58 protein-coding genes, 1 tRNA gene and 1 pseudogene (2 of these 60 running past the window's edge) are annotated in these 55,130 nt (G+C 65.2%); 33 read left to right on the top strand and 27 right to left on the bottom strand.

Annotated elements, in window-relative coordinates; genetic code table 11:
* From aspS to IE00_RS01545, 5 genes are all read right to left on the bottom strand, one after another.
* Nucleotides 1–1,186: the 5' portion of an aspartate--tRNA ligase gene (gene aspS / locus IE00_RS01525; RefSeq protein WP_072295284.1), read on the bottom strand. The gene continues 590 nt to the left of window position 1, outside the view; the window shows 1,186 of its 1,776 coding nt (coding positions 1–1,186); its start codon is at nt 1,184–1,186; the stop codon falls past the left edge of the window.
* Nucleotides 1,187–1,245: 59 nt separating this feature from the next.
* The gene (locus IE00_RS01530) at nt 1,246–1,908 is read right to left on the bottom strand and encodes a type II CAAX prenyl endopeptidase Rce1 family protein (protein ID WP_072295285.1); all 663 of its coding nucleotides are present in this window, start codon (nt 1,906–1,908) and stop codon (nt 1,246–1,248) included.
* Complete coding sequence (locus IE00_RS01535; RefSeq protein ID WP_072295286.1) at nt 1,881–2,681, bottom strand: GH25 family lysozyme; 801 nt, start codon at nt 2,679–2,681, stop codon at nt 1,881–1,883. The genes IE00_RS01530 and IE00_RS01535 overlap by 28 nt, the downstream gene beginning before the upstream one ends.
* A 183-nt stretch (nt 2,682–2,864) precedes the next feature.
* Nucleotides 2,865–3,170 carry a hypothetical protein gene (locus IE00_RS01540; RefSeq protein WP_072295287.1) on the bottom strand — a complete coding sequence of 102 codons (306 nt, stop codon included), beginning with the start codon at nt 3,168–3,170 and terminating at the stop codon, nt 2,865–2,867.
* A gap of 85 nt (nt 3,171–3,255) precedes the next feature.
* Nucleotides 3,256–4,635, bottom strand: coding sequence for an FAD-binding oxidoreductase (locus IE00_RS01545; protein WP_072295288.1), 1,380 nt, complete (start codon nt 4,633–4,635; stop codon nt 3,256–3,258).
* 129 nt (nt 4,636–4,764) lie between these two features.
* Here IE00_RS01545 and IE00_RS01550 point away from each other — a divergent pair, with 129 nt between their 5' ends.
* On the top strand, nt 4,765–6,456 hold the full coding sequence (locus IE00_RS01550) for a chloride channel protein (RefSeq protein ID WP_072295633.1): 1,692 nt from the start codon (nt 4,765–4,767) through the stop codon (nt 6,454–6,456).
* A gap of 59 nt (nt 6,457–6,515) precedes the next feature.
* Here the strand turns inward: IE00_RS01550 and cobT are convergent, their stop codons facing one another.
* Nucleotides 6,516–8,387, bottom strand: coding sequence for a cobaltochelatase subunit CobT (gene cobT / locus IE00_RS01555; RefSeq protein ID WP_072295289.1), 1,872 nt, complete (start codon nt 8,385–8,387; stop codon nt 6,516–6,518).
* A 71-nt stretch (nt 8,388–8,458) separates the two neighbouring features.
* Entirely contained in the window at nt 8,459–9,430 is a 972-nt protein-coding gene (gene cobS, locus IE00_RS01560; protein ID WP_072295290.1) for a cobaltochelatase subunit CobS, read from the bottom strand.
* Between the two features lie 146 nt (nt 9,431–9,576).
* Between cobS and IE00_RS01565 the strand changes: the two genes are divergently transcribed.
* The 8 genes from IE00_RS01565 to IE00_RS01600 all read left to right on the top strand — a co-directional run bounded on the left by IE00_RS01565 (nt 9,577) and on the right by IE00_RS01600 (nt 16,945).
* Nucleotides 9,577–10,131 carry a sigma-70 family RNA polymerase sigma factor gene (locus tag IE00_RS01565; RefSeq protein ID WP_240493762.1) on the top strand — a complete coding sequence of 185 codons (555 nt, stop codon included), beginning with the start codon at nt 9,577–9,579 and terminating at the stop codon, nt 10,129–10,131.
* On the top strand, nt 10,128–10,832 hold the full coding sequence (locus IE00_RS01570; RefSeq protein ID WP_072295292.1) for an anti-sigma factor domain-containing protein: 705 nt from the start codon (nt 10,128–10,130) through the stop codon (nt 10,830–10,832). The genes IE00_RS01565 and IE00_RS01570 overlap by 4 nt, the downstream gene beginning before the upstream one ends.
* 103 nt (nt 10,833–10,935) lie before the next feature.
* Entirely contained in the window at nt 10,936–11,502 is a 567-nt protein-coding gene (locus IE00_RS01575; RefSeq protein ID WP_072295293.1) for a fasciclin domain-containing protein, read from the top strand.
* Between the two features lie 180 nt (nt 11,503–11,682).
* The gene (locus tag IE00_RS01580) at nt 11,683–12,666 is read left to right on the top strand and encodes a DUF808 domain-containing protein (RefSeq protein WP_072295294.1); all 984 of its coding nucleotides are present in this window, start codon (nt 11,683–11,685) and stop codon (nt 12,664–12,666) included.
* A 138-nt stretch (nt 12,667–12,804) separates the two neighbouring features.
* The gene (ugpB, locus tag IE00_RS01585; RefSeq protein WP_072295295.1) at nt 12,805–14,118 is read left to right on the top strand and encodes a sn-glycerol-3-phosphate ABC transporter substrate-binding protein UgpB; all 1,314 of its coding nucleotides are present in this window, start codon (nt 12,805–12,807) and stop codon (nt 14,116–14,118) included.
* 91 nt (nt 14,119–14,209) lie between these two features.
* A complete protein-coding gene (gene ugpA, locus IE00_RS01590) occupies nt 14,210–15,088 on the top strand; it encodes a sn-glycerol-3-phosphate ABC transporter permease UgpA (protein WP_072295296.1) in 879 nt (292 codons plus the stop codon).
* Nucleotides 15,088–15,936, top strand: a complete 849-nt coding sequence (gene ugpE / locus IE00_RS01595) for a sn-glycerol-3-phosphate ABC transporter permease UgpE (RefSeq protein ID WP_072295297.1) — start codon at nt 15,088–15,090, stop codon at nt 15,934–15,936. The genes ugpA and ugpE overlap by 1 nt, the downstream gene beginning before the upstream one ends.
* A gap of 1 nt (nt 15,937) precedes the next feature.
* Nucleotides 15,938–16,945 (top strand): sn-glycerol-3-phosphate import ATP-binding protein UgpC, encoded by a 1,008-nt coding sequence (locus IE00_RS01600; protein ID WP_072295298.1) that lies wholly within the window; start codon nt 15,938–15,940, stop codon nt 16,943–16,945.
* A 28-nt stretch (nt 16,946–16,973) separates the two neighbouring features.
* On the opposite strand, the gene IE00_RS01605 is transcribed toward IE00_RS01600, so the two are convergent.
* From IE00_RS01605 to IE00_RS01635, 7 genes are all read right to left on the bottom strand, one after another.
* Nucleotides 16,974–17,936 (bottom strand): magnesium transporter CorA family protein, encoded by a 963-nt coding sequence (locus IE00_RS01605; protein ID WP_072295299.1) that lies wholly within the window; start codon nt 17,934–17,936, stop codon nt 16,974–16,976.
* Between the two features lie 32 nt (nt 17,937–17,968).
* Nucleotides 17,969–19,177: a glycerate kinase gene (locus IE00_RS01610; RefSeq protein ID WP_072295300.1), complete on the bottom strand. Its 1,209-nt coding sequence runs from the start codon at nt 19,175–19,177 to the stop codon at nt 17,969–17,971.
* Between the two features lie 75 nt (nt 19,178–19,252).
* Nucleotides 19,253–19,450, bottom strand: a complete 198-nt coding sequence (locus IE00_RS01615; protein ID WP_072295301.1) for a CsbD family protein — start codon at nt 19,448–19,450, stop codon at nt 19,253–19,255.
* A gap of 78 nt (nt 19,451–19,528) precedes the next feature.
* Nucleotides 19,529–20,476, bottom strand: coding sequence for a D-glycerate dehydrogenase (locus IE00_RS01620; RefSeq protein WP_072295302.1), 948 nt, complete (start codon nt 20,474–20,476; stop codon nt 19,529–19,531).
* The gene (locus IE00_RS01625) at nt 20,473–20,805 is read right to left on the bottom strand and encodes a tRNA-binding protein (protein ID WP_072295303.1); all 333 of its coding nucleotides are present in this window, start codon (nt 20,803–20,805) and stop codon (nt 20,473–20,475) included. The genes IE00_RS01620 and IE00_RS01625 overlap by 4 nt, the downstream gene beginning before the upstream one ends.
* Entirely contained in the window at nt 20,802–21,608 is an 807-nt protein-coding gene (gene proC, locus IE00_RS01630; protein ID WP_072295304.1) for a pyrroline-5-carboxylate reductase, read from the bottom strand. The genes IE00_RS01625 and proC overlap by 4 nt, the downstream gene beginning before the upstream one ends.
* A 38-nt stretch (nt 21,609–21,646) precedes the next feature.
* A complete protein-coding gene (locus IE00_RS01635; protein ID WP_072295305.1) occupies nt 21,647–22,150 on the bottom strand; it encodes a YbjN domain-containing protein in 504 nt (167 codons plus the stop codon).
* Nucleotides 22,151–22,348: 198 nt separating this feature from the next.
* Between IE00_RS01635 and cobD the strand changes: the two genes are divergently transcribed.
* Nucleotides 22,349–23,311: a threonine-phosphate decarboxylase CobD gene (gene cobD, locus IE00_RS01640; RefSeq protein ID WP_072295306.1), complete on the top strand. Its 963-nt coding sequence runs from the start codon at nt 22,349–22,351 to the stop codon at nt 23,309–23,311.
* On the opposite strand, the gene IE00_RS01645 is transcribed toward cobD, so the two are convergent.
* On the bottom strand, nt 23,308–23,604 hold the full coding sequence (locus tag IE00_RS01645; protein WP_072295634.1) for an alkylphosphonate utilization protein: 297 nt from the start codon (nt 23,602–23,604) through the stop codon (nt 23,308–23,310). The two genes, cobD and IE00_RS01645, sit on opposite strands and share 4 nt — an antisense overlap.
* A 172-nt stretch (nt 23,605–23,776) precedes the next feature.
* Here IE00_RS01645 and IE00_RS01650 point away from each other — a divergent pair, with 172 nt between their 5' ends.
* Genes IE00_RS01650 through IE00_RS01670 form a run of 5 tightly spaced genes read left to right on the top strand, consistent with a single transcriptional unit; the run spans nt 23,777 to nt 26,880 of the window.
* Nucleotides 23,777–24,238, top strand: coding sequence for a hypothetical protein (locus IE00_RS01650; protein ID WP_072295307.1), 462 nt, complete (start codon nt 23,777–23,779; stop codon nt 24,236–24,238).
* A 57-nt stretch (nt 24,239–24,295) separates the two neighbouring features.
* The gene (gene ppk2, locus IE00_RS01655) at nt 24,296–25,201 is read left to right on the top strand and encodes a polyphosphate kinase 2 (protein ID WP_072295308.1); all 906 of its coding nucleotides are present in this window, start codon (nt 24,296–24,298) and stop codon (nt 25,199–25,201) included.
* A gap of 45 nt (nt 25,202–25,246) precedes the next feature.
* A complete protein-coding gene (locus IE00_RS01660; RefSeq protein WP_072295309.1) occupies nt 25,247–26,107 on the top strand; it encodes a PhzF family phenazine biosynthesis protein in 861 nt (286 codons plus the stop codon).
* On the top strand, nt 26,104–26,397 hold the full coding sequence (locus IE00_RS01665; protein WP_072295310.1) for a DUF1330 domain-containing protein: 294 nt from the start codon (nt 26,104–26,106) through the stop codon (nt 26,395–26,397). The genes IE00_RS01660 and IE00_RS01665 overlap by 4 nt, the downstream gene beginning before the upstream one ends.
* A gap of 21 nt (nt 26,398–26,418) precedes the next feature.
* Complete coding sequence (locus IE00_RS01670; protein ID WP_072295311.1) at nt 26,419–26,880, top strand: TerB family tellurite resistance protein; 462 nt, start codon at nt 26,419–26,421, stop codon at nt 26,878–26,880.
* Between the two features lie 13 nt (nt 26,881–26,893).
* Here the strand turns inward: IE00_RS01670 and IE00_RS01675 are convergent, their stop codons facing one another.
* From IE00_RS01675 to IE00_RS01685, 3 genes are read right to left on the bottom strand one after another with little or no spacing between them, the layout of a single operon-like run.
* On the bottom strand, nt 26,894–28,201 hold the full coding sequence (locus tag IE00_RS01675; RefSeq protein ID WP_072295312.1) for an FAD-binding oxidoreductase: 1,308 nt from the start codon (nt 28,199–28,201) through the stop codon (nt 26,894–26,896).
* Nucleotides 28,198–29,556, bottom strand: a complete 1,359-nt coding sequence (locus tag IE00_RS01680) for a glutamine synthetase family protein (protein WP_072295313.1) — start codon at nt 29,554–29,556, stop codon at nt 28,198–28,200. The genes IE00_RS01675 and IE00_RS01680 overlap by 4 nt, the downstream gene beginning before the upstream one ends.
* Nucleotides 29,553–30,263, bottom strand: coding sequence for a type 1 glutamine amidotransferase (locus tag IE00_RS01685; RefSeq protein WP_072295314.1), 711 nt, complete (start codon nt 30,261–30,263; stop codon nt 29,553–29,555). The genes IE00_RS01680 and IE00_RS01685 overlap by 4 nt, the downstream gene beginning before the upstream one ends.
* A 138-nt stretch (nt 30,264–30,401) precedes the next feature.
* Here IE00_RS01685 and IE00_RS01690 point away from each other — a divergent pair, with 138 nt between their 5' ends.
* The 3 genes from IE00_RS01690 (at nt 30,402) to IE00_RS01700 (ending at nt 32,218) form a co-directional block, all read left to right on the top strand.
* The gene (locus IE00_RS01690) at nt 30,402–31,529 is read left to right on the top strand and encodes an aminotransferase class V-fold PLP-dependent enzyme (RefSeq protein ID WP_072295315.1); all 1,128 of its coding nucleotides are present in this window, start codon (nt 30,402–30,404) and stop codon (nt 31,527–31,529) included.
* A gap of 64 nt (nt 31,530–31,593) precedes the next feature.
* The gene (locus IE00_RS01695) at nt 31,594–32,058 is read left to right on the top strand and encodes a GNAT family N-acetyltransferase (RefSeq protein ID WP_072295316.1); all 465 of its coding nucleotides are present in this window, start codon (nt 31,594–31,596) and stop codon (nt 32,056–32,058) included.
* A gap of 83 nt (nt 32,059–32,141) precedes the next feature.
* A tRNA-Arg gene (locus tag IE00_RS01700) sits at nt 32,142–32,218 on the top strand.
* Between the two features lie 351 nt (nt 32,219–32,569).
* On the opposite strand, the gene IE00_RS20340 is transcribed toward IE00_RS01700, so the two are convergent.
* The 4 genes from IE00_RS20340 to IE00_RS01715 form a co-directional block, all read right to left on the bottom strand.
* A complete protein-coding gene (locus IE00_RS20340) occupies nt 32,570–32,854 on the bottom strand; it encodes a transposase (RefSeq protein ID WP_371328419.1) in 285 nt (94 codons plus the stop codon).
* Nucleotides 32,740–33,012 carry a hypothetical protein gene (locus IE00_RS20500; protein ID WP_240493763.1) on the bottom strand — a complete coding sequence of 91 codons (273 nt, stop codon included), beginning with the start codon at nt 33,010–33,012 and terminating at the stop codon, nt 32,740–32,742. The genes IE00_RS20340 and IE00_RS20500 overlap by 115 nt, the downstream gene beginning before the upstream one ends.
* 76 nt (nt 33,013–33,088) lie before the next feature.
* Complete coding sequence (locus tag IE00_RS20345; protein ID WP_205949639.1) at nt 33,089–33,256, bottom strand: hypothetical protein; 168 nt, start codon at nt 33,254–33,256, stop codon at nt 33,089–33,091.
* Between the two features lie 374 nt (nt 33,257–33,630).
* Complete coding sequence (locus IE00_RS01715) at nt 33,631–34,071, bottom strand: HNH endonuclease signature motif containing protein (RefSeq protein ID WP_240493764.1); 441 nt, start codon at nt 34,069–34,071, stop codon at nt 33,631–33,633.
* A gap of 537 nt (nt 34,072–34,608) precedes the next feature.
* Here IE00_RS01715 and IE00_RS01720 point away from each other — a divergent pair.
* From IE00_RS01720 to IE00_RS01745, 3 genes are all read left to right on the top strand, one after another.
* Nucleotides 34,609–35,049: a hypothetical protein gene (locus IE00_RS01720; RefSeq protein ID WP_072295318.1), complete on the top strand. Its 441-nt coding sequence runs from the start codon at nt 34,609–34,611 to the stop codon at nt 35,047–35,049.
* Between the two features lie 141 nt (nt 35,050–35,190).
* Entirely contained in the window at nt 35,191–37,887 is a 2,697-nt protein-coding gene (locus IE00_RS19655; protein ID WP_139291275.1) for a CFI-box-CTERM domain-containing protein, read from the top strand.
* Between the two features lie 1,351 nt (nt 37,888–39,238).
* Entirely contained in the window at nt 39,239–40,225 is a 987-nt protein-coding gene (locus IE00_RS01745) for an ABC transporter ATP-binding protein (protein ID WP_072295323.1), read from the top strand.
* A gap of 57 nt (nt 40,226–40,282) precedes the next feature.
* On the opposite strand, the gene IE00_RS01750 is transcribed toward IE00_RS01745, so the two are convergent.
* Entirely contained in the window at nt 40,283–41,023 is a 741-nt protein-coding gene (locus tag IE00_RS01750) for a MipA/OmpV family protein (protein ID WP_072295324.1), read from the bottom strand.
* A 112-nt stretch (nt 41,024–41,135) separates the two neighbouring features.
* Entirely contained in the window at nt 41,136–42,986 is a 1,851-nt protein-coding gene (locus IE00_RS01755) for an ABC-F family ATP-binding cassette domain-containing protein (protein ID WP_072295635.1), read from the bottom strand.
* A gap of 121 nt (nt 42,987–43,107) precedes the next feature.
* Here IE00_RS01755 and IE00_RS01760 point away from each other — a divergent pair, with 121 nt between their 5' ends.
* Together IE00_RS01760 and IE00_RS01765 are read left to right on the top strand one after the other, a co-directional pair.
* On the top strand, nt 43,108–43,401 hold the full coding sequence (locus IE00_RS01760) for a DUF6525 family protein (protein WP_072295325.1): 294 nt from the start codon (nt 43,108–43,110) through the stop codon (nt 43,399–43,401).
* A 52-nt stretch (nt 43,402–43,453) separates the two neighbouring features.
* Complete coding sequence (locus IE00_RS01765; protein WP_072295326.1) at nt 43,454–44,431, top strand: zinc-binding dehydrogenase; 978 nt, start codon at nt 43,454–43,456, stop codon at nt 44,429–44,431.
* A gap of 29 nt (nt 44,432–44,460) precedes the next feature.
* Here the strand turns inward: IE00_RS01765 and IE00_RS01770 are convergent.
* Together IE00_RS01770 and IE00_RS01775 are read right to left on the bottom strand one after the other, a co-directional pair.
* A pseudogene (locus IE00_RS01770) lies at nt 44,461–44,823 on the bottom strand (YigZ family protein).
* 1 nt (nt 44,824) lies between these two features.
* A complete protein-coding gene (locus IE00_RS01775) occupies nt 44,825–45,238 on the bottom strand; it encodes a Fur family transcriptional regulator (protein ID WP_072295327.1) in 414 nt (137 codons plus the stop codon).
* A gap of 97 nt (nt 45,239–45,335) precedes the next feature.
* Here IE00_RS01775 and IE00_RS01780 point away from each other — a divergent pair, with 97 nt between their 5' ends.
* The 5 genes from IE00_RS01780 (at nt 45,336) to IE00_RS01800 (ending at nt 50,135) form a co-directional block, all read left to right on the top strand.
* Nucleotides 45,336–46,211, top strand: a complete 876-nt coding sequence (locus tag IE00_RS01780) for a metal ABC transporter substrate-binding protein (protein ID WP_072295328.1) — start codon at nt 45,336–45,338, stop codon at nt 46,209–46,211.
* Entirely contained in the window at nt 46,204–47,067 is an 864-nt protein-coding gene (locus tag IE00_RS01785) for a manganese/iron ABC transporter ATP-binding protein (protein WP_072295329.1), read from the top strand. Before IE00_RS01780 ends, IE00_RS01785 begins: the two co-directional genes overlap by 8 nt.
* Nucleotides 47,067–47,927, top strand: a complete 861-nt coding sequence (locus IE00_RS01790) for a metal ABC transporter permease (RefSeq protein WP_072295330.1) — start codon at nt 47,067–47,069, stop codon at nt 47,925–47,927. The genes IE00_RS01785 and IE00_RS01790 overlap by 1 nt, the downstream gene beginning before the upstream one ends.
* The gene (locus IE00_RS01795) at nt 47,924–48,751 is read left to right on the top strand and encodes a metal ABC transporter permease (protein WP_072295331.1); all 828 of its coding nucleotides are present in this window, start codon (nt 47,924–47,926) and stop codon (nt 48,749–48,751) included. Before IE00_RS01790 ends, IE00_RS01795 begins: the two co-directional genes overlap by 4 nt.
* A 70-nt stretch (nt 48,752–48,821) precedes the next feature.
* Nucleotides 48,822–50,135: a GH1 family beta-glucosidase gene (locus IE00_RS01800; RefSeq protein WP_072295332.1), complete on the top strand. Its 1,314-nt coding sequence runs from the start codon at nt 48,822–48,824 to the stop codon at nt 50,133–50,135.
* Here the strand turns inward: IE00_RS01800 and IE00_RS01805 are convergent, their stop codons facing one another.
* Nucleotides 50,136–51,761 carry a GMC family oxidoreductase gene (locus tag IE00_RS01805; protein ID WP_205949645.1) on the bottom strand — a complete coding sequence of 542 codons (1,626 nt, stop codon included), beginning with the start codon at nt 51,759–51,761 and terminating at the stop codon, nt 50,136–50,138. It lies immediately after the preceding gene.
* Between the two features lie 123 nt (nt 51,762–51,884).
* Here IE00_RS01805 and IE00_RS20020 point away from each other — a divergent pair, with 123 nt between their 5' ends.
* From IE00_RS20020 to IE00_RS01825, 5 genes are all read left to right on the top strand, one after another.
* The gene (locus IE00_RS20020) at nt 51,885–52,049 is read left to right on the top strand and encodes a hypothetical protein (RefSeq protein ID WP_170864067.1); all 165 of its coding nucleotides are present in this window, start codon (nt 51,885–51,887) and stop codon (nt 52,047–52,049) included.
* A complete protein-coding gene (locus tag IE00_RS01810) occupies nt 52,049–53,230 on the top strand; it encodes a VWA domain-containing protein (RefSeq protein WP_072295334.1) in 1,182 nt (393 codons plus the stop codon). Before IE00_RS20020 ends, IE00_RS01810 begins: the two co-directional genes overlap by 1 nt.
* Nucleotides 53,230–53,802, top strand: coding sequence for a DedA family protein (locus tag IE00_RS01815; protein WP_170864068.1), 573 nt, complete (start codon nt 53,230–53,232; stop codon nt 53,800–53,802). The genes IE00_RS01810 and IE00_RS01815 overlap by 1 nt, the downstream gene beginning before the upstream one ends.
* Nucleotides 53,803–53,807: 5 nt before the next feature.
* Nucleotides 53,808–54,494 carry a M48 family metallopeptidase gene (locus IE00_RS01820; protein WP_072295336.1) on the top strand — a complete coding sequence of 229 codons (687 nt, stop codon included), beginning with the start codon at nt 53,808–53,810 and terminating at the stop codon, nt 54,492–54,494.
* Nucleotides 54,495–54,560: 66 nt separating this feature from the next.
* Nucleotides 54,561–55,130, top strand: the 5' portion of a protein-coding gene (locus tag IE00_RS01825; protein WP_072295337.1) for a hypothetical protein. The gene runs 627 nt beyond the window's last position; 570 of the gene's 1,197 nt are visible here — the first part of the coding sequence; it begins with the start codon at nt 54,561–54,563; its stop codon lies beyond the right edge, outside the window.

Raw genomic sequence — 55,130 nt, forward strand, 5'->3', positions numbered from 1 at the left:
CATCACCCTCGGCCAGCCCCAGCTGCTCGCGGATGGCTTCGGTCTTTTCGACGCCCAGTGCCTTGGCGATCGGGCCCGCGGCTTCGGTCGTGCCGTCCTCGGCCTTGCGCCAGATGATATAGCCCATGCCGGGCAGGCCCTGTTGCTGGGCAAAGGCGTTCATGCGGTCGGCGAACTTGCGGCTGCCGCCGGTGGGCGCGGGAATGGCGCGAACCTGGGTCCCGTCCTGTTCCAGAAGCTTGGCAAAGATGCCAAAGCCCGACCCGCGGAAATGCTCGCTGACGATCTGCATCTCGATGGGGTTGCGCAGGTCGGGCTTGTCGCTGCCATATTTCAGCAGGCTTTCCGCATAGGGGATCAGCGGCCATTCGGCATCAACGCGACGACCGCCGCCGAATTCCTCGAACAGCCCCTGAATGACCGGCTGGACGGTGGCAAAGACGTCTTCCTGGCGGACGAAGGACATCTCCATGTCCAGCTGATAGAAGTCGGTCGGGCTGCGGTCGGCGCGAGGATCTTCGTCACGGAAGCAGGGGGCGATCTGGAAATACTTGTCAAAGCCCGCGACCATGATCAGCTGCTTGAACTGCTGGGGCGCCTGCGGCAGGGCATAGAACTTGCCGGGATGCAGGCGCGACGGCACCAGGAAGTCGCGCGCGCCCTCGGGGGATGACGCGGTGATGATCGGGGTCTGGAATTCGGTGAAATCCTGGTCCCACATGCGGTTGCGGATCGAACGGATGACCTTGGAGCGCAGCATGATGTTGTTGTGCGGGCTGTCGCGGCGCAGGTCCAGAAAGCGATAGGCCAGGCGCGTTTCCTCGGGGTAGTCCTGATCGCCGAAGACCGGCAGGGGCAGTTCGTCGGACGCGCCCAGCACCTCCAGCTCGGTCGCATAGACCTCGATCTCGCCGGTGGGCAGCTTGGGGTTGACCAGCGACGCGTCGCGCATCTTCACGCGGCCGTCGATGCGGATCACGGTTTCGGCGCGCAGCTTTTCCATCGCGGCAAAGGCCGGGCTGTCGCTGTCGGCCAGGACCTGGGTCATTCCGTAATGGTCGCGCAGGTCGACGAACAACACGCCCCCGTGGTCGCGAACGCGGTGGACCCACCCCGACAGGCGGACGGTTTCACCGGCATTGGCGGCTTTCAGATCGCCGCATGTGTGGCTGCGATAGGCGTGCATGATCAGTCCCCATTTGTTGACCCCCGCACAAAGCGCGGGACGGGCGGGAAGTCAACCGTTCAGAACGGCCGCTGGACGTTCCCGGTATAGAAATAGACCCCCATGCCGACCGCGAACAGGACGTTGCCCGCCACCGCATGCAGCGCCCAGGCCGCCGGAAAACCGTGGCGCAGATAGGCGCGCGCAAAGATCCAGCCGCCGCAGAAGGTCATGAAGGCGACGATCCAGGACCAGTACATCAGATGCGCGAAGGAGAAGATGGCCGCGTTCAGCGCGATGGCCGCCCGCCCCTGCGGCAGGATCGCCCCATAGCGATGGAAGAACAGCGGGCGGAAGATCAGTTCCTGCGGCAGGGCCGACAGCAGCGGATAGAAGGTCCAGATGATCAGCAGAAATCCGGGATTGTTGCGCGGTATGGAAAACAGCGCGCCGGGACGCGTCACGGCCAGGATTGCCCAGCAGGTCAGCAGCGTCACCACCGCGATGCCCGCGATTTCCAGCCAGGGCATGCGTCGCCAGCCGCGCACCAGGATCCGCCACTTGAAGCCGCCCGTCACCCACAGCAGGATCATGCCGCCGACGCTGAACAGCGCCAGCGCCGGAAACAGCATGCCCTTGGGCAGGAACAGAGCCATGGCCAGCGGCGCCCCGATATAGAGCGCCGCGAATTCCACCTTCAGCCAGCGATGCGGCCTTACCGCACCATGCGTTGTTGCAACCATCGTGCCCAATCCGAAGCCGAACCCGCGAAGGCGTTCAGGTCCACATCACCCGAGATGCCCGGGACCGACCCCGTGCCGGTATATTGCCAGAAGCCCCAACGCTGACCCGGATAGACCCGGCTGGGGTGATCGGCGGTCGAACGCAGCCAGAACTCGGTCCGGATGTCGCCCATGCGGTTGTCGCGATAGAAATCGACCGTGGTATAGATGATGGGCCGCTGGCCGTAATGCCGGCCCACGATCTGCAGAAAGACCTCGGCCTCGCGCTTGACCTCATAGGCGGGGGGACGGCGCGGGCAGTTGCGGGAATTGGACCATTCCATGTCCAGCACCGGCGGCAGCGACCCTGCCTCGCGCGGGACGTTCTGGATAAACCAATAGGCGTTTTCCGCACCCGAACGGCAGAAGTAATAGAAGTGATAGGCCCCGCGCGGAATGCGTGCCTGCCCCGCCTCGCGCCAATAGCGCATGAAGTTCGGGTCGGTGTGATCGCCGCCTTCGGTCGCCTTGATGAAGGCAAAGCTGATGCCCGCGCCGCGCACCCGGTTCCAGTCGATGTCGCCCTGCCAGCGCGAGATGTCGATCCCGTGGACGGCATGGCCATAGGGGCTGCCGTTCTGCCAGTTGTGCGGCCGGTTGTCGCCCAGCTGCGGGTTCGCGCCCGGTCCGGGTGCGTTGCGGTATCCACCACCACCACTGGGCGGCGTGCGGGAACATGAGACGGCGAATGTCACCACCATCAGTCCCAGCAACAATTTCCTGAAGATGTTCATGCCTGCCCCATTGGTTTTGCGTTGTCCGCGGCGGCTTCCTGCGCGCCATTGTGTCGGGTTATCGCAAAACCGTGAGGCTTTGTCATCGGGCCGAAGCGGTCACGAGTCCGTCAGCCCTGAAAATGCATCAAAAGAAACGGGCCCGACATGGCGGGCCCGTCCTTCATCTGTTACCGGATGGTCTCAGTTCACCGGGGCGGCGTCCTCGGGGGCGGCATCTTCGGTCGTGGCTTGGGGAGATGCGTCGGCAGGGGTGTCGCCACCCGGCGCACCCGGGGCCTCGTCATCGCCGGTGACGCCTTCGACATCGGTGACGGGGGTGTCGGACGGCGGGGCCGTCGTCGCGATGCCGTCGCCTTCGGGTTCGCTGGTGCCGGGCTGGAAGACCACGAAGACCAATGCCGCCACGATCAGGGCCACCACGATGGCGATCAGTGCGGGCTTGTGATTCCGGGCTTCGTGTTGCGGATCCTGATCGTTATGGGACATGTTTTCCTCCTCGGGGGGTTCATATGAAGGCCAACGCCCCCCCGCAGGGGCGGTTCCCCGCCCCGTGTCAGCTTGCCGCGCCGGCTTAAACCGGATCGGGCACCAGCTTGCCGGGGTTCAGGATGTTGCCGGGGTCCAGCGCCGCCTTGATCGCCCCCATCACCTGCCATCCCGGACCGTGTTCCTCGGACATCATCGACCGCTTGCCGATCCCGATCCCATGTTCGCCGGTGATCGTGCCGCCCACCGTCAGCGCGTGGCGGGCCATCCGCTGCGCGATCTGCTTGGCGGCGGCGATCTCGGCGGGGGATTCGGGATCGACCAGCAGCAGCGAATGGAAGTTCCCGTCGCCCACATGACCGACGATCGGCCCGATCATGCCCGCGGCCTGGATGTCGGCGGCGGCCTGTTCGACCGCATCGGCCAGCTGCGACATCGGCACGCAGACATCCGTCACCACCCCCACCGCACCGGGCCGCAGCACGAAGGCGGCGTGATAGGCCCCGTGCCGCATCCGCCACAGCCGGGCCCGGTCCTCGGGCGTGGTGGCCCAGTCAAATCCCGACGCGCCGCAATCGCGCGCGATCTCTCCGAACCGTTCGGCATCCTGGGCGACGGCATTCTCGGAGCCGTGAAACTCGATCATCAGATGCGGCGTCTCGGGCAGGGTGGTGCCGGATTTCAGGTTGAAGGCCCGCGCCGTCAGCGCATCCACGAACTCGATCCGCGCCATCGGGATGCCCGACTGGATGGTCATCGTGACGCATTCGACCGCCGCCCGCAGATCGGGGAACCCGCAGACCGCCGATGCCACCTGTTCGGGCTGGCCATGCAGGCGCAGCGTCAGTTCGGTGATGATCCCCAAGGTGCCTTCGGACCCCACGAACAGCGCCGTCAGATCGTAACCCGCGCTGCTTTTCGCCGCCCGCGTGCCGGTGCGGATGACCTGCCCGTCAGCCAGCACCACCTCCAGTGCGATGACATTGTCGCGCATGGTGCCGTAACGCACCGCCGTCGTGCCGCTGGCGCGCGTGGCGGCCATCCCGCCCAAGCTGGCATCCGCGCCAGGATCGACGGAGAAGAACAGCCCCGTCGCGCGCAGATCGGCATTCAGCGCCTCGCGCGTGACGCCGGGCTGCAGGGTGACCTGCATGTCCTCGGGGCGGGTTTCGATGATGCGGTTCATCCGCCCCAGGTTCAGCGTGACGCCCCCCTGGCTGGCCAAAGCATGCCCCTCCAGCGACGTCCCCGTACCCCAGGCGATCACCGGCACCCCTGCCGCCGCGCAGGCCCTGACGATGGCCGCCACCTCGGAGGTGGTTTCGGCATAGGCCACGGCATCGGGGGGCGGCGCGGTGTGAAAGCTCTCGGATGCGGCATGCTGTTCGCGGTCCCCGCGTCCGGTGGCAAATCGCGCGCCCAGCAGGTCGGTCAGTTCCGCGACAAGGCTTTCGGGCAGGGCCATGGGATGTTCCTTCTTCTATGCGGGGGCAGATTACGCCCGATGCCTGCGAAGGCAACCACCGCCGCCACGCTGGACCCGGGGGCCGATCTGTGGTCGGGTGAAGGCCCGCCACGCATCGCGACCCTGCCCATGCCCCCTGCCCCGGACCCCAAACGCCCCCAACCCTGGACCGCCCTGCGCAACCGGCTGCGCGACGTCATGCGCCTGATGCGCGATCGCGGCCCCAGCCAGGCGCAGTTCTGGATCCTGGCGCTGCTGATCGGGACCGGCGCGGGCTTTGCCGCCGTGGGCTTCCGGCTGGGGATTTCGGCATTGCAGCACGCGGTCTACGGCGCCGACGACATGACGCTGGCCAGCACGGCGGACCATCTGCCCTGGGCCTGGGTGCTGATCGTGCCGGTGCTGGGCGGGCTGGCGGTCGGCCTGATCCTGGACCGCTTCACCCCCGATGCGCGCGTCCGGGCCGTTTCGGACGTGATCGAGGGCGCGGCCCTTGACGGCGGCCGCGTCGAAACCCGCGAGGGGCTGGCCTCGGCCGCCGCATCGCTGATCACCCTCGGCACCGGCGGCAGTTCGGGCCGCGAGGGGCCGGTCGTGCATCTGGCGGGCGTCATCTCGACAGCGGTCGCCACGCGCATCAAGGCCAGCCCCATCACCGGGCGCGAACTGCTGGGATGCGGCGTCGCGGGGGCGGTGGCCGCGAGCTTCAACGCCCCCATCGCCGGCGCCCTCTTCGCGCATGAGGTCGTGCTGCGCCATTTTGCCGTCCACGCCTTCGCCCCCATCGCCATCGCGGCCGTCGCAGGCACCGTCATCAACCGCATGCAGTTCGGCGGCCTGACCGAATTCACCCTGCCCGACCGCATGGATATCGGCTTTTACATCGAACTTCCCGCCTTCATGCTGCTGGGTCTGGTCTGCGCGCTGGTGGCGGCGGCGATGATGAAGGGCATCTTCCGCGCCGAACGGACCGGCACGGCCATCATGGCGCGTCTGGGTTGGCCGCGCTGGTCGCGTCCGGCCATCGCGGGCCTTTTCCTGGGGCTGATCGCCATTCCTTTCCCCCACATCATCGGCGTCGGCTATGAAACCACTGCCGCCGCGCTGTCGGGTCAGATCGGTCTGTCGCAGGCGGTTCTGCTGGCATCGGTCAAGGCCCTGGCCGTCGCCATCACGCTTGGCGGACGCATGGGGGGCGGCGTCTTTTCCCCGGCTCTGGTCATGGGGTCGCTGACGGGGCTGGCCTTCGGGATCATCGCGACGGGACTTGCCCCCAGCCTGTCGGGCAATGTCGATGTCTATGCCTTCGCGGGCATGGGCGCGGTGGGCGCGGCGGTGCTGGGCGCACCCATCTCGACCGCGCTGATCGTGTTCGAGATGACGGGCGACTGGCAGACCGGCATCGCGGTGATGACCGCCATCTCGCTCAGCTCGGCCCTGGCGTCGCGGCTGGTGCGGCGGTCCTTCTTCTTCAGCCAACTGGAAAACCGCGGCATCCACCTGGCCGAAGGTCCGCATATCTGGCTGCCCCGCAACCTGCGCATCACACCCGTCATCCGTGCCTTGGACAGCGAGGCCGCCCCGGCCAGCGACCTGGTCCGCAACATCGCCGCGTCAGGGGATACCCTGACCCAGGGCATGACGCTGGAACAGGCCCTGCGCGAATTCGACAGCAGCGGGGCCGCCTTCCTGCCGGTGATGTCGCAGCCTGATCCGGACACCGACGCCGAACCGCAGATCATCGGCGTCGTCTATCACATCGACGCGCTGCGGACCCTGAACCGCGCCCTTGCCGAAACCGCAGCCGAGGAACACGCCTGACACAGGGCGCGCCAGCGGGGGTCCGGGGGGCCGGCCCCCCGGCCGTCGCGGGACGCAGATCAACGCCGCCGCAGGGAGGCCATGCCCAAGACCCGCGCGCGCTTGCGGGGATCGCTGTCGAACAGCGCCGCCAGCTGTTCTGTGATCGCCCCCGCCAGCTGTTCCGCGTCGGTGATCGTCACGGCGCGTTCGTAATACCGCGTCACATCGTGCCCGATGCCGATGGCCAGCAATTCGACCGCGCGGCGCTTCTCGACCATGGCGATCACGTCGCGCAGATGCCGTTCCAGGAAGTTCGCCGGATTGACAGACAGCGTCGAATCATCGACCGGCGCCCCGTCCGAGATGACCATCAGGATCTTGCGCGCCTCGGACCGCTTGACCAGGCGGCGATGCGCCCATTCCAGCGCCTCGCCGTCGATGTTCTCCTTCAGCAGGCCTTCCTTCATCATCAGCCCCAGATTGGGGCGCACCCGACGCCAAGGCGCGTCGGCGGATTTATAGATGATGTGGCGCAGGTCGTTCAGGCGACCGGGCTGGGCGGGACGGCCGGCGGCCAGCCAAGCCTCGCGCGCCTGCCCGCCCTTCCATGCGCGGGTGGTGAAACCCAGGATCTCGACCTTGACGTTGCAGCGCTCCAGCGTACGCGCCAGCACATCCGCACAGATCGCGGCGATGCTGATCGGACGGCCGCGCATCGATCCCGAATTGTCGATCAGCAGCGTCACGACCGTGTCGCGGAACTCGGTATCCTTCTCAATCTTGAAGGACAGCGGCATGGTCGGGTTTGCCACCACGCGCGCCAAGCGGCCCGCGTCCAGCACGCCCTCCTCCTTGTCGAATTCCCAGCTGCGGTTCTGCTGGGCCTGCAGGCGCCGCTGCAATTTATTCGCCAGACGGCTGACGGCCCCGCGCAAAGGGTCCAGCTGCTTGTCCAGATAGGCGCGCAGCCGTTCCAGCTCGGCCTCGTCGGCCAGGTCTTCGGCGCGGATCTCCTCGTCCCAGTTCTGGGCAAAGACGGTGTAATCGGGGCTGGCATCGCTGACCGGGGGCGGCTGGTCGGGCGGCGCATCGGATTCGGGCATCTCGGCCTCATCCGACATCTCGTCCTCGGACTGGTCATCCATGCTGACCGAGGCCTGCTGTTCATCCTGTGTCTGTTCCTGGCTGCGTTCGGAACTGGCCTCGGAATCCTCGCTGTCATCCTGTTCGCGGGACTGGTTGTCGCCCGATTCCTCGTCCTGCTCGGAATTGTCGTCGGCGTCGTCATCCTCGGGCTGATCGGGGTCCTCGCCCAGCTGGTCGCCATAGCCCAGATCGGTGATGATCTGGCGCGCAAGGCGGGCAAAGCTGGACTGGTCGGCCAGCGCCCTGTTCACGTCCGACAGCGACCCGCCCGCCTGGCTTTCCACGAAGGGACGCCACAGGTCGGCCACGTTCTGCGCCCCCGGGGGCAAGGGGCGGCCCGTCGCCGCCTGCCGCACGATATAGCCCGCCGCGACCGACAGCGGCGCATCGGCGGGGGCGCTGATCTGGGCATAGCCCTTCTTGTCGGCATCCGCCCCGATCCGCGCGTCGATGTTGGACAGCGCACCCGGCATGTCGCGCGCACCCAAAGCCTCGCAGCGGGCGGTTTCCATCGCCTCGTAAAGCTCGCGCGCCATGGGGCCTGCGGGGGCGTATTTCGCGTGCGTCGCGGCGTCGTGGTGGCGCACCCGCATGGCAAAGGCATCGGCGGTGCCGCGCGCCAGCAATACTTCGTCGCGGGCCATGCGGCGGCTGATCTGCGGCAGGCGCATCGTGTCGCCCGCCATGCCCGACGGGTCCGCCGTGAAGGTGACGTTCAGTTCATGTTCGTCGGCCATCGCCCGCGTGGCTTGGGTCAGCGCCTTCTTGAAGGGATCGGCGGGATTGTCAGTGGGCTTGTTCATGTCACGTCTTCTCCCCACGCGGCGGCTTTCGGATGGTGGGGGCGGGCCTCATGCCCGCCCGCCAGGTCTGGTCACACAGCGATGCTGGCCGCGCTTTCGGGCAGTTCCTCGTCGAACAGCCGCTGATAGAACTCGGCCACGGTCTGGCGCTCCAGCTCGTCGCACTTGTTCAGGAAGGTCAGGCGGAAAGCATAGCCGATATTGTCGAAGATGCGCGCGTTCTGCGCCCATGACAGCACCGTGCGCGGCGACATGACGGTGGACAGGTCGCCCTGCATGAAGGCCGTGCGGGTCAGATCGGCCAGCGTCACCATCTGGCTGATGACCTTGCGGCCCTTCTCGTTGTTGTAGTTCGGGTTCTTGGCCAGGATGATCGCGGCCTCGGCATCGTGGGACAGATAGTTCAGTGTCGCGACCAGCGACCAGCGGTCCATTTGGCCCTGGTTGATCTGCTGGGTGCCGTGATAAAGGCCCGTCGTGTCGCCCAGACCCACGGTGTTCGCGGTCGCGAACAGGCGGAAATAGGGGTTCGGCGTGATCACCTCGTTCTGATCCAGCAGGGTCAGCTTGCCGTCGGCCTCAAGCACGCGCTGGATGACGAACATCACGTCGGCGCGGCCCGCGTCATATTCGTCAAAGACGATGGCGGTCGGGTTGCGCAGCGCCCAAGGCAGGATGCCTTCGTGGAAGACGGTGACCTGCTTGCCATCGACCAGCTTGATCGCGTCCTTGCCGATCAGGTCGATCCGGCTGACATGGCTGTCCAGGTTGACACGCACGCAGGGCCAGTTCAGGCGCGCGGCGATCTGTTCGATATGGGTCGATTTCCCCGTCCCGTGATAGCCCTGCACCATCACCCGGCGGTTATAGGCAAAGCCCGCAAGGATCGCCATCGTCGTGTCGGGATCGAACTTGTAGGTGCTGTCGATCTCGGGGACACGCTCGGTGCGTTCGGCAAAGCCTTTCACCTTCATGTCGCTGTCCAGACCGAACACCTCGCGCAGGTCGATCTCTTCGGTGGGTTTGGCGTTCATGTCCAGCATTCGTCCGGCCTCTCTCATCGCATCCGCGCATTGATCGCGCATTCGTGCCGGACGTGCAAGCGGGGCCGCGTTGACGCCTTGCCGCAGCAACCCTAAGGTGACCCCTGAAATCCTTGATGCAATCCCCACAGCAGGAAACGCGGCCCTTGACCGACGCACGCAGAACAGAGCTTGAACGCCTCATCTCGCGCATCTCGCTTGGCGACCGGGATGCCTTCGACGCGCTTTACGACGCGACCTCGGCCAAGCTGCATGCGGTCTGCCTGTCAGTCCTGCGCGACCGCCCCGAGGCCGAGGAGACCTTGCAGGAGGTCTATATCCGCGTCTGGCAGGGTGCCTCGCGCTATGCCTCGAACGGGTTGTCGCCCATGACCTGGCTGATCACCATCGCGCGCAACCGCTCGATCGACAAGCTGCGCGCCCGCAATTCGCGCCCCAGCACCGCCCCCGAAGACGCCGCCGCCGCCCTGCCCTGCGACGCGCCCAGCCCCGAATCGGCCACGATCATGGCCCAGGAACGCCGGATGCTGGACGAATGCCTGGCGCGGCTGGCCGAAGCCCAGGCCGGTGCCGTGCGCGCCGTCTATCTGGAGGGCGTGACCTATGCCGACCTTGCCCAACGCGAGGGGATGCCCATCAATACCGTGCGAAGCTGGCTGCGCCGCAGCCTGTTGCGCCTGAAAGACTGTGTTAGCCAATGACCGAAGACGCCCCCCTGACCCCGCAGGAAGAAGATCAGGCGCTGGCGGCCGAAATGGCGCTTGGGCTTCTGGATGGCGACGACCTGACGGCCGCGACGGCCCGGATGGCGGATGATGCCGAATTCGCGCGCACCGTGCGGGACTGGCATGAACGCCTGGCGGGCATGGCCGAAAACCTGACCCCCGTCATGGCCCCTGCCCGCGCCCGCCACGCGATCCGCGAAAGGCTGGGCCATGCCAGCCCGCCCCTGGCCAACGATCCGACCGAACGCCGCGCCTGGTGGCGTGGTCCGATGGGGGCATTCGGCGGCCTGCTGGGCGCTGCCGCGCTGGCCTTCCTGTTCATCATGCCGGGGCAGGACCTCACCCCGCAGCCGGGCTTCCAGGCCCAGCTGCAGGTCCAGGACAGCCAGATGCGCGTCGCCGCCCGCCTGACCGGCCGCGAAATAGAGATCGCGATGGAGGGTGGCACGCCCCCCGCCGACCGCGATCTGGAGATCTGGTGGATCAAGCCGGACGGTTCGGCACCGATTTCCATCGGCCTGGTGCCACGGGACGGAAATATGCGCATGACCCTGCCCGAAGGGCTGGACCCTGCCGAAGATGTCAAGATTGCCCTTTCGGATGAACCGCTTGGCGGATCGCCGACCGGCCAGGCGACGGGTCCGGTCGTGGCAATCTCAGATCTCACGCGTTCGTGATGTGAAAAAGATGCCGGGTGGGTGCAACTAACCCACCCACCTCTGCGTGGTTGTGGGCACAGGGCGCAAGTTCGCGTCCATGACCACAACCCGGAGGAAAACCATGTTCAGCAGCTTTACCAAAGTCGGCGCCTCGATCGTTGCAGCCACCGTCGCCTTCAGTGCCCCCGCCATGGCACAGAACACGATGGTCGGCGGTGCCGAGATGTTCCCCGACCGCAACATCGTCGAAAACGCCGTGAACTCGGCCGACCATACCACGCTGGTTGCAGCTGTTCAGGCCGCCGGTCTGGCCGAAACGCTGTCGGGCGAAGGCCCCTTCACCGTGTTCGCCCCCACCAACGCAGCCTTCGAAAAGCTGCCCGCCGGCACCGTCGAAGACCTGCTGAAGCCGGAAAACAAGGACAAGCTGGTCAAGATCCTGACCTGCCACGTCGTTGCCGCGGATGCGATGTCGCCCGCGATCGGCAAGATGATCATGGATGACGGCGGCGCGCATGACGTTGCGACCGTCGGCGGCTGCACGCTCAGCGCCTCGATCAACCCCGACAACAACGCGCTGCAGCTGACCGATGAAAACGGCACGGTTGCGACCGTCACCATCCCCGATGTCGATCAGTCGAACGGCGTGATCCACGTCATCGACACGGTCATGCTGCCCGCGATGTAAGCATTCGGCGGCATAGGGGCCGTCTGTTCCCCCGATCGGACGGCCTCAGGCCCGCGCACTCCCCCTCGTGCGCGGGCCTTTTTCCTGCGCGATGAACCCGATCCGCGTCATCGGCGTTGCATCTTCCGATCGGCATCGCCCAGAATGCCGACGACGACTTATCCGAAGGGAACCGGACATATGAGCGGCCTGATCGCACTTCTTGACGACGTTGCAGCCATCTCCAAGGTCGCGGCGGCGTCGATCGACGACGTTGCGGGACAGGCCGTGAAGGCCGGAACCAAGGCCGCCGGCGCGCTGATCGATGATGCCGCCGTGACGCCGAAATACGTTCACGGCTTCGATGCCAGCCGCGAATTGCCCATCGTCTGGAAGATCACGCGCGGATCGCTGTTCAACAAGATGGTGATCCTGCTGCCCATCGCGCTGCTGCTGACGGTCTTTGCGCCTTGGCTGATCACGCCGCTGCTGATGATCGGTGGCGCCTATCTGTGCTATGAGGGCGCGCACAAGGTGGCATCCCTGTTCCACCATTCCGATACCCATGACGCCGAAAAGCACACCCATACCGAAACCCCCGGCGCCGCGCTGGAGGAAAAGCGCGTCGCGGGGGCCATCAAGACCGACTTCATCCTGTCGGCGGAAATCATGACCATCGCGCTGTCGACCATCCCCGCGTCGGACACGCTGCTGACCAAGGCCCTGATCCTGGCCGTCGTGGCCGTGGGTGTGACCGTCGCGGTCTATGGCTCGGTCGCGCTGATCGTGAAGGCCGATGATGTCGGCCTGCATCTCGCGCAGCGCCGCACCGGTCCGCTGGCCGCCCTAGGGCGTGGGATCGTCATCATCATGCCGCATCTGATGACCCTTCTGACCATCGTGGGCACCGCGGCCATGATCTGGGTCGGCGGTCAGATCATCGTTCACGGGCTGCACGACCTGGGCTGGCACATGCCCTATGACATCATCCATCACTGGGCCGAAGGCGCCGCCGCCGCGGTTCCTTCCATCGCGGGGATCGCGACTTGGGTCACCACCGCCTTCTTCGACGGCATCGTCGGGCTGGTGCTGGGGCTGGCGCTGCTTCCGATCGTGACCAAGGTGCTGAACCCGATCATCGAGGCCACGATCACCCCCCTGATCGCCCGTTTTTCAAAGGCCTGACAAGGCTTGACCGGTCGGCGACGCCACGATTGACCGACCGGTCAAAGACTGTCACATTCCCTTCACATCAATGTTGCGTGATTGTCGCCCGGAGGAGTTAGGCGGTGGTCCCAATGCAACTCCAATGGGGGGAATACCATGATCCGTTACAGCACCGCATCCGCGGTGGCGCTGATCGCGTCGCTTGGAACTGCCAACGCCGAAACCACCATCGACTGGTGGCACGCCATGGGCGGCGAACTGGGCACCAAGCTGGAAGAGATCGTCCAGGGCTTCAACGACAGCCAGGAAGACTATACCGTGGTGCCGTCCTACAAGGGCACCTATCCCGAAACCATGACCGCCGCGATCGCCGCCTTCCGCGCCCAGCAGCAGCCCGCCATCGTGCAGGTCTTCGAGGTCGGCACCGGCACCATGATGGCCGCGCAGGGCGCGATCGTCCCCGTCCACCAGTTGATGGAAGAACATGGCGAAGGCTTCGATCCGTCGGCCTTCCTGCCTTCGGTCGTCGGCTATTACACCGACAGCGACGGCAACATGCTGTCGATGCCCTTCAACAGCTCGACCCCGATCCTGTATTACAACAAGACCGTCTTCGAAAAGGCCGGCCTGGACCCCGAAACGCCCCCCAAGACCTGGGCCGAGGTCGAGGAATTCTCGAAGAAGATCATCGACAGCGACGCGGCATCCTGCGGCTTCACCACCGGCTGGATCAGCTGGATCCAGACCGAAAACTTCAGCGCCTGGCACAACCAGCCCATCGGCACGATGGAAAACGGCTTTGGCGGTCTTGACGCGCGCTTGTCGCTGAACGGCCCGACGCAGGTCAAGCACTGGGGCAACCTGAAGAAGTGGGCCGATGAGGGCATCTTCAAATATGGCGGCCCGGTCGGCGGCGACAACGCCCCCCCGATGTTCTATTCGCAGGACTGCGCGATGATCATGAACAGCTCGGCCAGCCGCGCGGGCGTGATCGCCAACGCCACCGATTTCGAACTGGGCTTCGGCATGCTGCCCTATTACGACGATGTCGAGGGCGCGCCGCAGAACTCGATCATCGGGGGCGCGACGCTGTGGGTCCTGTCGGGCAAGTCCGACGAGGAATATGACGCCGCCGCCGCCTTCTTCAGCTATCTCTCCTCGCCCGAGGTGCAGGCTGACTGGGCGTCCTTCTCGGGCTATCTGCCGATCACTTCGGCGGCGGGCGACCAGATGAAGAACTTCTATGCCGAGAACCCCGGTGCCGATACCGGCATCAAGCAGATCACCCTGAACGAGCCGACCGAGAACTCGAAGGGCCTGCGTTTCGGCAACTATGTCCAGATCCGCGGCATCATCGACGAGGAATTCGAACAGCTTCTGTCCGGATCCAAGGATGCCCAGGGCGCGCTTGACAGCGTGGTCCAGCGTGGCAACGCGCTGCTGGAAGAATTCCAGGCCCAGAACCAGTAAATCCCCGACCTCTGAAAGGGGCCGCGCCATCGGCGCGGCCCTGTCGCCATTTTCCGGGCCGCGATGCCCATCCCCCCGAAACGGGTTTCCGATGAAGCGCACCATCTTCAGCAATCAGCTTCTGCCATGGCTTCTTCTGGCACCGCAGCTGATCATCACCTTCGTCTTCTTCCTGTGGCCCGCAGCACAGGCCGTCCGTCAAAGCTTCCTGCGCGAGGATGCCTTCGGCACCCGCACCAGCTTTGTCGGGTTGGAAAACTTTGCCTATCTGCTGCAAAGCCCGGAATATTTCAATTCGCTGAAGGTCACCGCGATCTTCGCCGTCTCGGTGACGGTGCTGTCGATGGGGATGGCGCTGCTGCTGGCCATCGCGGTGGACCGGATGATCCGGTCGACGCGCGTTTATACGACCCTGCTGGTCTGGCCCTATGCCGTGGCCCCGGCGGTCGCGGGCATCCTGTGGTGGTTCATCTTCAACCCGACCATCGGCATCATGCCCTATGTGCTGGCCCAGGTCGGCTATGACTGGAACCATATCGGCAGCAAGACCGACGCGATGATCCTTGTCGTCATCGCCAGCGCCTGGAAGCAGATCAGCTACAACTTCCTGTTCTTCTTGGCGGGCCTGCAATCCATCCCCGCATCCCTGCGCGAGGCTGCGGCCATCGACGGCGCAGGTCCGGTGCGGCGCTTCTTCGACATCACCTTCCCGCTGCTGTCGCCCACGACCTTCTTCCTGCTGGTCGTGAACATCGTCTATGCCATGTTCGACACCTTCGGCGTCATCGACGCCACGACCGAAGGCGGCCCCGCGCAGGCCACCAACATCATGGTCTACAAGGTCTATTTCGACGGCTTCATCGGCCAGAACATCGGCAGCTCGGCCGCGCAATCGGTGGTGCTGATGATCCTGGTGCTGATCCTGACCGTGGTGCAATTCCGCTTTGTCGAAGAGAAGGTGGCCTACTGATGATCGAGAACCGTCCCGGCCTGAACCTTCTGGCCCATGCAACGCTGATCCTGGGGGTCTGCATCGTCGCCCTGCCCGTCTGGGTGGCCTTCGTGGCATCGACCCATGGCCCGACCGACTTCATGTCGGGCACCATCCCGATGTGGCCCGGTCCGCACTTGGTCGAAAACTACAGCCAGATGCTGGGCGCGGGCGTGTCCACCAGCGGCACGCCGCCCGTCGGCACGATGATGTTCAACAGCCTGATCATGGCGCTGTCCATCGCCATCGGAAAGATCGCCATTTCCATCCTGTCGGCCTTCGCGGTGGTCTATTTCCGCTTTCCGTTCCGGGGCTTGGCCTTCTGGTGCATCTTCGTGACGCTGATGCTGCCGGTCGAGGTGCGGATCGTGCCGACCTTCCAGGTGGTGGCGGATCTGGGGCTGTTGAACAGCTATGCGGGCCTGTCGATCCCGCTGATCGCGTCGGCCACGGCCACGTTCCTGTTCCGCCAGGTCTTCCTGACCATCCCGGATGAGCTGACCGAGGCCGCCCGCATCGACGGCGCCGGGCCCATGAAGTTCTTCCGCGACATTTTGCTGCCCTTGTCGCGCACCAACATCGCCGCGCTGTTCGTGATCCTGTTCATCTATGGCTGGAACCAATACCTCTGGCCGCTGCTGATCACGACCAGCTCGGATTATTACACCATCGTTGCGGGGATCAAGCGCATGGCGGATGCCGTGGACGGTCTGCCGCAATGGCATCTGGTCATGGCGACCGCGATGCTAGCCATGCTGCCGCCCGTCGCGGTGGTCGTGGGCATGCAGCGCCTGTTCGTCAAAGGTCTTGTCGAGACGGAGAAATAACGTGGCTTCCATTACCCTGGACAATCTTGGCAAGGTCTATCCCGGCGGCACCCGCGCCGTGGGCGGCGTGAACATCGATATTGCGGATGGCGAATTCATCGTGCTGGTCGGGCCGTCGGGCTGCGGCAAATCCACCCTGCTGCGGATGGTGGCGGGCCTTGAATCCATCAGCGAGGGCGAGGTCCGCATCGGCGACCGCGTCGTCAACAAGGTCGAACCGGCCGACCGCGACATCGCGATGGTGTTCCAGAACTATGCGCTCTATCCGCATATGTCGGTGCGCCAGAACCTGGCCTATGGCCTGAAGAACCGGAAGACCCCCAAGGACGAGATCGAAAAGCGCGTGGCCCAGGCCTCCGAGATCCTGCAGATCGGCCCGTTTCTGGACCGCAAGCCGGCGGCCCTGTCGGGCGGTCAGCGCCAGCGCGTCGCGATGGGGCGCGCCATCGTGCGCGAACCGGCGGCATTTCTGTTCGACGAACCGCTGTCGAACCTGGACGCCAAGCTGCGCGTCGCCATGCGGCTGGAGATCAAGGAACTGCAGAAGCGCCTGCGCACGACGTCGCTTTACGTGACGCATGACCAGCTGGAGGCGATGACCCTGGCCGACCGGCTGGTGGTGCTGAACGGCGGGCAGGTCGAACAGATCGGCACGCCGCTGGATGTCTATCGCCGCCCGGCATCGGCCTTCGTCGCCAGCTTCATCGGCAGCCCGGCGATGAACCTGATCTCGGCCAGCGCCGTCCCGCATCTGCCGGGCACCGCCCATGCGGGCCAGATCGGCATCCGCCCCGAGGATCTGAGCGTGACCCCCGACGGCCCCATCGCCATGAACGTCCTGGCGGTCGAGGAACTGGGCGCGCAGCGTCTGGTCCATGGCAAGACCGGGGGCGAGCGTATCACCATCACCCTGCCCTCGGATGCGCCCCTGTCGGACAGCATGAATCTGTCCTTCCGCCCCGAAGCGCTGCACCTGTTCCACAAGGACAGCGGCAAACGCATGGACTGATGCACGTCAAGGGGGCGTCAGCGCCCCCTTACAGCCAGCGCTTCCAGCGCAGGAACAGATAGGTTCCCACCGTCGTCACCCCCATCAGCACCAGCGCATAGGGATAGCCCCAGGCCCTGTGCAATTCGGGCATGTTGTCGAAGTTCATGCCATAGATGCTGGCGATCAGCGTCGGCGGCAGGAACAGTGCCGCGATCACCGACAGGATGCGCACCGTGTTGTTCTGTTGCAGGTTGATCATGCCAAGTGTCGTGTCGACGGCCAGGCTGACGCGGCTGCCCAGGAAATCGGCATGCACCTCCAGCGCCTGGACGTCGCGCATCTGCGCGCGGGCGACGGGCCGCAGGCGTTTCGCCTCGGGGCGGTCCTCGATCAGGGCGGTAAAGAAGGCCAGCATCCGTTCGATGGTCAGAAGGCCCAGCCGGACACGCGCCATGGTCTCGGCCTCGCGGCCCACATCCTGCAGCGCCGCCTGCAACCTGTCGGATGCCGCCCCCGTCGCCCCCGGATCGAACACGCCCGCGGTGGTGCTGTCCAAAATTCGCCCCGACCCCTCCAGGATATCGGCAAGGCGGGCGATGATCTCCTCGACCAGACCCAGGAACAACCGATCGGCGGTCATGCAGCCAAGGGTCGATCGTTCCGCCCGCGTCGGAAAGGTCAGGAAGGGCTTGGGCGAATGATGCCGCACCGTCACCAGCTGTCGGTCCGACAGCACGAAGGTTACCGGCATGGATTGCCGCCCGCCCCCCGCGACCTCGCCGGGCAACATGGCGGTCATGTAATCCATCAGCTCCTCGCGATAGAGGCGGTTCGACAGCTCGATCTCTTCCATGTCGGCCAGGGTGGGCAGGTCAAAGCCCAGGGCGCGCAGCATGGCCATCTCGGCATCCGTGGGCTGGATCAGGTCGATCCACAGCGCCTGGCGCAGATCGGTGCCCGGCTGCAGCTGGATCAGTCGGTTGCCCTCGGCGGCATAGGCGTAATGCATCGTCGGTTTCCTTGCAGGGTCGGGCGGCAGCGTCAGGCGTGATATCGCGCAAAGACCGCCAGATCTGCGACGTTGGTGCCCGATGGGCCGGTCATGATCAACCCGCCAACGGCACGCAGCGCAGGGGTGGCGTCGTTGCGGCGCAGCACATCCTGCAGGTCGATGCCGCGATCATGCAGGTGCGACAGGGTGCGGTGCCCCACGATGCCGCCTGCTGCATCCCCCGGCCCGTCACGCCCATCGCTGCCCATCGCGGCAAAGCACCAGCAGCCCGGCAGATCGCGGGCATGCAGCGCGAAACGCAGCGCCAGTTCCTGGTTGCGCCCGCCCATTCCGTCGCCGGTCAGACGCACCGTGGTTTCCCCGCCCATGACCATCGGCACGCCCATGGGGGCATCGCGCATCGCCCGCACCAGGGCGCGGGCACAGTCATCGACATCGCCGATCAGCGCCACGCCCGCATCCTGTCCGCCGGCCGCGATCATGGCCTGCAGGCTGATGCCATTCGACCCGACCAGGATATTTCGCGCCTCAGGCTCCTGTCGCGCCGATACCGGCCGTTCCAACGCGGCGCGGATCTGCGGGGTCAGATCGTCCCAAATGCCCAGGTCGCGCAGTGTCCGGCAGGCATCCGCAGGCGTCCCGATGGGCGACACCGTCGGCCCCGAGGCCACCACCCGCAGATCGTCGCCCGGCACGTCCGACAGGATCAGCGCCGTCACGGGCGCGCGGGACAGCGCCAGCCAGCCGCCGCCCTTCAGCCGGTCCAGCCCCTGCCGCACCAGGTTCGTCTGGGTGATATCCGCCCCCGAAGACAGCAACGCAGCGTTCACCGCCTGCAGATCCGCCAGGTCCAGCCCCGCCACAGGCGCGGGCAGCATCGCCGACCCCCCGCCCGAAATCAGCGCCAGCACCCGGTCCTGCGGGCCGACGGCGGTCAGAAAATCCTCCAACTGCGTGGCCGCCGCCATGCCATCGGCATCGGGCTGCGGATGACCCGCCCGCAGCACCGTGGCACATGCCAGCGCCGCGTCATTGCCGCGGTTGCTGATGACCAGCGCGCGTGCGCCCGGCAAATGCGCCAGGGCGGATTGCGCCATCGCGCGGGCCGCTTTGCCAAGCGCCACGACATGCCAGGCGCCATCGCCGCCTGCCAGGCCCTGCATGGCGCGATCCACCGCCGCGCGGGGATCGGCGGCCCTGACGCCGACCTGCAAAAGTTCCAGTACCTGTCCGCGCATCAGTCCCCCCGGAATGCGAAAAAGGGCGCCCCCTTGGGGGCACCCTTTCAAATCAAGCGGTCAAGTCAACCCGACTTACTTGTCAGCGTAATAGTCGTTGATTTCCTTGTCGGCTTCTTCCTTGGTCCAGCCGTATTTTTCCTGCAGCTTGCCGGCCAGCTGGTCCTTGTTGCCGTCGATCCGGTCCAGATCGTCATTGGTCAGTTCGCCCCATTTTTCCTGGGTCTGACCTTTGAGCTGCTTCCATTTACCCTGAATGATATCCCAGTTCATGATGCGCTCCTTGCAACTTGCTTGCGTATGGGGTGACAACACGGCGCGGGCGTCGTCGGTTCCACAAACCGGTCGTGATCAGCTTACCTTGTCGGGGGGTTCCTGACCTGCGGCAAAGGCCGCCACGTTGCGCAGGGCGCGCAGACCCATTTGGGTTCGCGTATCATCGGTGGCGGTTCCCAGGTGCGGCAACAGCGTGGTGTTCGGGGCGTCGATCAGGTCCTGGGGCACATGCGGTTCCTTGGCATAGACGTCCAGCCCCGCCCCCGCAATCGTGCCCGCATAAAGCGCCGCGATCAGCGCGTCTTCGTCCACCACGTCGCCGCGGGCGATGTTGATCAGGAAGCTGTCGGCACCCAGGGCCGCCAGCTGGTCCTGGCCGATCATGCCCCGCGTCTTGTCGCCGCCCGGCACGGCGATGACCGCCACGTCGCAATCGCGCAGCATCTCCAGCAGATCGGGCACCTGACGCGCCGGGTGGTCCAGATCGGTGACGGTCGAGCGGTTGAAGAACACCACCTCCATCCCAAAGCCGAAATGGCAGCGGCGCGCGATGGCCTTGCCGATGCGGCCCATGCCGACGATGCCGACCGTGGCGCCCGTCATGTGACGGCCCAGCATCTGCGTCGGGTTCCAGCCCACCCATTCGCCCGCCCGCAGCAGACGTTCCCCTTCGGAGGCGCGGCGCAGCGTCATCAGCATCAGCGTGATGGCGATGTCGGCGGTGGCGTCGGTCACGACATGGGGGGTGTTGGTGACGGTGATGCCCGCGCGCCGGGCGGCATCGATGTCGATATGGTTGAAGCCCGCGCCGAAATTCGCCAGCAGCCTACAGCGCGGCGTGCCGTGAAAGGCCTGGGCGGTGAAGGCGTCACCGATGGTCGGGATGATCGCGTCGTAATCCTGCATCGCGCGGGCGGCCTGGGTGGCGTCCAGCTTGGTGTTTTCCAGGAATGTCGCGTCGCATTCCGCCTCGATCGCGGCGCGCGCACGGGTCGTCATGGGACGAGTGACCAGCAGCTTCAAAACAGCTTTCCTCCGTTCGGGACAGGCTGATCGGGGCCGATCAGCACCACGTCGTTATCGGGGTCGGGCACGCCCAGCACCAGCACCTCGGACATGAAGGGGCCGATCTGGCGGGGCGGGAAATTCACCACGCACAGCACCTGTCTGCCCACCAGCGAGGCTGGATCGTAATGCCGGGTGATCTGGGCGGATGATTTGCGCTCTCCCAGATCGCCCAGATCCAGCCACAGCTTGATGGCGGGCTTGCGGGCCTCGGGGAAGGGCTCGGCGCGGGTGATGGTGGCGGTGCGGATGTCGACCTTGTCGAAATCGTCGAAGCTGATCGTCATGCCTCGCCCCGGCCCAGGGCACGCCCGCGTTCGGCGGCGGCGGCGACGGTGCGGGTCATCAGATCGGGCAGATCCTGCATCAGCACCTCCAGCCCCGCGGCGGTGGTGCCGTTGGGCGAGGTGACGTTCTGGCGCAGGACGCCCGGATCTTCGTCGGCATCAATGGCCAGCGCGCCCGCACCCGCGACGGTCATGCGCGCCAGTTCCAGCGAAAGGTCGGGCGACAGGCCCTGCGCCTCGCCTGCCCGGGCCATCGCCTCGATCATGTGAAAGACATAGGCGGGGCCGCTGCCCGACAGGCCGGTGACGGCGTCCATCTGGTCTTCGCCCTCCAGACGCACGACACGGCCCACGGCGCGCATCAGCGTCTCGGCCAGGTCCAGCTGGGCGGGAGTGGTGGCGGCATTGCCGATCATGGCGGAAATGCCCTTGCCGATGGCGGCGGGGGTGTTGGGCATGACGCGCACGATGGGCGCACCGGGAAAGGCCTTTTCAAAGGTGGCGATCATCGTGCCCGCCGCGACCGAGATCACCAACGCCCCCGACAAATCGGGCATCCGGCCCAAGGCGTCGCCCATCATCTGCGGCTTGACCGCCAGCACCACCACCGCCGGATCACGGGGCAAATCGCCGTTCACGTTCAGGCCCTTGTCCTGCCATTCGGGCGCCAGCTTGGGGTCGATCACGGTCACGGATGCCGGGTCCAGCCCGCGCGCCAGCCAGCCCTTAAGCATGGCCCCACCCATCTTGCCGCAGCCGACCAGCACCAGCCCGCGTGCATTGATATCGTCGAAATCGCTCATCCGCGTCCCCCGTTCGTGGCAGGCGGGCGTTCCCGCCGTCATGCCCTGCCGTAGGTTTCCCCAAAGGCAATGTCCAGCGCCGGGCGCGGCGCCGTCTGCCCCCATGCGACCAGCTGGAAGGCGGGATAGAAGCGTTCGCAAGCCGCAAGCGCGCTGGCGATCATCTGGTCCACCTGCCGGGTCGAGGCGATGATGTCGCCCGCCAGAACCAGCCCATAGCGCCAGACCATCTGCCTTTCGCCGCCCCAATAGGTGAAGCCGCCATCCCAGACCTGGTCGTTGGCCAGATTGATCGTTTCATAGATCAGCGGCAAGCGGCCTTCGGGGGGATCGTGGTCGAAGGCGCAGACAAGGCGCAGCACCTCGTCCCTGGCGACCCAGGCCAGCGTCAGCACATAATTGCGCCACTGACCCTCGACGACCATGGTGATCTCGTCATCGGCCAGGCGGTCGAATTCCCAATCGTGATGATTGGCCACCGCCTCGACGATGTCGATGGGGTGGATCTCGTCGCTGGCGATATAGGCGCGGGTAAGGGACATCGTCTGCCTTCTGGACGACCGCGCCCCGATCGGGCCGGCCACTTGGTAAAAACACAACACCAGGCGTCTGACCGCCTTCTTCTTACCATATATCGTGGCTGCAGGGGTCTTTCCTGTAAAGTCGGTTTCTGGGGATGGATTGCATGGGGATAAGTTCTGCCCTAGCAGTCGGGGCGGGAATTAAGGCGGGAATCCAAGATGCAGCGCGATCACGGAGGCAACCTGGACGAGGCGCAAATGCGCTTTGGTCCCGGAGTTTGGATCGACTTGTCCACAGGGATCAACCGCCGCCCCTGGCCGGTCCCCGCCATATCCGACGACGCATGGCGCAATCTGCCGACCCGTCAGGCCGAATCGCGCCTGATCCGGGTGGCGGCGTCCTGGTATGGCTGCGCGCCCGATCGGCTGCTGGCGGTGGCGGGGGCCTCGGCCGCGATCCAGCTGCTGCCGCGGGTGTTGCCCATGGGGCGCGCGGCGGTGCTGCAGCCCACCTATAACGAACATGCGGCCAGCCTGACGGCGGCGGGCTGGCAGGTCTCTCCCTGCCCCACGCTGGCAGATATGCGGGGCGCGGATCTGGCTGTGGTGGTGAACCCCAACAACCCCGACGGACGCGAATGGCAGCCCCGGCAGCTGCGCGATCTGGCGGCGACGGTCGGTCAACTGGTCGTGGACGAAAGCTTTGCCGATCCCCGCCCGGACCTGTCGCTGGCGGGCGATCTGCCCGAGAACTGCACCCTGCTGCGCAGCTTCGGCAAATTCTGGGGTCTGGCGGGCATCCGGCTTGGCTTTGTCATCGGCGCGCCCGACCTGCTGGCGCGGATGGCGCAGGCGGCGGGACCATGGTCGGTGAACGGCCCCGCGCTGCAGATCGCGACGGCGGCGATGGGGGATCTGGCCTGGGCCGACGATGCCATCGGCTATCACGCCGAGGCATCATTGCGGCTGGACCGGCTGGCGGTCGGCGCGGGCTGGCGGCAGGCGGGGGGCACGCATCTGTTCCGCCTTTACGACACGCCCGATGCGGCGGCGGCGCAGGACAGGCTGGCGCGTGCGCAGATCTGGTCGCGGCGCTTTCTCTATTCCGCGCGGTGGCTGCGCCTTGGCGTGCCGGGCAACCGCGCGGAATGGGACCGCATCATCGAAGCCCTGAAGACCTAGCGCTTGCGCAGGAACTCGGTCCGCAACACCAGGCCCTTGACCGTATCGTGGCGGCAATCGACCTCGGCGGGGTCCGCGGTCAGGCGGATCGACCGGATGACGGTGCCCTGCTTCAGGACCGTGCTGGTGCCCTTGACCTTCAGATCCTTGATCAGCACCACCTGGTCGCCATCGGCCAGAACGGTGCCCGCGCTGTCGCGCACCACCTGCGCGGCATCGGCCTCGGCGGCGATCTCGCCGGCAGGGCGCCATTCGCCCGTCACATCGTCATAGACATAGTCGTCATCGGCCATGATCAGCCCCTTTTTCGTCAGGAAAACGCCCAAGGCATCATGCCGATGCGGCGCCCTGCCCCACGGGCTTAGGCCCGCATCGCGACCGGCGCAACAATCCTTGCGCGGCCCTGTCATCGGGCGGCGGTTCAGGGCATGATGGGCGGGTCACGAACCGACCCAAGGGCATCCCATGTTCCGCCTGATCTCGATCCTGTGCTGTCTGGCCGCCCCCGCGCTGGCGGATGCCCCGCTGATCGTGCTGGACCGCACGCAGCTGCCCTTCGACGTGGGGCCGGGCAACCCTGCCAACAGCCCGTCGCGGCCGGGCAACGCGCCGCATTCGGCGTGGAATTCCGCCGGAAACACCGCCAATTCATCGGCGGCCTGGGAAAACCGGCCCACCAACCCGGCCAATGAAAAGCGGCTGATCTTCACCGCGCAAGGTGATGTGCTGGGGTATTACGCCCGCAACGCCGGCGGCGTGCTGAACCTGTTCGACATCAACGGGCGACGCGTCGCCTATCGCCCCGCACGCGGCACGCAAAGCCTGTTCACCACGCAGGGCGCGTGGTGCGGCACCGTCGACGGCCTGCGCGACGGCAGCTTCGTGCTGGCCGTGACGCCGGAATGTGTCAGACAGTTCGGCCGCTGACGCAAGCCCGTTACATTTCCCGCATAGACCGCGCAGCAAAGACCCCCGGAGACCGCGATGAACGACGACTACAAGGATTGGCTGGAAGCCGAACTGCAAGAGACGCTGGACGAGGATATCGAGCTGGAGCTGGAAGACGCGATGCTGTCGGCCGAGATCCGCCGCATCTATCGCGCCCACCACCCCGACCGGATGGAGCGCAAGACCTATTTCCGCGAATTGCTGCGCCTGCAATCCGAACTGATCCGGCTGCAGGATTGGGTCAGCCATCACAAGGAAAAGGTCGTCGTCGTCTTCGAGGGCCGCGACAGCGCCGGCAAGGGCGGCGCCATCAAGCGCATCACCCAACGCCTGAACCCGCGCATCGTGCGGGTGGCGGCGCTGCCCGCACCTTCGGACCGCGAAAAGACCCAGTGGTATTTCCAGCGCTATGTCCCCCACCTGCCCGCAGGCGGAGAGATCGTGCTGTTCGACCGCAGCTGGTACAACCGCGCGGGCGTGGAACGCGTGATGGGCTTTGCCTCCGAGGATCAGGTCGAACAGTTCTTCCAGGACGTGCCGGAATTCGAACGCATGCTGGTGCGGTCGGGCATCCGGCTGATCAAATACTGGTTCTCGATCACCGACGAGGAACAGCAGATGCGCTTTCAGATGCGCGTCCACGATCCCCTGAAGCAGTGGAAGCTGTCGCCGATGGACCTGCAGTCGCGCGTCCGGTGGGAGGCCTATACCAAGGCCAAGGAAGACATGTTCGAACGCACCAACATCCCCGAGGCACCTTGGTACATCGTGCCCGGCAATGACAAGAAACGCGCCCGCCTGAACTGCATCGACCACCTGCTGGGGATGATCCCCTATGGCGATGTCCCCCATGAGGAGGTCCGCCTGCCCGACCGCGTCTTCAACCCCGATTACGAACGCGAGATCTTGCCCCGGGACCTCTATGTGCCGCAGAAGTACTGAGCGGGGCGACCCCCGCGGATAGTTTCTGCACGGACAGGGGGGCGGATGCTGGATTTCTTCGTCTATGACGTTTTCACGGACCGCGCCTTCAGCGGCAACCCCCTGGCCATTGTCATGGGGGCCGATGATCTGAACGGGGCGCAGATGCAGACCATCGCGCGCCAGTTCAACCTGTCCGAGACGATCTTCGTGATGCGCCCCGCGGACCCTGCGAACAGGGCGCGGGTGCGGATTTTCCTGCCCCTGGCCGAGATCCCCTTTGCGGGTCATCCCACCATCGGCTGCGCCCTGCACCTGTCGGACGGGCAGGACGGCCATCTGGTGCTGGAGGAGGAGGCCGGGATGGTGCCCGTCACCATCGCGGAGGGGCTGGCCGAATTCCGGGCGCCGGTGCTGCCGGAACTGGGCGCACCGGTCGATCCGGCCGTCGTGGCCGCGGGGCTGGCGCTGGCGCCGGACCAGGTGGGTTTCGGTGCGCACCGTCCGGTCATGGCACAGGCCGGGCCCGGCTTCATCTTTGCCCCGCTGCGCGATCTGGCGGCCCTGGCACAGGCGCGCCCCGCAGGGGCGGCCTTCGAGGCGCTGACCCGTGATATCCCCAAAGTCTATGCCTATACCCCCGAAGATCAGGGTTTCCGCGCCCGGATGTTCGCCCCGGCCAATGGCATTCCCGAAGATCCGGCCACCGGATCGGCCTCGGCCACGCTGGCGGCGCCGCTGCTGGCGGCAGGCGTCCTGCCCGAGGGCGAGACGCGGCTGGAATTGCGTCAGGGCGTCGAGATGGGACGCCCGTCGCGCATCGGGTTGCGCGTGACCGTCAGCGGGGGCAGACTGTCGGCTGTCCATGTGTCGGGCCGCGCCGTGCGCGTGGCCGAAGGACGCATCACCATCCCGGAGGCGGAATGACCAAGGCCTATTGGATCGCCCATGTGACGATCGACGACCCCGACGCCTATGAGGCCTATCGCCGTGCCAATGCCGCGCCCTTTGCGGAATACGGCGCGCGCTTTCTGGTGCGTGGCGGCCCGCAGGAGGTCGTCGAGGGACAGGCGCGTCCCCGCAGTGTCGTGATCGAATTTCCCTCGCTGAAGGCGGCGCAGGATTGCTATCACAGCGCCGGCTACCAGGCGGCCAAGGCGCTGCGCGAACCCGTGTCGCAGGCCGATGTCATCATCGTCGAGGGCTGGGCGGGCTGAAGCCCCCGGAAAGGACGCATCATGTTCAAGGATATCCTGGCGCTGCTGATGGGCGAGGCGACCCATCCCGAACCCATGGGCAGCCAAGAGGCCGAACTGGCCATCGCGGCGCTGCTGGTGCGGGTGGCGCGGTCTGATGACAGCTATGACGATGCCGAACGCATGCGCATCGACCGTGTGCTGGCCCGCCGCCACGGCCTGACCCCCGAGGAAGCCGCCGACCGCCGCGCCCAAGCCGAGGCGCTGGAGGCGCAGGCCAGCGACACGGTGCGCTTTACCCGCCAGATCAAGGACCGCATCGCGCTGGAGGACCGCGCCGGCGTGCTGGCCGCATTGTGGGAGGTCGCCTATGCCGACGAAACCCGCGCCGCGGACGAGGAAAGCCTGATCCGGCTGGTGGCGGGCCTGCTGGGCGTGCCCGACCAGCAATCGGCGCTGATCCGCCAGCAGGTGCTGGAACGGATGGGCCTGCCGCGCGGCTGATCAGGCCACCCGTTCAGAACCCCAGCCGGTCGCGCAACCCGAACCAAGCCATGCCCGCCACCAGCAGCGGACCGCGCAGCATCGCCCCGCCGGGGAAGGGCCGCGTCGGCACGGATGCCATGACATCGAACCGTTCGGCCTGCCCCGCCACCGCCTCGGCCATCAGGCGTCCCGCCAGGGTGGCCATCGCAACGCCGTGGCCGGAAAAGCCGCTGGCCGACAGGCAGTTCGGCGCCGGACGGGCAAAGCAGGGCATCCGGTTCATGGTGATGGCCAGCGTCCCGCCCCAGGCATGGGTCAGCGTCACGTCGCGCAGCTGCGGATAGACCGACAGCAGATGCGGGCGCACCACCCCCATGATGTCGCGCGGAAACCGATAGGTGACAGTTTCGCCCCCGCCAAAGACCAGCCGGCGGCGGTCGTCCATGCGCCAGTAATTCACCACGAATTTCGTGTCGGCCACGCCGATGCGGTCGGGCAGGATGTCCGGGAACCTGTCGCCAAGCGGCTCGGTCGCAACGATGTAGTTGTTGATCGGCATGACCCGCGCGGCGACATGGCGGTCCAGATCGCCCAGATAGCCGTTGCAGGCCAGGATGACATGATCGGCACTGACGCGGCCATGGGCCGTGCGCACCTGCGACCTGCCGCCCGCATGGGGGGCGTGGTCGATCCCGGTCACCTCGCTTGCCTCGTGGATGGTGGCGCCGGCGGCCTGTGCCTGCGCCGCCATGGTCCGGACCAGGGCCAGCGGGTCCAGATGCCCCGCGCCGTGATCCAGATCGCCCCCGGCATAGGCATCGCTGCCCAGGGCGCGGGCCAGCGCGTCGCGGTCCAGCGGCTGCACGCGGTCGTAATCGTAATGCCGCGCCAGATGGTCGGCCATGTGGCGGGCATGATCGATCTCGGGGGTGGTGCGGCAGGCATGGGCGATGCCGTCGCGGACCGGAACGCCGCCCGCCTGCGCCAGGTCGCGCACCAAGGCCTTGGCTTCCTCGGCCAGGTCCCACAGGCGGCGGGCGGTGTCGCGGCCCATGCGCGCCTCGAGCCAATCGACCTCTTGCCGCTGACCCGATCCGATCTGCCCGCCATTGCGCCCCGATGCGCCGAAACCCACCCGCTGCGCCTCGAGCACGGTCACCGACAGGCCGCGCCGCGCCAAATGCAGCGCCGCCGACAGGCCGGTATAGCCCGCGCCCACGACCACCACATCGGCCCGCGCGTCCCCCCGCAGCGGGTCCAAGGCCGAACCCGTCCCGTCCCCCGCATAGAGACTGGGCGGGTATTCACCTGGCCGGTCGTTCAGATGCAGCAGGTTCATACGTTCAACAGCAGGTGTTCGCGTTCCCACGGGCTGATGACCTGCAGGAACTCCTTGTATTCGTTGCGCTTGACGGCCTCGTAGACATCGGCGAACTCCTCGCCCAGGACGCCGCGCATGGCGGTGCTTTCCGACATCAGGTCCAGCGCATCGCCCAGGTTGTAGGGCAGCTGGTCATCCTGCGAGATATAGGCGTCGCCCAGGCATTCCGCGCGCGGGCCTTCCTGTTCCAGAAGACCCAGATAGCCGCAGGCCAGGCTGGCCGCGATCCCCAGATAGGGGTTGCAATCCATGCCCGCCAGACGGTTTTCCACGCGCCGCGCCTCGGGGTCCGAAATGGGAATGCGCAGGCCGGTGGTCCGGTTGTCGCGGCCCCATTCCAGGTTGATCGGCGCCGCGAAGTCGGGGACATAGCGGCGATAGCTGTTCACATATGGGGCCAGCAGCGCGATGGCCGCGGGCAGGTGCTTCTGCATTCCGGCGATGAAATGCATGAAGGCATCGGTTTCGCCGCCCTTTTCATTGGAAAAGATGTTCCGACCGGTTTCCAGATCGGTGATGGAATGGTGGATATGCATCGCGCTGCCCGGCTCGCCCTCGATGGGTTTGGCCATGAAGGTGGCGAAACAATCGTGGCGCAGCGCGGCCTCGCGGATCAGGCGCTTGAAGAAGAAGATCTCGTCGGCCAGGGCCACGGGGTCGCCGTGGTTCAGGTTGATCTCGACCTGGCCCGCGCCGCCTTCCTGCAGGATGCCGTCGATCTCGAAGCCCTGGGCCTCGGCGAAATCATAGATGTCGTCGATGACCTTGCCGTATTCGTCGACCGCCGACATGGAATAGGCTTGCTTGGCCGCCGCCCTGCGCCCCGTGCGGCCCATGGGCGGGATGATCGGCTGGTTCGGGTCGATGTTGCGGGCGACCAGGAAAAACTCCATCTCGGGGGCGATGACGGGCTTCCAGCCCTTGTCCTTGTACAGCTGGACGACGCGTTTCAGCACGTTGCGGGGCGCGATGGGCACGGGGTTGCCCTGCTGGTCCAGCGCGTCGTGGATGACCTGGATGGTCCAGTCGGCCGTCCAGGGCGCCGCCGTGGCGGTCGAATAATCGGGCTTCATCACCATGTCGGGTTCGGTGAAGGCCCCCGAGGGGTTGTCGGCCCATTCCCCCGTGATCGTCTGCAGAAAGATCGAGTTCGGCAGATAGAACTGTTCCTGGCGCGCGAATTTCGAGGCGGGCATCGCCTTGCCGCGCGCGACGCCCGCGATGTCGGCAACGATGCACTCGACCTCGTCCAGGCGGCGACCGGCGACGAAATCGCGGGCCGCCTTGGGAAACTTGTCGGTCCAGTCGGTCATGCGGCACCTTGCGTATCGGGGCGCGTCAGGGCGCGCGGTTGCTTGAAGAAGGCTTCGATCTGATCGGCCAGCAGGCCCGAGCCGTCGGCCTGACCCATGCGGGCGCTGGCCTGCGCCAGCAATTCGGGCGGCACGACGCCCTTGGCGCGGGTGTCCATCAGGCCCTGCACGAATTCATCCTTGAATTCGGGATGCGCCTGGACGGTATAGGCGCGGTCGCCATAGATCAGTGCGGCGTTTTCGCAAAATGCGTTGCGTCCCGCGACCTGGGCCCCTTCGGGCAGCGTCACGACCTGATCCTGGTGCCAGGCGTTCAGCGTCACGGGCTGGCCGCCGAAATCGTAATCCTGCGTGCCCACGGCCCAACCGCCGGGATGCTTGATCACCGTTCCGCCGAGAGCCTGCGCGATGATCTGGTGGCCAAAGCAGATCCCCACCATCGGCACCCCATCGGCATAGGTCCGCCGGATGAAATCCTCCAATGGCGGAATGAAGGCGTGGTCCTCATAGGCGCCGTGGCGCGATCCGGTCAGCAGCCATCCGTCGGCGGCATGGGGGTCGTCGGGGAAATGCATCTCCTCGACATGCCAGATGTCGAATTCGAAACCGCGCCCGCCCAGCAGGCGGACGAACATGTCGGGGTAATCGCCCAAGCTGTCCTTCAACTGCGCAGGCGACTGGCCGCATTGAAGTATGCCGATACGCATGGAAAACCTTGATGTTGCTGACACCCTGAACCTAGTCGCGGGCATGGCGCGGGCGCAAGAGGCACTGCGCCCTTTGGCGCTCTGGCGGGGGAGGAACGGGCGCGCTAGGGTTCGCGCAAAGCCATGAAAGGACGCCCCATGCCCCATCAGCGCCCCGAAATCGACCCGCAGGGTCTGGACGAATTCTCGGTCGTGTTCACCGACCGGTCCCTGAACCACATGTCGCAACGCTTTCAGCAGGTGATGCGCGATCTGTCGGGCATGCTGGGCCAGGTCTATGGCGCGGCCGAGATCGCCATCGTGCCGGGCGGCGGCACCTATGCGATGGAATCGGTCGCACGCCAGTTCGGCCGCGACGCGCATGCCCTGATCGTGCGCAACGGCTGGTTCAGCTATCGCTGGAGCCAGATCTTCGAGGCAGGCGGCTTTGCCCGCGACACGACCGTCGTCATGGCCCGCCCCACCGGCAACGCGCCCCATCCCGCCTATGCCCCGCCGCCCATCGATCAGGTCGTGGCCCGCATCCTGGAAACGCGGCCCGACGCGGTCTTTGCGCCCCATGTGGAAACATCCGCCGGGCTGATCCTGCCCGATGATTACATCACCGCGATGGCCGATGCCGCCCATCAGGTCGGCGCGCTGATGGTGCTGGATTGCATCGCCTCGGGCGCCATCTGGGTGGACATGAAGGCCACCGGCGTCGACGTGCTGATCTCGGCCCCGCAAAAGGGGTGGTCGGCATCCCCTGCGGCGGGGCTGGTGATGATGTCGGAACGCGCCGCGGAACGGCTGGCCACCACCACCAGCGACAGCTTCGCGCTGGACCTGAAGAAATGGCGCGCGATGATGAAGGCCTATGAGGATGGCGGCCCCGCCTATCACGCCACCATGCCCACCGACGCCCTGCTGGGCCTGCGCGATGCGATGCAGGAGACCATGGATTTCGGGCTGGAAACCGCCCGCGACGCGCAATGGGCGCTTGGCCGTGCCGTCCGTGCCGAACTGGCCGAACGCGGCATCGCATCGGTGGCGGCGCAGGGCTTTCAGGCGCCGGGCGTCGTCGTCAGCTATACCGACGATCCGCAAGTCAAGTCGGGCAAGGCCTTTGCCGCCCAAGGCACCCAGATCGCGGCGGGCGTGCCCCTGGCCATCGAGGAAGGGGACGGTTTCTCGACCTTCCGCATCGGGCTCTTCGGGTTGGACAAGCTGAAGGACGTGAACGGCACGCTTGACCGCCTGCGGCCCGTCTTCGACAAGGTTCTGTAACCGGGAACATCGCCCGGCGCGCAGGACCGATCCCGCGCGCCGGGCGCCACGAAAGGCTGCCTGAATGACCCCGACCATCCACCGCGAAAGCCCGCTTGGCCCCGATCTGGACCTGCTGTTCCAGCGCCACACCGCCGACATGCAGGCCGACACCCCGCCCGAATCGATCCACATGCTGCCCGCATCGGGGCTGGCCCACCCCGCGATCGCCTTCTTCGTCGCCCGTGCCGATGGCATCCCGGTCGCGATGGGCGCGCTGAAGGATCTTGGCGGCGGCCACGGAGAGCTGAAATCCATGCATGTCCTGGCCGAACATCGCGGCCTCGGCCTGTCGCGGATGATGCTGAACCATCTGGTCGATCACGCCTTGGCCAATGGTCTGACCCGGCTGTCACTGGAAACGGGCGTCCAGCCAACCTTCGTCGCGGCGCGCGGGCTTTACACGCGCGCGGGCTTCAGCGAATGCCCGCCCTTTGCCGATTACCGCCCCGACCCCAATTCGGTCTTCATGACGCGCGCGCTGTCGTGACGGTGTCCGTCACGCAATATGGCTTTGAAAGCCCCGCCGAAGAGCGCTAAACACCATCTGCGATCCCCCGCGGATCGCCAAGCGGCCCCGTAGCTCAACTGGATAGAGCACGGACCTTCTAAGTCTGGGGTTGGGGGTTCAAGTCCTCCCGGGGTCGCCAGTTCTAAATTTCTTTTTATAAAATCAACCACTTGTGGAACAGTTTCCAGTATGGGCGGGAATGGTTTCCAATTTTCGTTCTGGATCCGTGCTTGAAAGCACCCGTGGGCGGTCTGCTGCCTTGGAGTATCGCTGCACTTCGGACAGCGCTTCATGGCCTGTCCAAGCCGCGATCTAGAGCGCGTTGCGTTCAACTGGCCTCATATCCTGCAGCTTTAAAATAGTTGCAGCATTCCTCGTCAGAGAAGAGGTCGCAGATCTGTCCGACCGCGGCCCATAGTTGATCGTAGGATCGGGCAGCGGCCTTTCCTGATCAGGGTCTTGAGCTTGGAGAATGCCATTTCGATCGGGTTCAGATCGGGTTGTCAGGCGGCAGAAACAGGAACCAGGCGCCGATGTCGCACAGGGTAGCCGCTGCGGTGGGGCTCTTGTGGCTGGACAGGTTGTCGAGGATGACGACGTCTCCGGCCCTGAGCGTCGGGACCAGCTGGGTTTTGATACAGAGATCGAACATCTCGACATTCATCGTGCCGTCGATGACCCAGTGCGCGTCCAGCCGGTCATGGCGCAGCGCGGCAACGAAGGTCTGGGTCTTCCAATGCCCGAACCCGCATGATCGACGAGGCGCCGGCCGCAGGGGGCCCAGGCGGTGGTCTTGGCCATGTTCATCTTGACGCTCGTCTCATGAATAAAAGCCAACCGTTCCAGATGGCTGGCCATGATAGGCTGGCGCCTCGCTATCCAGACATGGCGCAGGTCGGCGACGTCCTTGCGCTTCTGTTCAGGCGCCTGCATGGCTTTTTTTGTGTGTCAGACCGAGCCCGCGAAGCGCCCTCCAGACTGCGGCACTGTGAGCGGCGATGTTGTGGGTTTAAGACAAGTCGGCCACCAATTCGTCGAGCGTGATCTCGCCTTTGACCGTGACTCGAGCCTTGAGCCAACCGGTCACGCCCGTCAGTTTGCCATGGCCCCCACCATTGCCTTGCCGTCTCGCAGTCAGTCCTCCGGTCTCGCGGCGCAGCTTAACCAGATCGTTCACGAATATCGGCGAAACCCGAAAGTGCCGCGCAGTCTCACGGTGACCGTGCCTCTCGCCTACGAACGCCATGACCCGTGCGCGAAGCTCCATTGGATGCGGCTTGCCCATTTGCCACCCCTTATTTGCCTCAGCACAAGCGAATCACAGAACGGGCTTTCCGGAAACCTTGAATCTCAAAGCCCGCGACACGCTCTGGTACGCAGTTGCACCCGCCTCAGCCAATGCTTCTGCTTGGGCCTTGCGCAGTCTGCGGGCAGATTTCTCCCCTGTCGCAGCACCCGCAAACCAGCTGCTGCACACCTGGGTTGACGGTGATTTTCCGTGCTGTGTGACAAGCGAGGTAATGTGCCGAGGCGCTGCGTCGATCGCGGCTTTCAACTGGTCGAGGTCACCGCGGGCTTCAACTCGGCGGGCGCGTCGTCGTATTTGAGGCCCGACCAGCGACCGTTCAGCCGGGGCAGCATGCTTTGGGGGATCGCGTGCCAGTTGGCCGGGTCGCAATTGGTCTTGTCGCCGTCAAGGCATTTCAGGACGTGCCCTTCGGGCACCGGACCGTGCTGCTGTTCCCACAGATAGCGGTGCTTGTGGACCGGGCGCGTGGCGTGCCCGCTCCACGGGTTCCGCTCGTCGACGATCATCACCGCATAGCCGTCCTTGCTGTCGATGCGTTCATGGCCCGGGCCGCGATGGTTCGCAGGCCGATGCCCCGGCTTGAAAGCCGTCGCCATGACCTTGGCCCTGACCTCGGGGGGCATCGGCTTGCCCTTGTTGCGGGAGACCTGCCCCCTAGTGAAATGCCCCGTGCGCCCGGTCATCCAGCCGCGCCGTTTGCAGAGTGCGGTCAGGTTCGCCTGCGAGACGTCGTCGCGCTGCCAGAAGGCCCGGAACAGCCTGTGCAGCTCTGCCCGCGGCAGGTGCTTGCGCGCCTCGATCCAGGCCAGCTCCTGGGGGTGATGGGTGATGGCGCGGCCCTTTATTCGACCTTCCCCTCGATCTCGGCGGCACTGCCGCCGACCTTGGCCGCGGCGTCGAGCCGATGATCAACACGGCCACCGCCGCCGCGGGCGCCACGGAGCTGAACGTGGCGCTGAGCGATCCGGCGCGGCCCTCATTCCGGGTCGGCGATCTCTTCAGCGTCGCGGGCTTCGTCTACCGGGTGGTGCGGCGCAATGCCGGGGCTGGGTCAAGGTCGAGCCGCCGTTGCGCGCCGCCATCCCCGCCGGCACGACCCTGCAAACTGATCCGCCGGTGGCCCATGCGAAATTCGCCACCGATGGCGAGGGCGAGCGGGACCGCGACCTGCTGTCCTGGGGCGAGCCGGTGACGCTGACCTTCATCGAGGAGTTCGACCGGTGAGCTTCACGCCCGCGCAGATCGCCTTTCTGGAAGCCAACCGCGACGCCATCGAGGCGCGGCGCAGCTTCGAGATCGGCTTTGCCTCCGGGACGCTGCGGCTGATCGAGGGCAGCACGCCATGGCATGACGGCACCCACACCTGGCTGGCCGCCCACGGGGTCATCGGGGCCTCGGGTATCCGCGCCTCGGGGGTGATGGACGCGCATCCGGCCAAGTACCGCTTCGGCGCGGTCAGCCCGGCGCTGTCGCTGGCGCATATGAACGACGAGGCGGAATGGCGCGACGCGGTGATCCACCAGCGGCTGCTGCTCTTCGTCGAGGGCGCGGCCGTGGGACCGGCCATCCACATCCACCGCGGCCGGATCTCGGACATCCGCCGCCCCGAGACGGAGACCGAGACAAACTGTCCGGATTTCACCGGATGGCTGCGGCAGTGAATGTTAAAGTAAGGTTAAGATATTAATAACAATTGTATAAATGCATTAACCCGTCCGAAACCTTGTCCACCTACCCCTAACGGAAATGATCTGGCGTCACAGGCCCGGATCATACCACCGACATCTGGGGGCTTCCAACGAATGCATGTCATCACCAGCGCGCATTTCGGCGCGAATATGATCCTGACCAGAGACAGTTTGCGCGAAGGCGAACCATACGCCGAGGTCTTGAAGGAAATTGACTTCTCGTCCTTCAGATACCCCGGCGGGGGAGTTACCGAAGATCAGACATGGGAAAATGGAGGTCTCGACAAGATATTTGGAAATACCTTGGACAGAGCCGATGACGACTATGTCCTAACGATCAGAGAGGCTTTGATTTTTTCCGAGGCAGAGGGCAAGCCTGTCACGATTGTTACACCGACATTCCAATTCTACAACAAAGTCACTGCCGAATTTGATCACGCAGGCTTTGATAAATATCTCGATAGTCTAGAACAAGCTCTCCAAGATTTTCCGGACGCGAATATATCGGACATAGAAATTGGTAATGAATATTGGGGTAGTAACTATTGGGGCTCGTTGAACGGCGAGGAATATGGAAAAATAGCCAACTTCGAGATACCGAAGATCAACGAAATGATCGAACGCATTTCGGATCAGAATGGTGAATGGTATCAGCCATCCATAGGCATCCAAGCCGGAGTGCAATGGAAGGCCGAGCAGGGCGAAGATGGCCGCTGGACTGCCGTCGGGCCACAGGAATCACGAGACATTATCTCCCAGATCTCCTTGGACAACCGTGAGCTGGTCGGAACAATATTTCAGCACTCGTACCCCGACGCGAATGCCATAGAACAAAAAATAGATTGGGCCATAAAGCCCATGGAAGTCTTCAATGAATCCTATGGATTTTCTGACGACCTCAAGCTTTACCTTTCGGAGTTCAATATAGGTGAGAACACCGCCGTAGGGATCGAGCAGGGAGCCGCATGGCTGGAGGCTTTTTCCGGAGCAGTGAGTTCCGGCATTGACGAAATCAGCCACTGGGGAATTGCCTACGAATGGCTGTCAAACAAATTTCACGACATAAAGTTTCCCTATGGCGAGAGTGACGAGGGAGATATTGTCGCCATCGCCACCCCGATGGGACAGGTATTCGACATTGCGCAGGCCTATCTGATTGATAAGACCGTTATGAAGGAAGATGAGATCAGGAGTGTTGTCGACTATCCCGACTTGGATCGTGTCAGCGGATTTAGCGAAAGCGATCAGAGCATCATCTTCATGTTCAACGGAGGGACCCAGGTTGCGCCCATCGATCTGGTAGACCTCGAAGGTCAGGAACACCTCACTTTCTACGAACTGACACCCGCAAACTCTCCACACTCCCCATGGTTCGATGAATCCGCGACAGAGCTTACAGCGCCAGATGGCATTGCGGATGCTCGCGCGGACATGAAGGTCAGCGCCGGACTGAAACCCGAAGATATACCAGTCGTTTCTCCAGGGGAAATGGTGGTGGTCGTCGTTTCAGATTATGATCGTGACCTGGTTATCGAGGGCGCCCATAACACGACCGATCCGTCCAATGGGATGGTCAACGACTTCATCCAAGGTGGAGCGGGCAATGATATCCTGAGAGGTCACGTTGGCAACGATACCCTGATTGGGGACCGAGGTCACAATATTCTTTCGGGGGGGAAGGGCGACGATCACATCGAAGCTTCACATGACGGCGATGTCATATTCACTGGCGAAGGCGATGACCTGGTCGTTGGCGGGGCCGGCGATGATCTGATTTTCACAGGTATCGGTGACGAGACTGGAGAAAATAAGATCGAGGGTGGCGGCGGACATAACAGCTTTATCATTGGCGGGGATAAAAATCATATCATAACAGACTTTTCTTCGAATGACGTTATCGGGTTGTCGCATCAATTTGAAAATATCGAAGATATTCGTGCTGGAATCCAAAAAGATGGCGATGATGCGATTCTCAAATTGCCAAGTGGTCATTTTGTCCGGCTAGAGAATTATGCTGATCACGCCGAGGAACTCCAAGACCAGATCTTGGACTTCATGGACAGCGATCAGGCGATCTCGATAACCAGTAAACATTTCAGTTCGCTAAGTGGCGCGCAGATAAAAGAAGTCTACAAGACAATTCCTGATGGAAAACACACCAGCAACGAAGATGATTACTTCGATGGCTTGGACGCTACATTGAAGAAGCTTAGTCATGATGATGAAGGCCACCAGGATGACGGTGGACATGACCCGACGCATCCCGGTCCTGGCGATGAGGGCGATGATCCAGATATAGGATCTCCGCCACAAAAAGGTCCGGAGATAGGAAATGGGAGCATCAATGATGGTCATCATCCCAACGAAAACGGAGGTTGGGAACCAAATAATGGGCAAATATCAGATGAGCTAAGCGATGGCGCAGATTATTCTTCTGATATTCCAAGCGAAGAAGAGGTCGACGATCATGACGGTATCGAAGAAGACGACCATGATTATCACAACCACTATGATCATGACCACGGCCATGACGAAAATGAAGCTGGCGAAACCAGCTCTCCTACCTGTTTCGTAGCTACCGCGGCTTTTGGTGATCCATTTCATCCTGACGTAAAGGCACTGCGAGCATTCCGGGATAATCACCTTGTTCGCTATTCGCTCGGTCGTTTTCTAGTTTCAGTATATTGGGTCGTTGGACCGCATTTGGCCTCCTGCACCAAACCGAGACATCCCCATGCAATGATCGTTCGGTTCATGCTATCTGCTTTCGTTTCGACATTGAGATCTTTGAAGATGACAGCCGGAAAATGAGTGTTTTGCTGACAGTTATATCTGTATTGCACAACTGCTGACTTCACTGGTCAGCTTGGATGATCGTGCAAGAAGCACCTCCAAGCCTATCTGATCTGAACGACGACGCTGCCGCTAGGTCTGGGATCGGAGCGACCACACGATATGGGTGGCGGATTGAAGCGTGCTCCCCTTCATCTTCAGCCCGGCGGCGGGGTTTCACAGGGGCTATGATGATCGGGCCGACGCCGACCGGTTTATCGCCGCGGGGCTGGCGGGGACCATCACGCCTTGCATGACACCGCCCTGCGAGAACCGCTACCCGGCGACGAGGGCATCATTGAGATCGGGTGCGCCAAGTGGCCGCCAGCCGCACAGGAAACCGATGGGCGTTCCCTACCCTGAAGGGTTTTGGCGAAAGTTCCACGCCACCCGTAATTGCCTACAGACAACCCTGCCACCAGCCTTTCCAGCTGTGATCGCCATCGCCAGCGCGGCAGTCGGGTACGCAAGGCATTCGCAGCGATCAAGCGAGGATTACTTTGATCGATGGGGCTATGCCGGCGTCATCCGAACCGCCCTAGGATGCCTGCCGCAGGCAATTGACCACGACAGGCGTGGGGGAAATGACTGCAGCAGCCACCTGCCGATCATCGACGCTCCGGGCAGCATGGCGTCGATGACGAACACGCCTCAGTCGCGCTTCCGGTCCAAAGTCACGCAGCTGACATTGGGCAGCATGGCGAGCAACCGCATGATGCGGTGCGACCCGGGCCCAGGCACTCTCATTGCAGTCGCCCCGAACGCGGACCCTTGCGAACATGTGCAAGACGATCCTGACCCGTATTAGTCGTCTGGTCGTCGCCATCGGCGCGGCGTTTGGGCGGCAGATTTTCCCGACGATCATCCAGCTAGTGTCCTGAGTGCTGGAACGGGACATGTCGCCTTGAAAGACTTTCCGCGCTACCGGCATTAGTGTCGGCAACCCACGGTGACGGTCGCGCAGCGCCGGACGGGCTGCACTCGGTCAATTTTCATATCACATTGACCGTTGTGCTGTACCGGGTTTCGGGTCCGCCCATGGGCATGGCGCAAACGGGCGGCGCATGATCAGGCCAACGCGGGAAATTGCCAACCTGCAAACGAGGTTCGGTCCCCACAAAGTTATCGAGGGGTTGGACATCTGCGTCCAAACCAATCAGGTCGCGTGCTTTTGGGCGCAAGCCCGTCGGCGCATGGTGGGGGAAAACAAGGGCCCCGTGGTCCCGTGCGGTCACCATGCTGCGCGACATGGGCATTCCGAAGCCGAAAAGGCGCGCCCGGCAACTGCCCTGCTAGCGCTCAGGGAATGTGCTGGCAGGGATGATCGACCATGACCGATAGCGACAGGCCGCTGCTGCGCGTCACCGACCTGAAGGCGCATTTCCCTGTCACAGGCGAGGGCTTCGGCAAACCGAAATCGGTGGTCAAGGCCGTCGATGGGGTCTCGTTCGACGTGGCTGCGGGGGAAACCCTGGCGATCGTCGGCGAATCGGGCTGCGGCAAATCCACGACGGGCAACGCCATCCTGGGGCTGAACCCGGTGACGGCGGGGCGGATCGAATTCGCAGGCCGCGACATGGCCAGCCTGACGCGCGCCGAACGCGCCGCCCAGTGGCGCGACCTCCAGGTGGTCTTCCAGGACCCGGTCTCGGCGCTGAACCCCAAGCGCACCATCGGCCAGTCGATCGAGGAACCGCTCTCCATCCAGCGCGTCCCCGCCGCCGATCGCCGCGCCCGCGTGGCCGAAGTCATGGCGCTGGTCGGGCTGAACCCGTCGCAGCGCGACCGCTTTCCGAACGAATTGTCGGGGGGGCAGCGGCAGCGGGTCGTCATCGCGCGGGCTTTGGCCTATCAGCCCAAGCTGATCGTCTGCGACCAACCGGTCTCGGCGCTGGACGTGTCCATCCAGTCGCAGATCCTGAACCTGCTGCTGCAATTGCAGCAGGACCTGGGGTTGGCGCTGCTGTTCATCTCGCATGACCTGTCGGTGGTGCGCCATCTGGCTGACCGGATCGCGGTCATGTATCTTGGCCATATCGTCGAGATCGCCGATACCGCGACCCTGTTCGACAGTCCCGAACATCCCTATACGCAGGCGCTGCTGTCGGCGGTGCCGCAGCCCCATCCGCGTGCCGAACGCAACCGCCGCACGATCCTGCTGGAGGGCGATCTGCCCAGCCCCATCGACCCGCCCAAGGGCTGCCCCTTCGTCACCCGCTGTCCGATCCGCGAGGCGCGCTGCGCCACCGACAGACCGTCGCTGGTCCCGATGCGCCCCGGTCAGCAGGTCAGCTGTTGGGTGCGGGCCGGAGGCTGACACGAAAAACGGGGGCTGCCGCAAGGCGCCCCGTTTCCCATCCGTCATGTCGCCCGATCAGAAGCCGAACGAAAAGCGGCGCGTCACGCCCAAGCGCAGCGAAGGCTGGTATTCTTCCTGCACGACCGGCGAATCGGCGGCGTCGCCGATCAGCTTGCCGTAACGCACTTCGCCCAGCAGGGCGGTGGTTTCGTTCAACTCATAGCGCGCTTCGAAAGTAATGGCGGCTTCGTTGATGCCGCCGCCGGGGGCATAGGCGTCCAGACCGCTGGCCACGCTTTCGTCGCCGGTCACGCCGAAATAGGTGTTGTTGTATTTGTCGTTGCCATAGCCGATCTCGGCGCCCGACCACAGGGTGACGCGGTCGCTCAGATCGGTGCGGTATTTCGCGCCAACCTCGCCGGTCAGGCCCTCATGCCCGTCAAAGCCGCGGCGCAGGCTGCCATAGGCCGTGACCGGACCCGCGCCATAGCTGACCCGCAGGCCCAGCTCATAGGCGCGATTGATGTCGTCCAGACCTGCCAGCGCATCATTGTCGTCGCTTTCGCGCTCACCCTCGGTGCCGAAGGAGGGGGCGATGGAGAAGCCTTGCGCCTGATCGCCACCGGGCGTGCCGAAGCCGGCATTGCGCCAGATGATCCACGGGGCGGCCTCGCCGTCATCCGAACCCGGATAATCGGGCCCATAAGACGCGCCCAGCCCCAGATCGGCCGAGAAGGTGCGCCCCCCGGACGTGCCGAAATCCTGCGCATGCAGCGGGGTTGCAATCAGGATGGCAAGGGCCAAGGCGTATTTCATCGGGCGATTCCACAGGCTGAGAGGGCGTTTCCCTCTATTAGGTGCTGAAACCGCATCGGCACAACCGCCCACATGGACGCAACCGCAGGTAGGCGCATTTTCGCAACAGCGCCTAGCCCTTTTCGGCCCGATCCAGTTTCTCCAACGCAGTCATCCACAGTTCTTCCGCAAAAGCCAGCGCCTTGACGGCCTCGGTGCGCTTGGCGCCCCATTTCTTGGCCTCGTAGGGGTCGTGATACAGGTTCGGGTCGGCCAGCTTGACGTCCAACTTGCCCATCATGTCGGTCAGCTTCTGGACGCGTTCCTCGGCCTTGCGAACCTCGGACCGCAGGCCCAGCACCGCGTCGCGGGACGGGCGCTTGGGGGCGGGTTTCGCGGCTTCGGCAGCCGGCTTGGCGGGCGCGTCGCCCGTCAGCAGGAACTTGCGGTAATCGTCCAGGTCGCCCTCATAGGGGCCGACATTGCCGTCCTTGACCAGCCACAGGCGATCCGCCACCAGCCCCAGCAGGTGCATGTCGTGGCTGACCAGCACCACGGCGCCGGTGTAATCGTTCAGCGCCTCGGACAGGGCCTCGCGGGATTCGATGTCCAGGTGGTTGGTCGGTTCGTCAAGGATCAGCAGATGTGGCGCGTCGATGGTGGCGATCAACAGCGACAGGCGGGCCTTCTGGCCACCCGACAGCTGACGGACCAGCGTCTCGGCCTGCGCCTCCATCAGACCGAAACCGGCCAGCCGGGCGCGCTGCTTGGCCTGGCCTTCGTTCGGGCGCAGGCTGCGGATGTGATCCAGCGGCGTTTCGTCCAGATGCAGCTCGTCGACCTGATGCTGGGCGAAATAGCCCACGCGCAGCTTGTTCGACCGCGTGATGTGCCCCGACATGGTCCCAAGCCGTTCCGCCAACAGCTTCGACAGCGTCGATTTGCCCTGTCCGTTACGGCCCAGCAGCGCGATCCGGTCATCCTGGTCGATCCGCAGGTGCAGCTTCTGCAGCACGGCGCGGTCGCCGTAACCCACCGAGACACCCTCCATCGCGACGATGGGCGGGGACAGTTCCTCGGGCTGGGGGAAGGTGAAGCGGTGGAACTTGGCTTCCTCGGGGGCGGTGATCGGCTCCATCTTGGCCAGCATCTTGACGCGGGCCTGGGCCTGGCGCGCCTTGCTGGCCGTGGCGCCGAAGCGGTCGACAAAGCTTTGCAGATGGGCGCGGCGTTCGGATTGCTTCTTGGCTTCGGCGGCCAGCAGGGCGCGCTTTTCCGCACGGATGCGGGTAAAGCTGTCATAGCCGCCCGTGTAGAGCGTCAGCTGCTTGTTTTCCAGATGCAGGATATGGCCCACCGCCCGGTTCAGCAGGCCACGGTCGTGGCTGATGATGATGACGGTATGAGGATAGCGCGCCAGATAGCTTTCCAGCCACAGCGCCCCTTCCAGGTCCAGATAGTTGGTCGGTTCGTCCAGTAGCAGCAGGTCGGGCTGCGCGAACAGCACCCCCGCCAGCGCGACGCGCATCCGCCAGCCGCCCGAAAAATCGCTGGTCGGCCGCGCCTGGTCGACAGTCGAAAAGCCCAGGCCGTCCAGGATCGTCGCGGCGCGGGCCTCGGCGGACCAGGCGTCGATATCGGTCAGGCGGGTCTGGATGTCCGCGATGCGGTGGGCATCCGTCGCGGTGTGGCTTTCGGCCAGCAGCGCGGTGCGTTCCTCATCCGCGTCCAGCACGGTGTCTAGGACGCTGCGGTCGGTGGCGGCCGATTCCTGCGCCACGCCCCCGATCCGGGCGCGCGTGGGCAGGCTGATCTGCCCGCCATCCAGCGCCAGCTGACCCCGGATCAGCCGGAACAGCGTGGTCTTGCCAGCCCCGTTCGGCCCGACCAGGCCCACCTTGTGGCCTTCGGGAATGGAGGCCGAGGCCCCGACAAACAGGGGCCGGCCCTGCACGTTATATGTGATGTCATCTATACGCAGCATGTGCGGGGGCATGACCGATGCCGCGCGGGTCGTCAATGGTACATGCTGGGGCACAAGCCGGGGTTGTCATGCTTTATGTTATAAAATAACTATCACGGCGCTTGACAGTCCGAAGGCCAAAATGACCTCCTCCAGCCCCCTCCCGCCCGGCAATCTGGGCCGCACGGCCATCCGCCTGACCCGCCGCAGCACGGACCCCATGGCCGATTTCGACGCCCTGCCCCCGCCCCTGCGCCGCTGGCTGGCCCATGCCGATCTGCCGTGGTCGCCCGCATCCTGCCTGAAGCTGTGGCGCAAATACCGCGGCGCGGGCCTGCCGACCGATCAGGTGCTGGACCAGCTGGCACGGCTGCAGGCGTGCAAGCTGGCGCGGCTGGACATGACGGCGAAGTTATTCCCACCCTCTGGCGAATAGGAAGCAGGCTTCCCACGTGGGGTGCAGATCACATCCCGAAAGGACAGAAGACATGCGCGCCATCAGATACGATGAATTCGGCGACCCGGCCCAGGTTCTGGGTATGGCCGACACCGACCGGCCCGAACCCGGCCCCGGCCAGCTGCTGCTGCGCGTGATCATGTCCCCCATCCACAACCACGACCTGTGGACCATCAAGGGCCAATACGGCGTCCGCCCCGACCTGCCCGCCACCGGCGGCAGCGAGGCCGTCGGCATCGTCGAGGCCGTGGGCCGTGACGTGGACCCCGAACTGACCGGCAAGCGCGTCGCCGCCGCGGGCCTGGCCGGGTCCTGGGCCGAATACGCGCTGGCCACGGCCGCGACCGTCATCCCCGTCCCCGAGGAGATGCCCGACGAGGCCGCGGCCCAGCTGATCGCCATGCCCTTCAGCGCCATCACGCTACTGGAATTCCTGAATGTCGAGGCCGGCGACTGGGTCATCCAGACCGCCGCCAACGGCGCCATCGGCAAGATCATGACCGTCCTGGCCGAACAGCGCGGCATCCGCCTGTTGAACCTGGTCCGCCGCCAGGGTGCCGCCGAGGAATTGGCCCGCATGGGCATCACGGACATCGTCTCGACCGATGATGACGACTGGATCGACCAGGCCCGCCGGATCGTCGGGCAGGACGGCGCCCGGGCCGCCATTGATTCGGTCGGCGGCGACGTGGTCCCCGGTCTGGTCGACCTGCTGGGGCAGGATGGATTGCTGGTCACCTTCGGCAGCGCCGATGGCGGGACGCTGCCGATGCCGGGCAGCCAGCTGATCTTCAAGCAGCTGACAGTCAAGGGCTTCTGGGGCGCCAAGGTGATGGAGGCGACCAAGCCGCAGGATGCCCAGCGCATGTTCGGCGAATTGATCGGCCTGGTGATGGACGGCAAGCTGAAGCTGCCCTCGGGCGGCGATTTCGGCCTGGATCAAGCCGCCGAGGCGGTGAATGCCGCGACCACGCCGGGCCGTGACGGCAAGATCATGTTCAAACCCTGATATTCCCGGCCCCGCGCACCCGCGCGGGGTCAGCCATCCTTGTGGCCGGTTTCGCGCAGATAATGACGAACCGCGTCGATCACGTGGCGGAACCGGTCGCCCCCCAGATGCTTGCCGCCATACCAGCGCGTGACGATCACCACATGATCGCGCAGCTCGGCCCGTTCCAGCATCTGCAGGATCAGCGCCCCCGCGCCGCTTTCGCCGTCATCCTATTTCAGGGGGCCGTCCTCCAGGACGGCGGCCCAGCTGTGATGGGTGGCCTTGGCGAAACGCTTGTTGCGGCGCAGCTCGGCCAGCACCTGCTTGATCTGGGCTGCATCCGCCACCCCCGCCCCCGACACCGCATAGCGCGATCCCCGGTCCGAGATGATCTTGTCGAAAACCAGCATCTCAGCGCCGCCGGACATAGAGCTCCAGCCGGTGATGCACGATGTCATAGCCCATTTCCGCGGCAATTTCGGCCTGCAAGCGTTCGATGCGGTCATTGGTGAACTCGATCACCTCGCCGCTGTCGACATCGATCATGTGGTCGTGGTGGCGCTGGTCGGCGGCCTCCCACCGGGCGGGTTCGCCCTGGAATTCCAGCTTGTCGATCACCCCCTGCGCCTGCAGCGTGGTCAACGTGCGATAGACGGTGGCCAGCGACACCCCCGCCCCCGCCGTCACTGCGCGCGCATGCAGTTCGGCCGCGTCGGGGTGATCATCCGCCGCCGCGATGACCCGCAGCAGCGCCGCGCGCTGTCGCGTCACCCGCACGCCCGCCTGCCGCAGCGCCTGTTCCAGTTTCGTGGCTCGTCCCGTCATGGGGCCATCTTGCCGCAGGCGCGCGTCAGTTGCAACTGGTTCTCAACTATTGACAGTTGCGAATGATTTGCAGATAACGGTCCCCAAGGAGAGACCCATGTTCCGTTTCCTGACCGCCCTGGCCCTTTGCCTGCCTGTCACAGCCCAGGCCGAACAACTGAAGGTCGCCACCAGCTTCACCATCCTGGCCGACATGGCCCGCAACGTGGCGGGCGATCTGGCGCAGGTGAATTCGATCACCCCGCCGGGGGCCGACATCCACAATTACCAGCCGACGCCGGGCGACATCATCGGCATCGCCGATGCCGATGTCATCCTGGTCAACGGCATGAATCTGGACCTCTGGGCGCAGCGGTTTCTGGCACGGATCGGGGATGTGCCGGTGGCGACCCTGTCGGACGGGGTCACGCCCGTTTCCATCCAGGGGGGCGATTACGACGGACTGCCGAACCCGCATGCCTGGATGGCGCTGGATTCGGCGCAGATCTATGTCGACAACATCGCGGCGGCGCTGGCCGGGGTCGATCCCGACAATGCCGACGCCTATCGCGCCAATGCCCTCCGCTACAAACAGCAGATCGCCGACACCATCGGCCCCCTGCGAGACCGCGCCCGCGCCCTGCCCCCCGAACGCCGCTGGCTGGTATCGTCCGAGGGCGCCTTTTCCTATCTGGCGCGCGATTTCGGCCTGCAGGAACTGTTCTTGTGGCCGATCAATTCCGACGGGCAAGGCACGCCCCAGCAGGTGCGCCGCCTGATCGACAACATCCGGCAGGCCAAGGCGCCGGTCATCTTTTCCGAGAGCACCGTGTCCGACCGGCCCGCGCGCCGCATCGCGCAGGAAACCGGCGCCGATTATGGCGGGGTTCTGTATGTCGACAGCCTGTCGGCCGCCGATGGGCCGGTGCCCACCTATCTGGACCTGCTGCGGGTCACTTCCGAAACCATCGTCACGGGGCTTGACCATGATTGACGCCGATACCCTTGGCCTGCAGGTGCGCGACCTGACGGTGGCCTATCGCAACGGCCATACCGCGCTTGGCGATGCCAGCTTCGAGGTGCCCCAAGGGTCGGTGACCGCGCTGGTGGGGGTCAACGGCGCGGGCAAATCGACACTGTTCAAGGCGCTGATGGACCTGCTGCCGCATGCCTCGGGGCTGGTGCGGATCATGGGGCTGCCCGTGCGGCAGGCGCTGTCGCAAAACCTTGTCGCCTATGTCCCCCAGGCCGAGGAGGTCGACTGGTCCTTTCCGGTCCTGGTCGAGGATGTGGTGATGATGGGCCGATACGGCCATATGGGTTTCCTGCGCCGCGCCGGACCCGCCGACCGCAAGGCCGTCGACGATGCCATGGCCCGCGTGGGCATCGGCGAATACCGCCACCGCCAGATCGGCGAACTGTCCGGCGGCCAGAAGAAACGCGTCTTCCTGGCCCGCGCCCTGGCGCAAGAGGCCCGCGTCATCCTGCTGGACGAACCCTTCACCGGCGTCGATGTCCAGACCGAACAGGCCATCATCGCCCTGCTGCGCCAGATGCGCGACGAGGGCCGGGTGATGCTGGTATCGACCCATGACCTCGGCTCGGTGCCGGAATATTGCGACCGCGTGGTGCTGGTCAAAGGCACCGTGCTGGCCTCCGGACCGACCGAGACCACCTTCACGCCGGAAAACCTGCGCATCGCCTTTGGCGGCGTCCTGCGCCATTTCGTGCTGGGCGGCACCGACCTGCATCAGGACGCGGATGCGCGCAACGTGGACGTCTTCACCGATGACGAACGTCCGCTGATCTTCTACGACGACCAGCACCACCGCACCGGAGGGTCGCGCTGATGCTGGACCTGCTGCTGACCCCTTTCGCCTATGGCTACATGGCGACGGCGATCTGGGTTTCGGCCCTGGTGGGCGGCGTCTGCGCCTTCCTGTCGGCCTATCTGATGCTGAAGGGCTGGAGCCTGATCGGCGACGCCCTGTCCCATTCCATCGTGCCGGGCGTGGCGGGGGCCTATATGCTGGGCCTGCCCTTCGCGCTTGGGGCGTTCCTGTCGGGCGGGCTGGCGGCGCTGGCGATGCTGTTTCTGAACACCCGCACGGGGCTGAAACAGGATGCGGTGATCGGGCTGATCTTCACCGGCTTTTTCGGCATCGGGCTGTTCATGGCATCGCTGAACCCCGTCGCGGTGGACATCCAGGCGATCACCATGGGCAACATCCTGGCCATCGCCCCCGCCGATATCGTGCAGCTGGCCCTGATCGGCGGCATATCCCTGGTCATCCTGCTGGCCAAGTGGCGCGACCTGATGGTGGTCTTCTTCGACGAAAGCCATGCCCGCACCGTGGGCCTGCACCCTGCGCGGCTGAAGGCGCTGTTCTTCACCCTGCTGGCCGCGTCCACCGTGGCCGCGATGCAGACGGTGGGTGCCTTTCTGGTCATCGCGCTGGTGGTGACACCGGGGGCCACGGCCTATCTGCTGACCGACCGCTTTCCGCGGCTGATCATGCTGTCGGTCGCCATCGGGGCGCTGACATCGGCCATCGGGGCCTATGCCAGCTTCTTTTTGGACGGCGCACCGGGGGGCATCATCGTGACGCTGCAGACGCTGCTGTTCCTGGGGGCCTTCGTCTTTGCACCCACCCACGGGCTGCGCGCCGCCCGCCGCCGCGCCCGCGCCGCGATGGAGGGTCACGCATGAACGCGCTGCTACTGCCCTTCAGCTTCCCGGTGATGACCGACGCGCTGATGATCGCGGTCATCGTCGCCGTGCCCGCCGCCTTGCTCAGCTGTTTTCTGGTCCTCAAGGGTTGGGCGCTGATGGGTGACGGGATCAGCCACGCGGTCCTGCCCGGCATCGTCCTGGCCTATGCGCTTGGCTTTCCGCTGATCATCGGCGCCTTCGTGGCCGGGATGATCTGCGCGCTGACATCGGGCTGGCTGGACGCCAACAGCCGCATCAAGCCCGACACCGCGCTTGGCATCGTCATGGCGGGGATGTTCGCGGTCGGGCTGATCCTGTTCACGGCCATGCCCAGCAATGTCCACCTGGACCATATCCTGTTCGGCAACATCCTGGGCATCGGTCCCGCCGATTTTGCCCAGGCCCTGCCCATCGCGGTTGTCGTGACGCTGGTGCTGGTGCTGAAATGGCGCGACTTTGCGGTGCATGCCTTCGATCCGGTGCAGGCGCGGGTCGCGGGTCTGGCGACCGGCTGGCTGCATTACGGGATGCTGGCGATGATCGCCGCATCGGTGGTGGCGATGCTGTCATCGGTCGGCATCATCCTGTCGGTGGGCCTGCTGATCGCGCCCGGCGCCATCGCCTTTTTGCTGACGCGCCGCCTGCAGGCAATGATGGCGGTGTCGGTGGGGGTCGCGGTGGGCGCGACGGTGCTGGGCATCTGGTCCAGCTTCTGGCTGGACAGCGCCCCCGCCCCGACCATCATCGTCATCCTGACGGCGACCTTCGTCGGGACCTTCATCTGGCGCCAGTTCGCCGGACCGCGCGGCGTTCGCATCTGATCCCTTCAAGGCCCCTTCAAGGCGGCGCGGGAACATGCCAGCATGACCCGCCCGCGACAGGAGGTTCCAGATGCTGCCACCCCGTTCAGATTTCCCCGCCGATTTCACCTTCGGCGCCGCCACCTCGGCCTATCAGATCGAAGGATCGGCCCAGGGCGGCGCAGGCCTGTCCCATTGGGACACCTTCGCCGCCACCCCCGGCAACATCATCGACAACAGCAACGGGTCGCGCGCCTGCGACCACCTGAACCTGTGGCCGCAGGACCTGGACCTGATCCGTGATGCGGGCTTTGATGCCTATCGCTTCTCGACCTCCTGGGCGCGGGTGATGCCCGACGGCGTGACGGTGAACCCCGAGGGGCTGGATTTCTATGACCGGCTGGTGGACGGGATGCTGGAACGCGGGCTGAAGCCCTTTCTGACCTATCACCACTGGGACCTGCCCGCCGCGCTGGCCGAAAGGGGCGGCTGGCAGAACCGCGACGTGGCCACGCAATTCGCCGATCTCTGCACCACCATCCACGACCGCATCGGCGACCGCGTTGCCAGCGCCGCGACCCTGAACGAGCCGTGGTGCATGGCCTGGCTGTCGCATTTCCTGGGCCACCACGCCCCCGGCCTGCGCGACATCCGCGCCGCCAGCCGCGCCATGCATCACGTGCTGCTGGCCCATGGCACCGCCACGCAGGCCTTGCGGGCGGCGGGGGCGCAGAACCTTGGCATCGTGCTGAACTTCGAAACTCAGCACCCCGCCGATGACAGCGACGGCGCGCGGCGCGCGGCGGATGTGCAGGACGCAATCTATAACCAGTGGTTCATCCGCGCCATCATGGGCCAGGGCTATCCCGACACCGCGCTGGAGGGCATCGGCCCCCATCTGCCGCAAGGCTGGCAGGACGACATGGCGACCATCGCCCAGCCTTTGGACTGGCTGGGGGTGAATTACTATACCCGCCACCTGAACGCCCACGCGCCGGGGCTGTGGCCCAATGCCGCCGATGTGCCGGGCCCCCTGCCCAAGACCCAGATGGACTGGGAAATCCGCCCCGAGGGTCTGGCGGAATTCCTGGTCCGGCTGAAGACCGACCATACAGGCGACCTGCCGCTTTACGTCACCGAAAACGGCATGGCCCATGCGGCCGGCGATCCGGTGACGGCGGATGCGGGCCGCGTGCAGTTCATCGGCGACCACCTGCGGGCCTGCAAATCCGCGATGGACCAGGGCGTCGATCTGCGCGGGTTCTTCTATTGGTCGCTTCTGGACAATTACGAATGGGGCTGGGGATACGGACCGCGCTTTGGCCTGGTCCATGTCGATTACGACACGATGGCCCGCACCCCCAAGGACAGCTGGCATGCCTTCCGGCAGATGCTGACCGCCTGATCAGCCCGCCAGACGCACCCGGTCCCGGCCTGCGGCCAGGATCATGTCGCTGGCCTTTTCGGCGATCATCGTGGCGGGCGCATGGGTGTTGCCCGACACGATGAAGGGCATCACCCCCGCATCCACGACCCGCAGCCCGGCCAGCCCGTGAACGCGCAGCTGGTCATCGACGACGGCCAGCGGGTCGCTGCCCATGCGGGTGGTGCCGACGGGGTGGAAGATGGTGGTACCGACATCCGCCGCGGCATGTGCCAGATCGGCGTCGCTTTGCAGATGGGCGCCGGGCTTCAGCTCATGCGGCGCGAATTCGGCCATGCGGCGGGTGGCCATCAGGCGGCGGGCATGGCGCAGGCTGTCGATGGCCACCTGCCGGTCGCCTTCGGTCGTCAGGTATCGGGGCGCGATCGCGGGGGCGGCCGCCGGATCGGCGCTGGTGATGTGGCAATGGCCCGTGCTTTCGGGCCGCAGGTTGCAGACCGACACCGTCAGCCCCGGGAAATCGTGCAAGGGGTCGCCGAACTTGTCCAGCGACAGGGGCTGGACGTGATACTCGATGTTCGGCGTCGCGAACTGATCCGAGGATTTGGCAAAGATCCCCAACTGGCTGGGCGCCATCGCCATCGGCCCCGTCCGGCGCAGCGCATATTCCAGCGCGATCCCCGCCTTGCCCCACAGGCTGCCGGCACGGTCGTTCAGCGTCCGCGCGCCCGAAATGCGGAATACGGTGCGCAGTTGCAGGTGGTCCTGCAGGTTTTCCCCGACGCCGGGTAGGTCGTGGCGCGGCGCGATGCCCAAGGCTGCCAGACGGTCAGGCTGGCCGATGCCGCTCAGTTCCAGCAGCGCGGGGGAATTGATCGCCCCGGCGGACAGGATCACCTCGGCGCCTGCCCGCGCATGGCGCAGGACGCCGTGCTGGGTGATGTCGACGCCGGTGACGCGCCGCCCGTCGAAGGTCAGCCGGGCGACCTGGGCGTCGGTCTCGATCCGCAGGTTCGGACGGTCACGGGCCGGGTTCAGGAACGCCTTGCGCGCGTTCCACCGCAGACCGCGCCGCTGCGTGACGGGGAAATAGCCCACGCCTTCATTGTCGCCACAGTTGAAATCACGACATTCCGGCAGGCCAAGTTCCTGCGCCGCCTGCGCCACGGCGTTCAGGATCGGCCATTTCAGCCGCTGACGCTCGACCCGCAATTCGCCCTGATCGCCATGCAGGTCGCAGGCGGGTTCGTAATGGCGTTCGCTGCGCCGGAAATAGGGCAGCACGTCATCCCAACCCCAACCGACGTTGCCCGCCTGTCGCCAGCGGTCGAAATCGGCCGCCTGCCCGCGCATGTAGATCATGCCGTTGATCGACGAACACCCCCCCAGCACCCGCCCGCGCGGATAGTTCAGGCGCCGCCCGTTCAGCCCCGGTTCGGGTTCGGTCTGATAACACCAATCCAGCTTGGGGTTGCCCATCGCATAAAGATAGCCGACCGGCACATGCACCCAGAAACGGTTGTCGTGGCCGCCCGCCTCCAGCAGCAGCACGCGGGTCCGGGGGTCCGCCGACAGCCGGTTCGCCAGCACGCATCCCGCCGACCCCGCACCGACGATGATATAGTCGTAAGTCCCCAGGTCCTGCATCATGTCCTCCTGTCCCCGGGCGCAGGCTAGGGCGCGGTGTCGCGGGCGGCAAGTAGGGCGGTTGCGGCAAAGGGCGCGGGGCGCTATCTGCAGGGGACACAAGGATCAACCGGAAGGCCCGTCATGATCGTCATCGCAGCCCTTGTCATCGGCGCGTTCCTGGGTTGGCGCCGCGCCGCCAAGCTGGGCGGCAACCGCCTTGACCGCCTGCAATACGCGGCGGCCTTCGCGGTCGTCCTGGCCATGGTCGGGCTGTTCATCACCGTCATCATCGAACGGATGGCGTGATGTTCCTGCCATTCCTCGACAGTCTGCGCCGCCACGGAGTGCCGGTTTCGCTGCGGGAATGGTTGGACCTGATGGCCGGGATGCAGGCGGGCGTCGCGGGCTGGCAGGTGGACGGGTTCTATGACCTGTCGCGGCTGGTGCTGGTCAAGGACGAACGGCATCTGGACCGGTTCGACCGCGCATTTTCGGAAACATTTTCCGGGCTGGATGAAATTCCGATCGAGGCGCTGGTCAACGAACAGGCCCTGCCTCGCGAATGGCTGGAAAAGCTGGCCGAAAAAATGCTGACCGATGCGGAAAAGGCCGAAATCCAAGGGTCGAGCAGCCTGGATGCCCTGATGCAGAAACTGCGGGAAAGGCTGGCCGAACAGAAGGGTCGCCACCAGGGCGGCAACAAGTGGATCGGCACGGCGGGGACATCGCCCTTCGGTGCCTATGGCTACAACCCCGAAGGCGTGCGGATCGGCCAGGACGAAAGCCGCCACCGCCGCGCCGTCAAGGTCTGGGACAAGCGCGAGTTCCGCGATTTCGACGACCGGATCGAACTGGGCACCCGCAACATCAAGGTCGCGCTGAAGCGCCTGCGCCAATGGGCACGCCACGGCGCGGATCAGGAACTGGACCTGCCCGCCACCATCCGCGCCACCGCCGATCACGGCTATATCGACGTCAAGACCCGCCCCGAACGCCGCAACGCCGTCAAAGTGCTGCTGTTTCTGGACGTGGGCGGCAGCATGGACGACCATATCCGCGTGGTGGACGAACTGTTCAGCGCCGCGCGGGCCGAGTTCAAGCACATGCAGCATTTCTATTTCCACAACTGCCTTTACGAAGGCGTGTGGACGGACAACCGCCGCCGTTGGGCCGAACAGACGCCCACATGGGACATCCTGCACCGCTTTGGCCGCGATTATAAATGCATCGTGGTGGGCGACGCCTCGATGTCACCCTATGAGATCGCGGTGCCCGGCGGGGCGAACGAACACATGAACCCCGAGGCCGGCGAGGTCTGGTTGCGCCGCCTGGCCGAAACATGGCCCGATCACGTCTGGCTGAACCCCGTTCCCCAGGATCACTGGCGCCATACCCAATCCATCGGCATGGTCCGCAGCATCTTTCCCGACCGGATGATGCCCATGACGCTGGACGGGCTGACGCAGGCCATGCGGCTGCTGGGATGATGGCCGATCTTGCCGCGCTGCTGCCCGTCTGGGGGCCGTGGCTGCTGGCAGGCTGCGCGTTCCTGTCGTGCATGATGGTGCCGGTGCCGACCTCGGTCCTGCTGATCAGCGCGGGGGCCTTGGCGGGGACCGGTCACCTGCAGCTGATCCCCATCGCCGCGGGTGCCATCATCGGGGCCAGCCTGGGCGATCTTTCCGCCTTTCTGCTGGCACGGCGGCTGCAACCGCTGCTGTCGCGTCATGCCCGCCTGCTGGAACGGGCGCAACGTCTGGTCGCGCGGCGGGGCATGCTGGCGGTCTTTCTGTCGCGCTGGCTGGTCACGCCGCTTGGGCCGGCCACCAATTACGTCGCCGGGGCCGCGGGCCTGACCCTGCCGCGCTTCATGGCCGCCAGCATCCCCGGAGAGGTGATCTGGGCCACCCTGCATCTGGCCACGGGCCATCTGGCCGGCCGCGGCTTTCGCCACCAAGAGGCCGCGGCCCTGAAGGCGCTGGCCGTCGCCCTGCCCTTGGCTGCGGCGATCTGGCTGCTGCACCGTCACTGGCAGCGCCGCCATCACGATCCCATATAGAAGCCATGCTGAAGTTCACGCCGATCATCCTGCTGGGCCTCTATCTGGCCGTGATGTGGTTCTTTTCCGCCTGGCGGCTGAAACGGGATCTGAACGACCATGCGACGCCGCTGAACCATCCGCGCCTGAAGCCGATGCTGGAACGGCTGGGGGCGGCGATGGACCTGCCCCCGATCCGCGCCCATATCTACGAGGTCGAGCCGGTGAACGGATTGGCCGCCCCCGACGGGCGCATCTTCCTGACGCGCGGCTTCATCCGCAAACTGGATGCCTGCGAGGTCACCCCCGAGGAACTGGCCAGCGTCATCGCCCATGAACTGGGCCATGTCAGCTTGGGTCATTCGCGGCGCCGGATGATCGATTTCGCCGGACAGAACGCCATCCGCATGGCGCTGGCGGGCATCCTGGGGCGGTTCCTTCCCGGCATCGGCGTCTGGATCGCCAATGCCATCGCCGCCGCCGTCGCCGCCCGCCTGTCGCGGCAGGATGAATTCGAGGCCGACCAGTTCGCCAGCGCCCTGATGATCAAGGCGGGCTTCGGCACCGAACCGCAGAAGTCGCTGTTCCGCAAGCTGGATGCGCTGACCGGCGCGATGGGTCGGGGCGCCCCCGCATGGTTCCTGTCCCACCCGCCCGTCGCCAAGCGAATCGCCGCGATCGAGGCGCAGGAGGCTCGCTGGCAGCAGGACTGACCCGCAAGGGCTTGTCCCGGTCCCGTCCTGCCCTATTCTGGTCCCGAACCGCGCCACGAGGCCCGAATGACAGCCCCCTTCCGCCGCCATGTCCTCTATCTGCCGGGCTTCGACCCCATCCCGCCGCGCCGCTATCGTGAACTCTATCGACGCGAAGGGGCCGATCAGGCGCAGATTTCCGGACACAGGCTGCGGATGAAGAAGGCGCAACCTGATGGCGGCGGCTTTGCCTGGCGCGTCGGATCGCATGTCGAAGGCCGCGACGTCGAGACCCGGATCGAGGTCGCGCTGTGGTCCGACATCGTGCAGGCCTCGATGTCGGCGGGGATCGCGGGGACCTATCGGCAGCTGTTCCGCACGATGTGGATCTATATCGGCTCGGGCACCATCGGGCGGCTGATGCGGTTGCGGCGGGGGCCGGTCATCGCGGCCTTCTATCCCATCGCGGTGCTGCTGGCCCAGCTGGCGCTGGCGCTGCTGGCGGGGGGGCTGGTCGCATGGGGCGTCGCGGCGGCGGGGGGTGGCCTTTTTGGGGTGCCCTTTGGGCTGGCCGCGGCATGGGGGGTGCTGGTCCTGGGGCGGCGGCTGGATCACCGGCTGTTCGCTTATTACCTGATGCATGACTATGCCTTCACC

Origin of the sequence: Paracoccus sp. SM22M-07 (assembly GCF_001887735.1) — a bacterium.
Classification (GTDB): Bacteria; Pseudomonadota; Alphaproteobacteria; order Rhodobacterales; family Rhodobacteraceae; genus Paracoccus.

Excerpts from the sequence above, each read along its gene's own strand:
- IE00_RS01775 (WP_072295327.1), bottom strand. The coding sequence starts at position 45,238 with ATGACGGGACGAGCCACGAAACTGGAACAGGCGCTGCGGCAGGCGGGC.
- IE00_RS01650 (WP_072295307.1), top strand. The coding sequence starts at position 23,777 with ATGTTCCGCCTGATCTCGATCCTGTGCTGTCTGGCCGCCCCCGCGCTG.
- cobS (WP_072295290.1), bottom strand. The coding sequence starts at position 9,430 with ATGCTGGACATGAACGCCAAACCCACCGAAGAGATCGACCTGCGCGAG.
- IE00_RS01755 (WP_072295635.1), bottom strand. The coding sequence starts at position 42,986 with ATGCTGCGTATAGATGACATCACATATAACGTGCAGGGCCGGCCCCTG.
- IE00_RS01570 (WP_072295292.1), top strand. The coding sequence starts at position 10,128 with ATGACCGAAGACGCCCCCCTGACCCCGCAGGAAGAAGATCAGGCGCTG.
- IE00_RS01690 (WP_072295315.1), top strand. The coding sequence starts at position 30,402 with ATGCCCCATCAGCGCCCCGAAATCGACCCGCAGGGTCTGGACGAATTC.
- IE00_RS01545 (WP_072295288.1), bottom strand. The coding sequence starts at position 4,635 with ATGGCCCTGCCCGAAAGCCTTGTCGCGGAACTGACCGACCTGCTGGGC.
- IE00_RS01805 (WP_205949645.1), bottom strand. The coding sequence starts at position 51,761 with ATGCAGGACCTGGGGACTTACGACTATATCATCGTCGGTGCGGGGTCG.
- IE00_RS01685 (WP_072295314.1), bottom strand. The coding sequence starts at position 30,263 with ATGCGTATCGGCATACTTCAATGCGGCCAGTCGCCTGCGCAGTTGAAG.
- IE00_RS01780 (WP_072295328.1), top strand. The coding sequence starts at position 45,336 with ATGTTCCGTTTCCTGACCGCCCTGGCCCTTTGCCTGCCTGTCACAGCC.
- IE00_RS01535 (WP_072295286.1), bottom strand. The coding sequence starts at position 2,681 with ATGAACATCTTCAGGAAATTGTTGCTGGGACTGATGGTGGTGACATTC.
- IE00_RS01795 (WP_072295331.1), top strand. The coding sequence starts at position 47,924 with ATGAACGCGCTGCTACTGCCCTTCAGCTTCCCGGTGATGACCGACGCG.
- IE00_RS01760 (WP_072295325.1), top strand. The coding sequence starts at position 43,108 with ATGACCTCCTCCAGCCCCCTCCCGCCCGGCAATCTGGGCCGCACGGCC.
- ugpA (WP_072295296.1), top strand. The coding sequence starts at position 14,210 with ATGAAGCGCACCATCTTCAGCAATCAGCTTCTGCCATGGCTTCTTCTG.
- IE00_RS01615 (WP_072295301.1), bottom strand. The coding sequence starts at position 19,450 with ATGAACTGGGATATCATTCAGGGTAAATGGAAGCAGCTCAAAGGTCAG.
- ugpE (WP_072295297.1), top strand. The coding sequence starts at position 15,088 with ATGATCGAGAACCGTCCCGGCCTGAACCTTCTGGCCCATGCAACGCTG.
- IE00_RS01785 (WP_072295329.1), top strand. The coding sequence starts at position 46,204 with ATGATTGACGCCGATACCCTTGGCCTGCAGGTGCGCGACCTGACGGTG.
- ugpB (WP_072295295.1), top strand. The coding sequence starts at position 12,805 with ATGATCCGTTACAGCACCGCATCCGCGGTGGCGCTGATCGCGTCGCTT.
- IE00_RS01550 (WP_072295633.1), top strand. The coding sequence starts at position 4,765 with ATGCCCCCTGCCCCGGACCCCAAACGCCCCCAACCCTGGACCGCCCTG.
- IE00_RS01625 (WP_072295303.1), bottom strand. The coding sequence starts at position 20,805 with ATGACGATCAGCTTCGACGATTTCGACAAGGTCGACATCCGCACCGCC.
- IE00_RS01665 (WP_072295310.1), top strand. The coding sequence starts at position 26,104 with ATGACCAAGGCCTATTGGATCGCCCATGTGACGATCGACGACCCCGAC.
- IE00_RS01540 (WP_072295287.1), bottom strand. The coding sequence starts at position 3,170 with ATGTCCCATAACGATCAGGATCCGCAACACGAAGCCCGGAATCACAAG.
- IE00_RS01745 (WP_072295323.1), top strand. The coding sequence starts at position 39,239 with ATGACCGATAGCGACAGGCCGCTGCTGCGCGTCACCGACCTGAAGGCG.
- IE00_RS01635 (WP_072295305.1), bottom strand. The coding sequence starts at position 22,150 with ATGTCCCTTACCCGCGCCTATATCGCCAGCGACGAGATCCACCCCATC.
- IE00_RS01670 (WP_072295311.1), top strand. The coding sequence starts at position 26,419 with ATGTTCAAGGATATCCTGGCGCTGCTGATGGGCGAGGCGACCCATCCC.
- proC (WP_072295304.1), bottom strand. The coding sequence starts at position 21,608 with ATGAGCGATTTCGACGATATCAATGCACGCGGGCTGGTGCTGGTCGGC.
- IE00_RS01605 (WP_072295299.1), bottom strand. The coding sequence starts at position 17,936 with ATGCATTACGCCTATGCCGCCGAGGGCAACCGACTGATCCAGCTGCAG.
- IE00_RS01580 (WP_072295294.1), top strand. The coding sequence starts at position 11,683 with ATGAGCGGCCTGATCGCACTTCTTGACGACGTTGCAGCCATCTCCAAG.
- IE00_RS20500 (WP_240493763.1), bottom strand. The coding sequence starts at position 33,012 with ATGCAGGCGCCTGAACAGAAGCGCAAGGACGTCGCCGACCTGCGCCAT.
- IE00_RS01750 (WP_072295324.1), bottom strand. The coding sequence starts at position 41,023 with ATGAAATACGCCTTGGCCCTTGCCATCCTGATTGCAACCCCGCTGCAT.
- IE00_RS01810 (WP_072295334.1), top strand. The coding sequence starts at position 52,049 with ATGTTCCTGCCATTCCTCGACAGTCTGCGCCGCCACGGAGTGCCGGTT.
- IE00_RS01790 (WP_072295330.1), top strand. The coding sequence starts at position 47,067 with ATGCTGGACCTGCTGCTGACCCCTTTCGCCTATGGCTACATGGCGACG.
- IE00_RS01800 (WP_072295332.1), top strand. The coding sequence starts at position 48,822 with ATGCTGCCACCCCGTTCAGATTTCCCCGCCGATTTCACCTTCGGCGCC.
- IE00_RS01660 (WP_072295309.1), top strand. The coding sequence starts at position 25,247 with ATGCTGGATTTCTTCGTCTATGACGTTTTCACGGACCGCGCCTTCAGC.
- IE00_RS01815 (WP_170864068.1), top strand. The coding sequence starts at position 53,230 with ATGGCCGATCTTGCCGCGCTGCTGCCCGTCTGGGGGCCGTGGCTGCTG.
- IE00_RS01765 (WP_072295326.1), top strand. The coding sequence starts at position 43,454 with ATGCGCGCCATCAGATACGATGAATTCGGCGACCCGGCCCAGGTTCTG.
- IE00_RS01820 (WP_072295336.1), top strand. The coding sequence starts at position 53,808 with ATGCTGAAGTTCACGCCGATCATCCTGCTGGGCCTCTATCTGGCCGTG.
- IE00_RS01610 (WP_072295300.1), bottom strand. The coding sequence starts at position 19,177 with ATGCGCGGACAGGTACTGGAACTTTTGCAGGTCGGCGTCAGGGCCGCC.
- IE00_RS01675 (WP_072295312.1), bottom strand. The coding sequence starts at position 28,201 with ATGAACCTGCTGCATCTGAACGACCGGCCAGGTGAATACCCGCCCAGT.
- IE00_RS01715 (WP_240493764.1), bottom strand. The coding sequence starts at position 34,071 with ATGACCGGGCGCACGGGGCATTTCACTAGGGGGCAGGTCTCCCGCAAC.
- IE00_RS01575 (WP_072295293.1), top strand. The coding sequence starts at position 10,936 with ATGTTCAGCAGCTTTACCAAAGTCGGCGCCTCGATCGTTGCAGCCACC.
- ppk2 (WP_072295308.1), top strand. The coding sequence starts at position 24,296 with ATGAACGACGACTACAAGGATTGGCTGGAAGCCGAACTGCAAGAGACG.
- IE00_RS01680 (WP_072295313.1), bottom strand. The coding sequence starts at position 29,556 with ATGACCGACTGGACCGACAAGTTTCCCAAGGCGGCCCGCGATTTCGTC.
- IE00_RS01645 (WP_072295634.1), bottom strand. The coding sequence starts at position 23,604 with ATGGCCGATGACGACTATGTCTATGACGATGTGACGGGCGAATGGCGC.
- IE00_RS20020 (WP_170864067.1), top strand. The coding sequence starts at position 51,885 with ATGATCGTCATCGCAGCCCTTGTCATCGGCGCGTTCCTGGGTTGGCGC.
- cobT (WP_072295289.1), bottom strand. The coding sequence starts at position 8,387 with ATGAACAAGCCCACTGACAATCCCGCCGATCCCTTCAAGAAGGCGCTG.
- IE00_RS19655 (WP_139291275.1), top strand. The coding sequence starts at position 35,191 with ATGCATGTCATCACCAGCGCGCATTTCGGCGCGAATATGATCCTGACC.
- IE00_RS01695 (WP_072295316.1), top strand. The coding sequence starts at position 31,594 with ATGACCCCGACCATCCACCGCGAAAGCCCGCTTGGCCCCGATCTGGAC.
- IE00_RS01530 (WP_072295285.1), bottom strand. The coding sequence starts at position 1,908 with ATGGTTGCAACAACGCATGGTGCGGTAAGGCCGCATCGCTGGCTGAAG.
- cobD (WP_072295306.1), top strand. The coding sequence starts at position 22,349 with ATGCAGCGCGATCACGGAGGCAACCTGGACGAGGCGCAAATGCGCTTT.